The organism is Megasphaera sp. SW808 (genome assembly GCF_012027795.1).
Taxonomy (GTDB): domain Bacteria; phylum Bacillota; class Negativicutes; order Veillonellales; family Megasphaeraceae; genus Megasphaera; species Megasphaera stantonii.
This window is the reverse complement of record NZ_SJOT01000001.1, coordinates 115,344-173,014: the sequence shown is the minus strand read 5'-3', so window position 1 is coordinate 173,014 and position 57,671 is coordinate 115,344. Positions and strand designations below refer to the sequence as shown.

Annotated in this window: 52 protein-coding genes, 4 tRNA genes and 1 riboswitch (2 of these 57 cut by a window edge); of the genes, 6 read left to right on the top strand and 50 right to left on the bottom strand. The window is 51.1% G+C overall.

Annotated features, from left to right (window positions below):
* The 9 genes from dusB to E0L13_RS00770 all read right to left on the bottom strand — a co-directional run.
* Positions 1 to 773 carry the 5' portion of a tRNA dihydrouridine synthase DusB gene (dusB, locus tag E0L13_RS00810; RefSeq protein WP_168059592.1) on the bottom strand. 220 nt of this gene lie to the left of the window's left edge, so the window shows 773 of its 993 coding nt (coding positions 1-773); it begins with the start codon at positions 771 to 773; the stop codon falls past the left edge of the window.
* The gene (locus tag E0L13_RS00805) at positions 757 to 1,521 is read right to left on the bottom strand and encodes a type III pantothenate kinase (RefSeq protein WP_168059590.1); all 765 of its coding nucleotides are present in this window, start codon (positions 1,519 to 1,521) and stop codon (positions 757 to 759) included. The genes dusB and E0L13_RS00805 overlap by 17 nt, the downstream gene beginning before the upstream one ends.
* Positions 1,522 to 1,690: 169 nt before the next feature.
* Positions 1,691 to 2,659 carry a biotin--[acetyl-CoA-carboxylase] ligase gene (locus E0L13_RS00800; protein ID WP_168059588.1) on the bottom strand — a complete coding sequence of 323 codons (969 nt, stop codon included), beginning with the start codon at positions 2,657 to 2,659 and terminating at the stop codon, positions 1,691 to 1,693.
* Between the two features lie 206 nt (positions 2,660 to 2,865).
* A complete protein-coding gene (gene ftsH, locus E0L13_RS00795) occupies positions 2,866 to 4,782 on the bottom strand; it encodes an ATP-dependent zinc metalloprotease FtsH (protein WP_198643539.1) in 1,917 nt (638 codons plus the stop codon).
* Between the two features lie 128 nt (positions 4,783 to 4,910).
* A complete protein-coding gene (hpt, locus tag E0L13_RS00790; protein ID WP_107196537.1) occupies positions 4,911 to 5,450 on the bottom strand; it encodes a hypoxanthine phosphoribosyltransferase in 540 nt (179 codons plus the stop codon).
* Between the two features lie 70 nt (positions 5,451 to 5,520).
* A complete protein-coding gene (gene tilS / locus E0L13_RS00785) occupies positions 5,521 to 6,525 on the bottom strand; it encodes a tRNA lysidine(34) synthetase TilS (protein ID WP_168059586.1) in 1,005 nt (334 codons plus the stop codon).
* Positions 6,512 to 7,447: a Ppx/GppA family phosphatase gene (locus tag E0L13_RS00780; protein ID WP_168059584.1), complete on the bottom strand. Its 936-nt coding sequence runs from the start codon at positions 7,445 to 7,447 to the stop codon at positions 6,512 to 6,514. Before E0L13_RS00780 ends, tilS begins: the two co-directional genes overlap by 14 nt.
* A gap of 113 nt (positions 7,448 to 7,560) precedes the next feature.
* On the bottom strand, positions 7,561 to 7,995 hold the full coding sequence (locus tag E0L13_RS00775) for a S1 domain-containing RNA-binding protein (protein WP_087476792.1): 435 nt from the start codon (positions 7,993 to 7,995) through the stop codon (positions 7,561 to 7,563).
* 123 nt (positions 7,996 to 8,118) lie between these two features.
* On the bottom strand, positions 8,119 to 8,445 hold the full coding sequence (locus tag E0L13_RS00770) for a septum formation initiator family protein (protein WP_087476791.1): 327 nt from the start codon (positions 8,443 to 8,445) through the stop codon (positions 8,119 to 8,121).
* A gap of 164 nt (positions 8,446 to 8,609) precedes the next feature.
* On the opposite strand from E0L13_RS00770, the gene E0L13_RS00765 reads away from it, so the two are divergent.
* A complete protein-coding gene (locus E0L13_RS00765) occupies positions 8,610 to 10,013 on the top strand; it encodes an FAD-binding oxidoreductase (protein ID WP_168059582.1) in 1,404 nt (467 codons plus the stop codon).
* Between the two features lie 74 nt (positions 10,014 to 10,087).
* A riboswitch (FMN riboswitch) is annotated at positions 10,088 to 10,219 on the top strand.
* A 97-nt stretch (positions 10,220 to 10,316) separates the two neighbouring features.
* Positions 10,317 to 11,534: a bifunctional 3,4-dihydroxy-2-butanone-4-phosphate synthase/GTP cyclohydrolase II gene (locus E0L13_RS00760; RefSeq protein WP_087476789.1), complete on the top strand. Its 1,218-nt coding sequence runs from the start codon at positions 10,317 to 10,319 to the stop codon at positions 11,532 to 11,534.
* 79 nt (positions 11,535 to 11,613) lie between these two features.
* Here the strand turns inward: E0L13_RS00760 and E0L13_RS00755 are convergent, their stop codons facing one another.
* Entirely contained in the window at positions 11,614 to 12,201 is a 588-nt protein-coding gene (locus E0L13_RS00755; protein ID WP_233127885.1) for a Crp/Fnr family transcriptional regulator, read from the bottom strand.
* A 207-nt stretch (positions 12,202 to 12,408) separates the two neighbouring features.
* On the opposite strand from E0L13_RS00755, the gene E0L13_RS00750 reads away from it, so the two are divergent.
* Positions 12,409 to 13,143 (top strand): 4Fe-4S binding protein, encoded by a 735-nt coding sequence (locus tag E0L13_RS00750; protein WP_154877470.1) that lies wholly within the window; start codon positions 12,409 to 12,411, stop codon positions 13,141 to 13,143.
* A 102-nt stretch (positions 13,144 to 13,245) separates the two neighbouring features.
* On the opposite strand, the gene E0L13_RS00745 is transcribed toward E0L13_RS00750, so the two are convergent.
* From E0L13_RS00745 to E0L13_RS00650, 20 genes are all read right to left on the bottom strand, one after another.
* A complete protein-coding gene (locus E0L13_RS00745) occupies positions 13,246 to 13,686 on the bottom strand; it encodes an Lrp/AsnC family transcriptional regulator (protein WP_087476787.1) in 441 nt (146 codons plus the stop codon).
* 120 nt (positions 13,687 to 13,806) lie between these two features.
* Complete coding sequence (locus E0L13_RS00740) at positions 13,807 to 14,751, bottom strand: FAD:protein FMN transferase (protein WP_168059580.1); 945 nt, start codon at positions 14,749 to 14,751, stop codon at positions 13,807 to 13,809.
* Between the two features lie 118 nt (positions 14,752 to 14,869).
* The gene (gene rnfB / locus E0L13_RS00735) at positions 14,870 to 15,715 is read right to left on the bottom strand and encodes an RnfABCDGE type electron transport complex subunit B (protein WP_087476785.1); all 846 of its coding nucleotides are present in this window, start codon (positions 15,713 to 15,715) and stop codon (positions 14,870 to 14,872) included.
* Between the two features lie 27 nt (positions 15,716 to 15,742).
* Positions 15,743 to 16,318 (bottom strand): RnfABCDGE type electron transport complex subunit A, encoded by a 576-nt coding sequence (locus tag E0L13_RS00730; RefSeq protein WP_087476784.1) that lies wholly within the window; start codon positions 16,316 to 16,318, stop codon positions 15,743 to 15,745.
* A complete protein-coding gene (gene rsxE / locus E0L13_RS00725) occupies positions 16,318 to 16,941 on the bottom strand; it encodes an electron transport complex subunit RsxE (RefSeq protein WP_087476783.1) in 624 nt (207 codons plus the stop codon). The genes E0L13_RS00730 and rsxE overlap by 1 nt, the downstream gene beginning before the upstream one ends.
* Entirely contained in the window at positions 16,941 to 17,540 is a 600-nt protein-coding gene (locus E0L13_RS00720; RefSeq protein WP_087476782.1) for an RnfABCDGE type electron transport complex subunit G, read from the bottom strand. The genes rsxE and E0L13_RS00720 overlap by 1 nt, the downstream gene beginning before the upstream one ends.
* A gap of 1 nt (position 17,541) precedes the next feature.
* Positions 17,542 to 18,576 (bottom strand): RnfABCDGE type electron transport complex subunit D, encoded by a 1,035-nt coding sequence (locus tag E0L13_RS00715; protein ID WP_087476781.1) that lies wholly within the window; start codon positions 18,574 to 18,576, stop codon positions 17,542 to 17,544.
* 23 nt (positions 18,577 to 18,599) lie between these two features.
* Positions 18,600 to 19,943, bottom strand: coding sequence for an electron transport complex subunit RsxC (gene rsxC / locus E0L13_RS00710; protein WP_168059578.1), 1,344 nt, complete (start codon positions 19,941 to 19,943; stop codon positions 18,600 to 18,602).
* Positions 19,944 to 20,686: 743 nt separating this feature from the next.
* Positions 20,687 to 22,294, bottom strand: coding sequence for a CTP synthase (locus E0L13_RS00705; RefSeq protein ID WP_168059576.1), 1,608 nt, complete (start codon positions 22,292 to 22,294; stop codon positions 20,687 to 20,689).
* Positions 22,295 to 22,377: 83 nt separating this feature from the next.
* On the bottom strand, positions 22,378 to 24,042 hold the full coding sequence (argS, locus tag E0L13_RS00700; protein ID WP_168059575.1) for an arginine--tRNA ligase: 1,665 nt from the start codon (positions 24,040 to 24,042) through the stop codon (positions 22,378 to 22,380).
* The gene (locus tag E0L13_RS00695) at positions 24,005 to 24,469 is read right to left on the bottom strand and encodes a DUF1934 domain-containing protein (protein ID WP_087476777.1); all 465 of its coding nucleotides are present in this window, start codon (positions 24,467 to 24,469) and stop codon (positions 24,005 to 24,007) included. Before E0L13_RS00695 ends, argS begins: the two co-directional genes overlap by 38 nt.
* Before the next feature lie 90 nt (positions 24,470 to 24,559).
* The gene (locus tag E0L13_RS00690) at positions 24,560 to 25,312 is read right to left on the bottom strand and encodes a TIGR03915 family putative DNA repair protein (RefSeq protein WP_168059574.1); all 753 of its coding nucleotides are present in this window, start codon (positions 25,310 to 25,312) and stop codon (positions 24,560 to 24,562) included.
* Positions 25,309 to 26,565, bottom strand: coding sequence for a putative DNA modification/repair radical SAM protein (locus E0L13_RS00685; protein WP_168059573.1), 1,257 nt, complete (start codon positions 26,563 to 26,565; stop codon positions 25,309 to 25,311). The genes E0L13_RS00690 and E0L13_RS00685 overlap by 4 nt, the downstream gene beginning before the upstream one ends.
* Before the next feature lie 118 nt (positions 26,566 to 26,683).
* Positions 26,684 to 26,839: a hypothetical protein gene (locus E0L13_RS00680; RefSeq protein ID WP_162860305.1), complete on the bottom strand. Its 156-nt coding sequence runs from the start codon at positions 26,837 to 26,839 to the stop codon at positions 26,684 to 26,686.
* Positions 26,840 to 26,952: 113 nt separating this feature from the next.
* A complete protein-coding gene (locus tag E0L13_RS00675; RefSeq protein WP_087476775.1) occupies positions 26,953 to 28,188 on the bottom strand; it encodes an FprA family A-type flavoprotein in 1,236 nt (411 codons plus the stop codon).
* A gap of 123 nt (positions 28,189 to 28,311) precedes the next feature.
* Entirely contained in the window at positions 28,312 to 29,622 is a 1,311-nt protein-coding gene (locus E0L13_RS00670) for a hypothetical protein (protein ID WP_168059572.1), read from the bottom strand.
* A 26-nt stretch (positions 29,623 to 29,648) separates the two neighbouring features.
* On the bottom strand, positions 29,649 to 30,320 hold the full coding sequence (locus E0L13_RS00665; protein WP_168059571.1) for a hypothetical protein: 672 nt from the start codon (positions 30,318 to 30,320) through the stop codon (positions 29,649 to 29,651).
* Positions 30,317 to 32,068 carry a DUF2157 domain-containing protein gene (locus E0L13_RS00660; RefSeq protein WP_206081437.1) on the bottom strand — a complete coding sequence of 584 codons (1,752 nt, stop codon included), beginning with the start codon at positions 32,066 to 32,068 and terminating at the stop codon, positions 30,317 to 30,319. The genes E0L13_RS00665 and E0L13_RS00660 overlap by 4 nt, the downstream gene beginning before the upstream one ends.
* A 147-nt stretch (positions 32,069 to 32,215) precedes the next feature.
* On the bottom strand, positions 32,216 to 32,662 hold the full coding sequence (locus E0L13_RS00655) for a universal stress protein (protein WP_107196775.1): 447 nt from the start codon (positions 32,660 to 32,662) through the stop codon (positions 32,216 to 32,218).
* Positions 32,663 to 32,805: 143 nt separating this feature from the next.
* Positions 32,806 to 33,252 carry a universal stress protein gene (locus E0L13_RS00650; protein WP_087476772.1) on the bottom strand — a complete coding sequence of 149 codons (447 nt, stop codon included), beginning with the start codon at positions 33,250 to 33,252 and terminating at the stop codon, positions 32,806 to 32,808.
* A gap of 281 nt (positions 33,253 to 33,533) precedes the next feature.
* Between E0L13_RS00650 and E0L13_RS00645 the strand changes: the two genes are divergently transcribed.
* Positions 33,534 to 34,979, top strand: a complete 1,446-nt coding sequence (locus E0L13_RS00645; protein WP_087476771.1) for a sodium:proton antiporter — start codon at positions 33,534 to 33,536, stop codon at positions 34,977 to 34,979.
* A 245-nt stretch (positions 34,980 to 35,224) separates the two neighbouring features.
* On the opposite strand, the gene E0L13_RS00640 is transcribed toward E0L13_RS00645, so the two are convergent.
* The 4 genes from E0L13_RS00640 to speE all read right to left on the bottom strand — a co-directional run bounded on the left by E0L13_RS00640 (position 35,225) and on the right by speE (position 36,429).
* Positions 35,225 to 35,300, bottom strand: a tRNA-Lys gene (locus E0L13_RS00640).
* 5 nt (positions 35,301 to 35,305) lie between these two features.
* Positions 35,306 to 35,380: transfer RNA gene (locus E0L13_RS00635), tRNA-Gln, on the bottom strand.
* A gap of 1 nt (position 35,381) precedes the next feature.
* A tRNA-His gene (locus tag E0L13_RS00630) sits at positions 35,382 to 35,457 on the bottom strand.
* 123 nt (positions 35,458 to 35,580) lie between these two features.
* Positions 35,581 to 36,429 carry a polyamine aminopropyltransferase gene (gene speE / locus E0L13_RS00625; RefSeq protein WP_087476769.1) on the bottom strand — a complete coding sequence of 283 codons (849 nt, stop codon included), beginning with the start codon at positions 36,427 to 36,429 and terminating at the stop codon, positions 35,581 to 35,583.
* Between the two features lie 254 nt (positions 36,430 to 36,683).
* Here speE and E0L13_RS00620 point away from each other — a divergent pair, with 254 nt between their 5' ends.
* Positions 36,684 to 40,988, top strand: a complete 4,305-nt coding sequence (locus E0L13_RS00620) for a 2-hydroxyacyl-CoA dehydratase (RefSeq protein ID WP_168059570.1) — start codon at positions 36,684 to 36,686, stop codon at positions 40,986 to 40,988.
* Positions 40,989 to 41,107: 119 nt separating this feature from the next.
* Here the strand turns inward: E0L13_RS00620 and E0L13_RS00615 are convergent, their stop codons facing one another.
* The 11 genes from E0L13_RS00615 to E0L13_RS00570 all read right to left on the bottom strand — a co-directional run bounded on the left by E0L13_RS00615 (position 41,108) and on the right by E0L13_RS00570 (position 52,300).
* The gene (locus tag E0L13_RS00615) at positions 41,108 to 41,263 is read right to left on the bottom strand and encodes a hypothetical protein (protein WP_162860304.1); all 156 of its coding nucleotides are present in this window, start codon (positions 41,261 to 41,263) and stop codon (positions 41,108 to 41,110) included.
* 120 nt (positions 41,264 to 41,383) lie between these two features.
* Positions 41,384 to 44,860 carry a DNA polymerase III subunit alpha gene (locus tag E0L13_RS00610; protein ID WP_168059569.1) on the bottom strand — a complete coding sequence of 1,159 codons (3,477 nt, stop codon included), beginning with the start codon at positions 44,858 to 44,860 and terminating at the stop codon, positions 41,384 to 41,386.
* Between the two features lie 199 nt (positions 44,861 to 45,059).
* Complete coding sequence (locus E0L13_RS00605) at positions 45,060 to 45,554, bottom strand: GNAT family N-acetyltransferase (protein WP_168059568.1); 495 nt, start codon at positions 45,552 to 45,554, stop codon at positions 45,060 to 45,062.
* A gap of 25 nt (positions 45,555 to 45,579) precedes the next feature.
* Positions 45,580 to 46,293: a hypothetical protein gene (locus tag E0L13_RS00600; RefSeq protein WP_168059567.1), complete on the bottom strand. Its 714-nt coding sequence runs from the start codon at positions 46,291 to 46,293 to the stop codon at positions 45,580 to 45,582.
* An 82-nt stretch (positions 46,294 to 46,375) separates the two neighbouring features.
* Positions 46,376 to 46,452 (bottom strand) — tRNA-Pro (locus tag E0L13_RS00595).
* A gap of 444 nt (positions 46,453 to 46,896) precedes the next feature.
* On the bottom strand, positions 46,897 to 47,151 hold the full coding sequence (locus tag E0L13_RS00590; protein ID WP_087477735.1) for a hypothetical protein: 255 nt from the start codon (positions 47,149 to 47,151) through the stop codon (positions 46,897 to 46,899).
* A 227-nt stretch (positions 47,152 to 47,378) separates the two neighbouring features.
* Entirely contained in the window at positions 47,379 to 47,654 is a 276-nt protein-coding gene (locus tag E0L13_RS00585) for a hypothetical protein (protein ID WP_087477734.1), read from the bottom strand.
* An 18-nt stretch (positions 47,655 to 47,672) separates the two neighbouring features.
* A complete protein-coding gene (locus E0L13_RS00580; RefSeq protein ID WP_168059566.1) occupies positions 47,673 to 48,236 on the bottom strand; it encodes a DNA-3-methyladenine glycosylase I in 564 nt (187 codons plus the stop codon).
* 12 nt (positions 48,237 to 48,248) lie between these two features.
* Positions 48,249 to 48,572, bottom strand: a complete 324-nt coding sequence (locus E0L13_RS11710; RefSeq protein ID WP_346766145.1) for a restriction endonuclease — start codon at positions 48,570 to 48,572, stop codon at positions 48,249 to 48,251.
* A 19-nt stretch (positions 48,573 to 48,591) separates the two neighbouring features.
* Complete coding sequence (locus E0L13_RS11705) at positions 48,592 to 49,179, bottom strand: winged helix-turn-helix domain-containing protein (protein ID WP_206081436.1); 588 nt, start codon at positions 49,177 to 49,179, stop codon at positions 48,592 to 48,594.
* A 28-nt stretch (positions 49,180 to 49,207) separates the two neighbouring features.
* Positions 49,208 to 52,300: a type I restriction endonuclease subunit R gene (locus E0L13_RS00570; protein ID WP_168059564.1), complete on the bottom strand. Its 3,093-nt coding sequence runs from the start codon at positions 52,298 to 52,300 to the stop codon at positions 49,208 to 49,210.
* Positions 52,301 to 52,595: 295 nt separating this feature from the next.
* Here E0L13_RS00570 and E0L13_RS00565 point away from each other — a divergent pair, with 295 nt between their 5' ends.
* Entirely contained in the window at positions 52,596 to 53,069 is a 474-nt protein-coding gene (locus tag E0L13_RS00565; protein WP_107196813.1) for a restriction endonuclease subunit S, read from the top strand.
* On the opposite strand, the gene E0L13_RS00560 is transcribed toward E0L13_RS00565, so the two are convergent.
* The 5 genes from E0L13_RS00560 to E0L13_RS00540 all read right to left on the bottom strand — a co-directional run.
* Positions 53,066 to 53,629, bottom strand: a complete 564-nt coding sequence (locus tag E0L13_RS00560; protein ID WP_107196803.1) for a restriction endonuclease subunit S — start codon at positions 53,627 to 53,629, stop codon at positions 53,066 to 53,068. The genes E0L13_RS00565 and E0L13_RS00560 overlap by 4 nt on opposite strands.
* A gap of 15 nt (positions 53,630 to 53,644) precedes the next feature.
* Positions 53,645 to 54,628, bottom strand: coding sequence for a site-specific tyrosine recombinase/integron integrase (xerA, locus tag E0L13_RS00555; RefSeq protein WP_107196802.1), 984 nt, complete (start codon positions 54,626 to 54,628; stop codon positions 53,645 to 53,647).
* Positions 54,629 to 54,716: 88 nt separating this feature from the next.
* Entirely contained in the window at positions 54,717 to 54,983 is a 267-nt protein-coding gene (locus E0L13_RS00550; RefSeq protein WP_107196801.1) for a cytoplasmic protein, read from the bottom strand.
* A 46-nt stretch (positions 54,984 to 55,029) separates the two neighbouring features.
* Positions 55,030 to 56,220 carry a restriction endonuclease subunit S gene (locus tag E0L13_RS00545; protein ID WP_162860303.1) on the bottom strand — a complete coding sequence of 397 codons (1,191 nt, stop codon included), beginning with the start codon at positions 56,218 to 56,220 and terminating at the stop codon, positions 55,030 to 55,032.
* A gap of 44 nt (positions 56,221 to 56,264) precedes the next feature.
* A protein-coding gene (locus tag E0L13_RS00540; protein WP_107195665.1) for a class I SAM-dependent DNA methyltransferase crosses the window boundary here: on the bottom strand, positions 56,265 to 57,671 show its 3' portion. The gene runs 99 nt beyond the window's last position; the window shows 1,407 of its 1,506 coding nt (coding positions 100-1,506); its start codon lies beyond the right edge, outside the window; the stop codon is at positions 56,265 to 56,267.

Here is a 57,671-nt window from a genome sequence, read left to right as displayed (position 1 = left end):
GACGGCGGCGGCAGGATTTCACCCGTATCCATATAGCGGTATATCTGCGGGAAAATCCACGGATTCCCCTGGGCGCCCCGGCCGACCATGACGGCGGCGCAGCCCGTCGCCTCAAACATGTGCACCGCCGACGGGCCGTCTACGATGTCGCCGTTTCCGATGACCGGGATAGAGACGGCTTCTACGACCTGCCGTATCTTGTCCAAATCGGCGCGGCCGCTGTAAAACTGCTCCCGCGTCCGGCCGTGAACGGTAATAGCCGCCGCGCCGGCAGCTTCCGCCCGCTGAGCCAATTCAACGGCTGTAAAGGAATCGTCGTCCCATCCGGTACGCATTTTTACGGTGACGGGAATAGACACGGCCTTTACGACGGCGGCGATGACCTGTTCCGCCTTGGGCAAATCCTTCATCAAGGCAGAACCTTCGCCGTTTTTGACGATCTTTTTGACGGGACAGCCCATGTTGATATCGACAATATCTGCGCCGGCCTGTTCGACGGCTATCGCCGCCTGGGCCATGACGACGGGATCGGCCCCGAATATCTGCATCGACAGGGGATGCTCCCGCTCGTCGATATACAGCAGTTCTTCTGTATGCTTGTTTTTATAGCGTATCCCCTGAGAGCTGACCATTTCCGTGCAGACCAAAGCCGCGCCATAGCGGCGGGCAATGACGCGGTACGGCAAATCGCATACGCCGGCCATGGGCGCCAGGACGACAGGCCGTTCCAGCCGGACCGGGCCAATAGCAAAGGGCTCAGCAATTCCGTTCATAAATGATTCTCAATCCTTCCAAGGTCAGCATCGGTTCTACGACGTCGATAGCCTTCGTTTCCGGCGCGAGGACGACGGCAAATCCGCCCGTAGCGACAACTTTGGCTTTTCCGCCCAATTCCCGGCGCATGTGATTGACAATGCCTTCTATTTGTCCAATGTAGCCGTAATATACGCCGGCCTGCATACTTTCCACCGTATTGCGGCAAATGACCTTTTCCGTACGGCGGATCTCGATGCGCGGCAACTTAGCAGTACGCTGCACCAGGGCGTCCGTCGAAATGCCGATGCCCGGGCAGATAGAGCCGCCGAGGTAATTGCCCTTCTTATCGACGGCGCAGAAGGTCGTAGCCGTACCGAAGTCGATGATGATGACCGGGCCGCCGTACTTCGCGTAAGCCGCCACGGCATTGACGATGCGGTCAGCGCCGACTTCGCGGGGATTGTCGTATTTAATGTCCATGCCCGTCTTCACGCCCGGCCCGATGATCAGGGGCACCAAGCCGAAATAACGCTGGCACATGCGTTCCAGCGTCGGCATAACCGGCGGTACGACAGACGAAATAATGATCGAGTCGATATCTTCCGAATTCACATCGTTCAAGTAAAAGAGGTCGCGAATCAGCACGCCGTATTCGTCCGTCGTGCGCAGCTTGTTCGTCGAAATGCGCCAATGGTCCAGCAGTTCCTTTCCCTTGAATACGCCGAGAACAATATTTGTATTTCCTACATCAATGACTAATAACATACGCTGTACTCTCCCTGCCCTAAATGAAATAATATACGGTTACTATAATAACAAAGTTTTTCTTCCTTGGATAGGTCTTGCCGTCTATTTTCCAAAGAAAAAGCGGCATGCCGCAGCTCGTCCTGCACTGCGTATGCCGCCTTTACCCTATTCGATTGCCGCTGTCCTGTCAGACGGGGCGAACCCGCACGTCGCCGGCCAGCACCCGTTCCATGCCGTTTGCCGTCTCGACCATCAGGTTGCCGTTTTCGTCCAGCGTCACGGCCTTTCCCGTAAACGACCGGTCCGACGCTGAGACTTCTACGTCCCGTCCCAGCATGCAGGACAAGACCTTCCATTCTTCCAGAATCGGCGCGAAGCCCTGCTCGCTGGCCACGTCGTAATACCGTTCCAATTCGCGCAATATGTCCTGCAGCAGCTCTACCCGCTGTACGGGCACGTTTTCTATGGCGAAGCTCGTCACGGTCTTTTTCAGCTCCCGCGGCAGCGCTTTTTTGCCGAGGGCCGTGTTGATGCCGATGCCCATGACGACGTAGTTGATCTTTTCTACGGACGCGTTCAGCTCCGTCAAGATTCCGACCAGCTTCTTGTCGCCGACCAGGATATCGTTGGGCCACTTGATGCCGCAGTGAATGAGGCCGGCCCGGCGCAGCACCTTGGTCAGAGCCACGGCGGCAACCAGCGTCAGCTTAGAAACCTCCATAGGCGGAAAGGTAGGCCGCAAAATAAGGGAAAACCAAATCCCCTGAGCGAAGGGCGAAATGAAAGAACGATCCAGCCGTCCTCTCCCGCCGGTCTGTTCTTCGGCTACGACGATCGTCCCTTCATCAGCGCCCTGGTCGGCCAGTCGTTTGGCCACCGTATTCGTCGAATCCACCTTTTCAAAATACACAATCTTTTTTCCAAACAGGCCGGTCTTCAGCCCGTTGGCAATCTGCTCCGGCCGCAGCAGCTCCGGCGCTTCTTTCAAACAATAGCCTTTTTTCGTATACGATTCAATGACGTATCCCCGCTGTTTTAAGACGCGGATATGTTTCCAAACGGCTGTACGGGAAATCCCAAATAATTCGGAAATTTTTTGTCCGGATACGAAAGTCCCCTGATTCTCCATCAAATAATCCAGGATATCCTGTCTCATTCTTTTTCACTCCTAATACTAACGATACGATGCCGACATAGATATAGCTGACATACCTATATCTTTGGGCATACAGAAATTGTAGCATAAAAGAAATCCCTGTCAATATCAAGAAAAAGTAATATAAATCATTACATATTTTATGTATCTGCCAGAAACTGTCTCCGTCACATAAAAAAGCTGCGACAGTGCCGCAGCTTTTTCATTTAGTTTTTGTCTTCTGATACGGTATTGCCCCACGGGCTGACTTCTACATGAGGCTTCTGCCCTTCCGCCGGTTCGGCGCCTTCGGCGCTTTCGCCGTCGCCTTCCGGCTTAGGTGCTTCCAGCGAACCATATTTAATCAGATTTTCTACCTGTTCGTGATTAATCGTTTCGATTTCCAGCAGCGCTTCTGCCATGCTGTGAAGAGCCTTGATGTTTTCCTTCAGCATGCGCAGTACGTCCGCATAGGCCTCGGTAACGATATCGTGCATTTCCTTGTCGATCAGTTCGGCTACGCCTTCGCCGTAATTGCGGTCGTGGCCCAGGCTCTTGCCCAGGAACACCTGGTCCTGCTGCTCGCCGAAGACCATCGGCCCCAGCTTGGAGCTCATGCCCAGGCGGGTAATCATCTGGCGGACGATGCGGGTAACGCTCTGCAAGTCGCCCGACGCGCCGCTGCTGATTTCATTGAAGACGATTTCTTCGGCAGCCCGGCCGCCCAAGGCGACGCGGATCTGCGCCAGATAATACGATTTCGTCTCATAGGACCGTTCTTCATTCGGCAGCATCATCGTATAGCCGCCGGCACGTCCGCGGGGAATAATCGTAACCTTATGGACCGGGTCGGAGTTCGGCTGCAGCAAATAAGCGATCAGGGCGTGTCCCGATTCGTGAACGGCCGTCAGGCGCTTTTCCTTGTCGCTGATGACATGGCTGCGCCGTTCCGGGCCGAAGCATACCTTTTCGCTGGCTTCTTCCAGTTCGGCCATGTTGATGACTTTTTTATCGGCACGAGCCGCCAACAAAGCCGCTTCGTTCAGCAGGTTGCCTAAATCGGCGCCGGTAAAGCCCGGCGTCTTCTTGGCGATGATATCCAAATCGACGTCCTTGCCGAGAGGTTTGCCTTTTGCGTGCACTTCCAGGATAGCCCGGCGGCCCCGCAGGTCCGGACGGTCGACGGTGATCTGACGGTCAAAACGGCCGGGACGCAGCAGCGCCGGGTCGAGGATATCGGGACGGTTCGTCGCGGCGATCGTAATGATGCCTTCGTTGGCGCCGAAGCCGTCCATTTCTACGAGCAGCTGGTTCAGCGTCTGTTCGCGTTCGTCGTGACCGCCGCCAAGGCCTGCGCCGCGCTGGCGGCCTACGGCGTCGATTTCGTCGATGAAGACGATGCACGGCGCGTTTTTCTTAGCCTGGGAGAAAAGATCGCGCACGCGGGACGCGCCGACGCCGACGAACATTTCTACGAAGTCGGAGCCGCTGATGCTGAAAAAGGGAACGCCTGCTTCGCCGGCAACGGCCCGGGCCAGCAGGGTTTTCCCGGTGCCCGGAGGCCCGAAGAGCAGCACGCCTTTGGGAATCTTGGCGCCGATGTTGTTGTATTTGCCGGGATTGCGGAGAAATTCGACGATTTCCGCCAATTCTTCCTTCGCTTCGTCTTCGCCGGCAACGTCTTTAAAGGATACCTTGATTTTTCCTTCGCCGTGCATCTTCGCATGGCTCTTGCCGAAATTCATCACCCGGCCGCCGCCGCCCTGGGTCTGCTGCATGATGAAAAACCACACACCGATGAGAATCAAAATCGGCAGGATAGAGCTCAGCAGGCTCATCCACCACGAGGGCTGTTCAGGCGGCTTGGCGATGACGTTGACCTCCGCGTCGCGCAGGGCCGGCATCATAGCCGCGTCCGTCGGGGCGTACGATGTAAAAGACGTGCCGTCCTTCAGCTGACCGACGATAGCGTGGTCGTCCGTGATCTGGACTGCGTCTACCTTTTTCTGCTGAACCTGATTCATGAAATTCGTATAGGAAATTTCCGATTTATCAGCTTTATTTGTCGTAAACGCATCGATGATAGAAACGGCAACGATGATAATCAGTAAGTATAAACTTACATTACGCACAAATTTGCTCAAGATACTACTCCTTTCAAAGTAATCTATCATTAAGTAATGTCATGCAACCAATACAATATCTATATTACCATACTTCGGACAATGCAACAACAGCTTTTCCCGCAAAACAAGACGGTAATAGTGTATGTTTATTTCGTATAAATTTCTTCTTTCAATATGCCGATATAAGGCAAATTCCGATAAGAGCTGTCATAATCCAGGCCGTAGCCGACGACGAAGGCGTCGGGAATTTCAAAGCCGTTGTAATCGACGTGGATGTCGACCTGCCGGCGCGACGGCTTGCTCAGCAAGGTAGCCAGCTTGACCGAATTAGCGCCGCGGTCTTTCAAATAGGGCACGAGATAGCTCAGCGTAATGCCCGTATCGATGATATCCTCGACGATGAGGATATCCTTTCCGGCGACGTCGTTGTCCATGTCCTTGCGAATCGTAACCGCGCCGGACGACGTGGCCGACGAGCCGTAGCTGGAACAGCTCATGAAGTCAAATTTTACGGGAACCTGAATCTGGCGGGCCAAATCCGTATAGAACACGACGGCGCCTTTCAAAATGCCGCACAGCAAAATCGTCTTGCCGGCGTAATCGGCCGTTATCTGCGCGCCCATTTCCCGCACTCGCTTCTGTATTTGTTCTTCTGTAAATAATATTTCTTTTACGTCTTGATGCATATCGTATATCCTCCCCCGGAATGACAAAGTATATATAGCGACGCAGGCTTTCCTGCGGTTCTTTCTGTTTTCATGATTTCGTTCTGCGCCGGCCCTTTATGCCCTGCGACACTACGACGCACAAATCGGATTTCGTCGTATAGGCCGTAACGCGGCCCGTCTGGAACTGCTTGCCCGCGCCTTTGCAGGCCAGCTCCCGTATCGTTTCTACGTAATGAAAGGGTATATCCCGCTCCGTCCCCGCCGCGTTCCGGCACAGCAGGCGCACGAGGCGGCGCTGCAGGGCTACGGGCTGGCTGAGAAACCATTTCTTTTCCACGCCGGCCCCGCCTTCGCACGGCTTGACGTGAGCCTCGTACAGTCGGCTCGCCCATTGGGCCATGCAGTCGTCTTCGGCCTGGGCAATCTGCGCCAGCCGGTTCAAATCGCCGACGACGGACGGATTGTACTGCCGCAGCGCCGGCAGCAGCTCCAGGCGGATGCGGTTGCGCGTAAACCGGACAGAGTCGTTCGTCTCGTCGTGACGCGGCGTCAGATTCCGCTCGTTGACATAAGCATCGATATCTCCGCGCGTTATGCCCAGGAGCGGGCGGACGACGTCGCCGGTTCGCGGCCGCATCGCACCCAATCCGGCCAGTCCGCTGCCGCGCAGCAAGTGCAGCAGCACCGTTTCCGCCTGGTCATCCTGATGATGGGCTACGGCAATCGCCGCGGCCCCCAGACGGTCCTTTTCTTCGCGAAGCAGGCGATACCGCTCTCTCCTGCCGACAGCTTCCAGCGACGCGTGCTCCTGCGCCGCCAGCGTCGGCACGTCTGCCCGGCGGCAGATAAATGGACAGGCCCGCTTCTCCGCTTCCTGCCGTACAAACCGGACCTCCTCGTCAGCGGCATCCCGAATGCCATGATGGACGTAGCATACGGCGAGGCGCAAGTTATAGTCCGGCCGCAGCCGGGCTAATATATCCAGCAGCGCCAGCGAGTCGGGCCCGCCGGAACAGGCAATCAGAATCGTCTCTCCCAGCTGAAGCAGCGAATACTGCCGGCAGTATTCTTCTACGGTTTCAACGACATTCATAAGCCTCTCCGTTGCCTCCGCGCCAAGCGGCATCGTGGAAGGAATGGCGGTAAAAGACGCCTTCCATCAAATCGCTTTCGCTGATGCGAATGCTGTCAAAGCCATAGCGCTGCAAAAAGGAACGGGCGACGGCCAGACCGGCGACAATGATGTCGCTGCGCTTAGGCTGCAGTCCCGCTACATGGCGGCGGCCTTCGGGACCCATGCGCCGCAGTCTGTCCAGATGATAGGACAGGCGTTCCAGCGATACGACGCAGCCTTCGATGCGGGACGGATCGTACTCCGTCATTTCCAGCTCCATCGCGGCCAGTGTCGTCAGCGTTCCGCCTACGCCGATAAGGGCCGCCGAAGGTTCTATGGGCGCAGACAGCCATTGCCGGCTGCAATAGGCTTCCAAAGCAGCCAGTTCCTCTTCTTCCATCTGATTTTTTTTCGTCAGGCGCACGGCGCCCAAGGGATAGCTGTGAGACCAGGCGACGACGCCGTCCCGGCCGACGGCCACTTCGCTGCTGCCGCCGCCGATATCCAGGACGACGGCCTCCTTGCCGGCTTCAACGCCGGCTGCCGCCCCGCAGAAGCTGAGAGCCGCTTCCTCCAGGCCGGAAATGCAGCGGCAGTGCCAGCCAAAACGGGCCCGTATTTCCGCCAAAAAGGCTTGGCCGTCTGCGGCTTCGCGCACTGCGCTGGTCGCGACGGCACAGACGGGAACGGATCCTAACCGGGCCTGCCATCGGGTCATGGCCGCAAGGGAGGCCTCAATCCCTTCCGGCGATAAATGCCTTGTCTCTTCTATCTGATAGCCGAGGCGCGTCATTTCCAATTCTTTCGCCGAAAACTTCCAGCGATCATCTTCCCAGCGCCCCGTCATCAGGCGCAGGGAATTGGAGCCGATATCGACAACGGCAAATTCCTTATCCTTCATCTGTCATGTACCTCGTTCTAAACTCGGACAGCCTTTTCCAGTCGGTAAAACAAAAAGAGCATTCCAAGACAGGAATACTCTTTATTCGTCCTTATGATTACCGATATACGAAATCAATCGGCACGGCGAGCGCCGCGGCCGCCGCGTTTTGATTCGGTATTGCGTTTCAAATCCATCTGGCGTTCGTCACTTTCCTTCAGGAATTTACTAAGCCGGTCCTCGAAAGACAACGATGTAGAAGAGCGGCGATTCGAGTCAAAATTGTTGTGCTGGCGGAATTCATGTCTTGGACGGAACTCTTTCTTTTCCGGAGCCGGCTGGGTCTGCTTGATAGACAGGCCGATTTTTCCCTTATCGTCGACAGACAAAACTTTGACGTTTACTTTGTCCTGAACTTTCAAGAAATCGTGCACATCTTTTACATACTCATTAGCAACTTCAGAAATGTGGACCAAGCCCACCTTCTTGTCAGGAAGCTCTACAAAAGCGCCAAATTTTGTAATCCCTGTCACGGTGCCTTCCAATACACTGCCTACTTCGATTGTCATGTTACCTTATATTCCTCCTTGTATGCTTCAGCTTTGCTGATAACACGTATAACGCTATTATACTCATAAACGGCGAAAAATTCAATCGCAAAATAATGTAAATTCCTAAGGCGGAACGCCTCGTCAGCGCCTGTAGGGGATTTCTCCCGGCTCGGCCAGTCCGAACTGTTCCCGCGCCTGTTTTTCTACGGCATCGGGGGAAATAAGCTGTTCTTTCCTGTCCTTCAGCCGCTGGTTTTCTTCCGTCAAGGCCTGCTCCTGCTGCAGCGTCCGCTTCATGTCCTCGTGGATCTGCCACATCTGATACATGCGCAGGCACAAGAAGACTCCTCCGACCAGCAGTATGAGAAGGACGATGCCCTTGTACAGCGTCATCCCCTTCTTTTTTTTCGTACGCCGCCGGCGCACCGTCCCGGTACGTCGGAGCCGCCCATCCCGTTTTTCCGTCATGATTCTGCTCCTTTAATATAGGCACTGCAACACGCATGCTATAAGTATACCTTCATTTTCACTTAAGATAAAGTTTTTTCTCGATTTAATACGGCCCACTTTCGCAAACGCCGCTGATATTATATAATAGAACGTAAACTATGAAGAAACAGAGGTCTTTGCTCATGAGATATGAACCGATTACTCCTGAAATTTTAAAAAAACTGCAGACTGCCGTCGGCCCTAAAAACGTCACGACAGATCCGGATAAAATGCAGCCCTACTCCCACGACGAAGTGACCGACCCGGCGTACCACCACATGCCCGAAGCCGTCGTCTTTGCCGAAACGGCCGAGCAGGTCGCCGCTGTCGTCCAGCTGGCCAACGACTATCATTTTCCCGTCGTGCCCCGCGGGGCCGGTACAGGGCTGGCCTGCGGCGCAGTGCCTATTTACGGCGGCGTCGTCCTGTCCCTGGAAAAAATGAACCGCATTCTGGAAATTAACGAAGACGCCTTATACGCCGTCGTAGAACCGGGCGTCCGCACGTCGGACCTGCAGGACGCAGCCGAAGCCAAGGGTCTGTTCTACGCCGGCGACCCCTGCAGCGGCGACTCCTGCTTTATCGGCGGCAATATCGCCACCAACGCCGGCGGCAACCGGGCTGTCAAATACGGTACGACGCGCCATCAGGTATACGACGTGGAAATCGTCAATCCGACGGGCCGCATCGTCCAGCTCGGCGCACGCCTGCAGAAGCAATCGACAGGCTACTGCCTCGAGCAGCTGGTCATCGGCTCGGAAGGCACGCTGGGCATCATCACCAAGGCGACGGTCAAGCTCCTGCCGAAGCCTAAATACGCCCTCGATCTGCTGGCCGTTTTCGATTCGCCGGAACAAGCCATCGGCGCCGTCGGAGCCATTTTAAAGCAAGGCATCGTCCCGACCTGCGTCGAATATATGGACAATATTACCATTCAATCTGTAGAAAGATATCTCCATGAAAAGCTGCAGGGCAGCGATTCGGGAAATTACCTCATCGTCGAAGTCGAAGGCATCAATGAAGACGACCTGGACGACAAGGCCGTCGCTTTAGACGAGCTCTGCACGCACCACGGCGCGTCGTCGGTCCTCGTCGCCGACCACAATAAAATCTGGCAGGCCCGCAAGGCCTTCGCCGAAGCAGTCCGCGCCGAAAGCCTCATCGTCAGTAAAGAAGACGTCGTCGTCCCCGTCGACCAGGAACCGCTCCTGCTGGCGGAAATTCTCCGCCTGGCCGGCAAATACGGCCTGATCACCCGCATTGCCAGCCACGCCGGCGACGGCAACATCCATCTCAACATCTTAAAGCCCGACGATACGCCCTACGAAGACTGGGCCCGCCGGGTCGAACAAAACCAGCAGGAGCTGTACGCCTTCATCTACGCCCACGGCGGCCGTTTATCGGGCGAGCACGGCATCGGCTTTAAGCGGAAGCATTTAATGGAAGAATTTACCAATCCCGACGAGCTGGCCATGATGAAAGCTATCAAAAAGGCCCTGGACCCCAGCAATATCCTCAATCCGGGCAAAATATTCGACATAGAATAGGCCTGTCCCAGCCCGGCCGGCCGCGGCGGCTCTTGCCAAGGATAGCCATTCTGTGTATAATGATTCATGTAGTCATATATCTTCAGGGCAGGGTGAAATTCCCGATCGGCGGTATAGTCCGCGAACGCTACGGCGTAGGAGCCATGTGCTCGTGATTTGGTGCGATTCCAAAACCGACAGTATAGTCTGGATGGAAGAAGATACGATGGAGCTGCCTCCGCGCAGCTTGTGTTGTGTTGACCAAAAAGCCCTGACGCTGCTGGACAGACCGTCAGGGCTTTATCATATTCAGGAGGTTTTATTGTGGCAAAGGAAAACAGAAAATTCAATACCGTAGAAGAAGCAATCGAAGAATTGCAAGCCGGGCATATCATCATCGTCACCGACGACCCGGATAGAGAAAATGAAGGCGACTTTATCTGCGCCGCCCAGTACTGCACGACAGAAAACATGAACTTCATGGCAACCCACGGCAAGGGCCTCATCTGCATGCCCATGAGCATCGAATACGCCCGCAAGCTCGGTTTGCCGCCGATGGTAAGCGACAATACGGACAATCACGAAACGGCCTTCACCGTCTCCATCGACCACGTCGATACGACGACGGGCATTTCCGCCGTAGAACGGGCGCTGACGGCCCGCAAATGCACGGAAGAAACGGCCCGTCCCGAAGACTTCCGCCGTCCCGGCCATAACTTCCCCTTAATCGCCAAGCGCGGCGGAGTCCTGGCCCGCAACGGCCATACGGAAGCGACGGTCGACCTCATGCGCCTCGCCGGCCTGAAGCAAGTCGGCCTGTGCTGCGAAATCATGGCCGACGACGGCACGATGATGCAGACGCCGCAGCTGTGGGAATTGGCCGACAAGTACAATTTAAAATTCATCACCATTCACGACCTGCAGAACTACTGCCGCCGTCACGACAAGCACGTCGTCCGCGAAGCCGTCGCTAAGATGCCGACGAAATTCGGCGAATTCAAAATTTACGGCTACGTCAACGACCTGACGGGCGAACACCACGTCGCCCTCGTCAAAGGCGACATCGGCGACGGTAAAAACCTGCTCTGCCGCGTCCACTCCGAATGCCTGACCGGCGACGTATTCGGCTCGTGCCGCTGCGACTGCGGCGAACAGCTGGCCGCTGCCATGACCCAGATCAACGCCGAAGGCCGGGGCATTCTCCTCTACATGCGCCAGGAAGGCCGGGGCATCGGCCTCATCAACAAGCTGAAGGCCTACGTCCTCCAGGAACAGGGCTATGACACCGTAGAAGCCAATGAAAAGCTGGGCTTTGCGCCAGACCTGCGCGAATATTGGATCGGCGCTCAGATTCTGCAGGATTTGGGCGCCAAAGAACTGCGCCTGCTGACGAACAACCCGGAAAAAATCTACGGCCTCGAAGGCTTCGGCGTAGAAATCGTAGAACGCGTGCCGATTGAAATGAAGCCCCAGGAATTCGACGAATTCTATTTGGAAACGAAAAAGCATAAGATGGGACATATTCTTCCCCACCTGCGCTAATACAGCGTAATTATCTAAGAAAAAGAGCAGCATGCAGATTCTGAATAACCATCGGAATTCTGCTGCTGCTCTTTTTGGCTTATACCTGCGGTTCTTTCAAAATAAACTTATCTTTGTAATAGTCAATCAGCCCATCTTTTTTCATCCGGCTCAGCTCTGCCGACATGGCGCTCCGGTCGACAGAGAGAAAATCGGCCAGCTGCTGTCGGTTAAAGGGCAGTGTAAACGACGAAGATTCCTGCCGCAGCGCTTCTTCCGACAAATAGAACATGAGCTTCTGCCGCGTCGACCGTTGTGACATATACCGTATTTTCTGCGTAAGCTGCATATTGCGCCGTGCCATGATAGCCAGAAGATTCAAAGCCACACGCTCCTGCGCTTTCGTTAAAACCTGACCGGCATGAATAATGCTGTTTACGTTGATGAACATAACTTCCGTATCGTCTAAGGCGGCAACATCTACTGTCGACTTTACATCAGGAAGACACGCAAAGGCTTCGCCAAATAAACTGCCGGGGCGAACTTGGGACAAGATGTTGCGGTTGCCCCAGTAATCTTCCTGCAGGATGTGCACCGTGCCGGATAAGACAATGCCGATTTGCTCAATTGTATCTCCTGCATAGAAAATAAAATTTCCTTTTTTGTATTTCTTTTTATATATGTCCATCGCATCCAGTAGTTTGCCAATATCTTCTGTCCCGATGTGAGCAAACAACTCAGAATGTTGAATGACTGGTAAAAAATATTGCAATTTCATTCACCTCGTTGCAAAAACAACAGATTTTTCCTGCCCTGTATAGTATACTTTCACCATAAGGCAGCACACTACATGCCCATGCTATTTACGTATATAAAACCACTGGAGGAATACATTATGATTAGAAGAATTATTCAAATTGATGAAGAAAAATGCAATGGCTGCGGTGCCTGCGCAGCAGCCTGCCACGAAGGGGCCATCGCCATGGTAGACGGAAAAGCACGCCTCATGCGCGACGATTACTGTGACGGACTAGGCGACTGCCTGCCCCACTGCCCGACGAACGCCATTACCTTTGTAGAGCGCGAAGCCGCTCCCTATGACGAAGCCGCCGTAAAGGCTAATATGAAAGCCAATGGTCTGAAACATACTGGCGGATGTCCCGGCAGCCAGTCCCGCGTACTTTCTCACGGCTGCCCCGGACAGGCAGCCATGTCTCTTCAGACGGCTGCAGCCGAACTTCCCAACACGCCGGCAGTCGCACAATCGCAGCTGCGCCAATGGCCCGTACAAATCAAACTCGTGCCGGTCAAAGCAGACTATTTCGACGGAGCCCATCTGCTCATCGCAGCGGACTGCACGGCCTATGCCTACGCTCGGTTCCATGAAGATTTCATTCGCAATAAAATTACGATTGTCGGCTGCCCTAAGCTGGACAGCATTGACTATTCCGAAAAATTGACTGAAATCATCAAACAAAATGATATCAAAGATGTCACCATTGTCCGCATGGAGGTTCCTTGCTGCGGCGGCTTGGAAATGGCTGCAAAAAAAGCACTCCAGCAAAGCGGAAAATTTATTCCCTGGCAGGTAAAGACCATTACGATCGACGGCCGCATCAAGGAAGATTAATGTCCTGACCTAAAACGATTCCCCATCTTTCATATTGTAAAAAAAGAAGCTTATCTTTCATAGGATAAGCTTCTTTTTTATGGAGAGAAAATTCGTACCGTCTTATACGTTCCATTCTTCTTTCAGCGTAGACAAGCACATAAAGGTCTGAGACGACGAAACCGTCGGGATTTCGTTTAGCTCTTCCATAAGGAATTTTTCTAAATCATCAGGAGTTTTTACCAGCACTTTCAATAGGTAATCAAAGGCCCCCACAACGTGATGACACTCCAAGACCTGAGGGAATTGAACGACCTTTTCCCGGAATTCTTCGACGTCGCCAGACCGTTCCATATTAACCATAATAAAAGCCGTGACGTTGTATCCCGTCTTACGGCGGCTGATTTTTGCGCCATATCCTTCAATGATACCGGCGTGTTCCATTTTTCTGATTCGTTCTGCTACAGCCGGTATGGACAAACCGACAACTTTGCTGATTTCCGTAGCAGAAGCTTTTCCGTTTCGCTTCAAAATTGTCAAAATTTTGTCATCAATGTGATCCATATGTCGTTACCATCCTCTACAAATATTTATAGTTATATTATCTTACATTTTGAAGAAAAAGTAAATATTATTCAAGAAAATACTTCCGTTTCGCTTAAAATTTTACATGTAAGGGGATGGTTATTCAGCTATACGAAAGTCGGCGTTCATGTCGGAAAAACGGCTGCGGAACCCGTCGGTCATGTAAATCGTTCCATCGGTACCCGTAATTTCGCATTCTACGCCATCCATGCCGTTGATAAACGCCAGACCCTTCTGCGGGCCTAACACAAAGACGACCGTCGTCAAGATATCGCTGAGCATTCCCGCATGCTCCACGTCTCCGTCGATGACGATAGAGTCGCTCATAACGCCCGAATCGGCGGGATATCCCGTGACGGGATCAAAAATATGGTGATACCGCCTTCCATCCTGCATGAAGTACCGTTCATAATCGCCAGACGTCGATAAGGCCTGGTTTTCTATGCTCACGATGCCAAGGTATTCGCCGTTCGTATCCGAACGGGGGTGCTTCATACCGATGTTCCAGGCTTTGCCCTTGCTCGTCTTGCCGACGGCGTACATAGAACTGGCGCCCATATTGATCAGCCCGCTTTCAATATGATGGGCTTCGTAAATCTTGCGAACCTCATCAACGGCGTAGCCTTTGGCGACGCCGCCCAGGTCGATGGACATACCAGCCTTGGCCAGCATGACGCTGTGATCTTCCGGACGAAGGAGGATATCCTTATAGTTGACGTGCTGCATCGCTTCGGCCAGCGCTCCCGCTTCGGGAACGTGCTGATTTTCCGTCCCAATCTGCCAGAGATTGGTAATAATGCCGACGGTAATATCCCACTCGCCGCTGCTTCGTTCCGAAAAGCCCTTAGCAAAGGAAATCATCTCATATACCGCCGGGTCTACCTGCACGTAATGAGATCCAGCGGCGGCGTTGATCTTGCTCACGTCGCTGTCGGGATTCTGCGAGCTTGCCAAGGCATCCAGCCGCGCGATGCGGGCAAAGCTTTCATCTACGGCTTTCTGGGCATCTTTCCCAGTCGCCCGCAGGGAAACGGTCGTATCCATGGCAATACCGCTCCTATCATAAGAAGACTCCGGATGCAGAGAGCATCCGGAGCAACTCATCACGACCAGGAAAGCGGCAGTAAGAATATATCTTGCCCTGCGTTTCCAGTTCATCATATTAACCTATCTTTTCTTCTGCTTTTACGTCAGCCAGCAAGGAAGCAATCGCCTTCGTCGGGCATTTTGCTACGCATGTAGCTTCTTCGCAGTTATGGCAGATTTCCGGATTGACGACAGCCAAATGGTCGACAACCTTAACGCCGCCTTCATGAGCACAATTCTTCACGCACAGACCGCAGCCGATACAAGCAGCCGAGCAATCTTTACGAGCTACGGCGCCCATTTCTTTAGACGAGCAGCTGACGGAAACCTTCGCGCTGATCGGCAGCAATTCAATGACGTGGTTCGGACAAATGCTGGCGCATTTACCGCAGCCGGTGCACAGCTGCTTATTAACCTTCGGAAGGCCGTCTTCACCCATGGTCATAGCACCGAAGGGGCAGGCCTTTACGCAGTTGCCGAAACCGAGACAGCCGTATTTGCAGAATTTCGGACCCTGCTGTACGATTTTAGCGGCAGCGCAGTCATGAACGCCTTTGTATTCATAGGCCAATTTCGCGATGCCGTTGCCGCCGCGGCAGCGGATGTGAGCGTATTTCGGTTCCGTAGCTTCGGCAACCTTACCGGTCAGCTGTGCAACGATAGCTGCAACTTCAGCTTTACCGGGAACGCAAAGGTTAGGCGGAACATCGGGATCAAGAACGACAGCTTCTGCGTATTTAGCGCAGCCAGGGAATCCGCAGGCGCCGCACTGGCCTTTTGGCAATGCTTCTTCAACTTCGCCGATAAGCGGATTTTCTTCCATGGCGAACTTCTTATCTGCAAATGCAAGGACAAAGCCAAACACTACGCCGATGCAAGTCAGAATAACGACTGCCATGATTGCAATCTCAGTGTAATTCATAATAAATATTCCAACTCCTTTGCGTAATTAAATCATACCGGAGAAACCAAGGAAGGCCAACGAAAGCATACCGGCAACGATGAAGGCAATCGGAGTGCCTTTCAGCGAATGGGGTACGTCGGCAAAATCCAGTTTTTCACGGGCGCTGGCCATGAGGACGAGGGCAAGCGCAAAGCCTAAGCCGGAACCAATAGCAAATACGAGGTTTTCGAGGAAGTCGTAGTTGCTGGTAATGCTGATAACCGGTACGGACAATACGATACAGTTCGTAGCGATCAGCATGAGGTAAATGCCCCACATGTTATACAGCGTCGGGGACATCTTTTTAATGACGATTTCCAACAGCTGTACGAAGCTTGCGATCAAGATAACGAAAGAAATCGTACGAAGGAACGTCAGATCAAACGGAACTAATACATAGTTGTACAAAAGCCAAGCGAGAACCGTACTCATCGTCAAGACGGATGTTACGGCAAAGCCCATGCCTACAGAAGCGTTGAGGTTTTTGGATACGCCGAAGAAGATACATAGGCCGAGGAACTTCGTCAATACGAAGTTATTGATCAATACAGCGCCGACAAACAGCGTAAAGTATTCGCCCATTATCCTTCACTCCCTTTCAGTTGTCTTGCTCTTTCGCGGGATTCATTCCAGATCTTAATGCCGGCCATCATGAAGCCGATGAGCATGAATGCTCCAGGCGGCAGAGCCAAAATCAGAGCAGGCTGGTATTCCGGCCCGAACATCGGAGTGCCGAGCAGCGTACCGTTGCCGAAGAGTTCACGAACGACGGAAATGCAGATCATAGCGATGGTAAAGCCGACGCCCATGCCCATGCCGTCGAGGAAGGAAACGACGATGCCGTTCTTCGAAGCGATGGATTCAGCACGTGCCAGGATAATAGCAAATACGACGACCAAGTCGAGGTATACGCCGAGTGCCTGGTACAAATCCGGAGCAAACGCCTGAAGGAACAGCTGTACGCACGTTACGATCGTAGCGATACAGGTAATGTATACAGGTACGCGTACCTTTTTGTTAATGGTCTTACGAATGATAGATACGACTACGTTGTTGGACGTAATAACAAACCATACTGTCAAACCCATGGTCAAACCGTTGACTACGCTCGTCGTAACGGCAAGGCCCGGGCACAAGCTCAAGGCTAATACGAAATACGGGTTTTCTTCAATAATGCCTCTGCTAAATACTTTCCAAAGACTCATTATTTATTGCCTCCCTTCGTTGCGCCGGCAGCGGGCTGGGAAGAAGCGCTCTGGCCACTCAAAGCAGCTGCTTTTTCAATCGCTTCTTTAACGCCTGCAGAGAAAGCGCGGGAAGAAATCGTAGCACCGGTCAAAGCCTGAATTTTATTCGGCTGATTCGGTTCTTTCGTTACTTCCAGGCCGTCGATTTTCTTGCCTTTGAACTGATCTTTAAACGGAGATTTCGCGCCCTTGTCGCCAAGGCCCGGCGTTTCGTTTGCAGCAAGAACGGTGTAATCGATAACGGTGCCGTCGGCAGATACAGCCGTCAGCATTTTAATCGGGCCGCCGTATCCTTTCGGAGCCGTCGGAATGATGTAAGCTACGGTTTTGCCGCCTTTTTCAGCGATAAACGTATCAGCTTCGCCCTGTACGGGAACGAATTTATCAGCGTCCGCAACCAAGGCCTTCATGGAATCCTGTTTCATCTGTTCTGCTTTGTCGGCTGCAATCGGGCCGGTAATAAAGAAGACGACGCCGATGATACAACCCGAAACTAAACAGGTCAGAATAAGATTCAATGCAACCTTAATGATGCTGTTTCCATGATTGTCTGTCATGTTATTTTGCCCCCTTTGTTTTAACTTCACCAAAGACGGTCGGTTTTACAAGGCGGTCGATAAGCGGCGTCAATGCGTTCATCAAGAGGATGGAATAGCAAACGCCTTCAGGATAACCGCCGAAGAGACGAATCAACACGGTGATAAGACCTGCGCCTAAAGCGAAGATGATTTGGCCTTTCAAGGTAATCGGAGCCGTTACCATATCCGTTGCCATGAAGAACGCGCCGATGATAAGGCCGCCGGCCATCATCTGGAACAACGCAACGTTGGGGCCGTAAGCAACGCACATGAGAACGCCGACAGTAGCGATCATGACGACAGGAACCTGCCAGTTGACATAGCCCTTATAAATGAGGTACAAGCCGCCGAGGATCAGGAGAACCGTAGAGGTTTCGCCCAAAGAACCATTGCGCGTACCGATGAACAGGCTCTGGTAAATCGTGCCCCAGTCGTTCGTGCCGAACAGCTGGAACAGCGCATCCGTGCCGCCGTGTTTGAATACGTTCAGCGGCGTAGCGCCGGCAACGCCGTCAACGACCGTGCCGTTGAGCTGCGTCCACGTCGTCATAGCGACAGGCCAGGAAACCATCAAGCCTGCACGGCCGACGTGAGCCGGGTTGAAGAGGTTATGGCCAAGGCCGCCCATGGACTGCTTGCAGACGACGATAGCCAGGAAGGAGCCGATGATGCTCATCCACCAGGGAAGGCTCGGCGGGCAGCACATAGCCAGCAAAAGGCCGGTGATAACAGCGGAACCATCTTTAATGGTTACCTTTCTGTGCATACCTTTTTCCCATAAAAATTCGAAAACAACTGCGGAAACAATGGCTACTACGATATTGACGAGGGCATTGACGCCAAAGTAGTAAACGCCAAACGCAGCGGCAGGCACGAGGGCGGCAACGACGCTCCACATAATTTTAGGGACCGTTTCGTTACAGCGAACATGCGGCGAAGATGATACAGTAAGTTTTAATTCCTGCATGTCTTTAGCATCCTTTCCTATAGTTTGTCCTTTAGCTTCTGGACTCATGATATCCCTTCTTCCATTAGATCTTAAGCCTTCTGTGCTTTAGCCTGAGCGGCTGCCTGAATGGCTTTGCACTGAGCTTTTGCATTGCGGATATACTGGACGATGTTGCGTTTTGCCGGGCAAGTGTATACGCAGCTGCCGCATTCGACGCAGTTCATAACACCGTATTCCATGCACTTATCCCATGCCTGGCAAGAAGCGAAGATGCTCAGCTGGCTCGGAACCAAACCCATCGGACAGGCGGTGACGCAGCGGCCGCAGCGGATGCACGATTCTTCTTCGCCGACCTGGCATTTTTCCGGAGACAAGGCGAGGATACCGGAAGCGCCTTTTGTAATAGGAACATCAAGCTGGTACTGGGCGAGACCCATCATTGGGCCGCCGGCAATAATGCGGTCCGGCTGCTGAGAAAAGCCGCCGCAGTAATCGATAGCTTCCTGGAAGGTCGTACCGATACGCAGGGACAGGTTCTTCGGTTCTTTGATGCAGTCGCCCGTAACCGTCGTCAATCGTTCGATGAAGGGGATGCCGTGGCATACGGCGTCGGTAATAGCGATAACCGTGCCGACGTTGCTTACGACGCAGCCGACGTTCATCGGCAATCCGCCCGGTTCAACCTGACGGCCCGTGCAGGCTTCGATCATCATTTTTTCAGCGCCCTGCGGGTATTTCGTCTTGCAGGTTACGACTGTAACTTCGGGAATATCTTTGAAAGCTTCCGTCATGTTCTTAATCGCTTCCGGCTTGTTGTCTTCAATGCCGATGAAGCCCTGTTTTACGCCGAGAGCCTTCATGCAGATCTGTACGCCCGTTACGAGTTTTTCCGTCGTTTCTTTTTCAACCATGGCGCGGTAGTCGCAGGTCAGATACGGTTCGCATTCGGCGCCGTTTACGATAAAGGTGTCGACAGGTTTGTTCGGCGTCAATTTTACATGAGCAGGGAACGTAGCGCCGCCGCAGCCTACTACGCCGGCCTTTTTAATCAATTCAACGATTTCCTTGCTATCGAGCTGCTTCCAGTCGTGTTCTGCCGGAAGACCTTCTACCCATTCGTCTTTGCCATCTGCCTCAATAACGACAGCCATGCATTTGACCATCATATTATGCGGCATCGGAGCTACCTTGACGACTTTACCGGACGTAGAAGCGTGAATGTCAGCATGCAGGAAGGCATCGCTGGTCCCAATAACCTGGCCTTTTTTTACCAGGTCGCCAACCTTGACTGTCGGAGTACAAGGAGCACCAAAATGCTGGCTCATAGGGATGACTACTTGATCCGGTACTGCCGGGGTTTCAATGGCTTTATCCTTAGCGTAGATTTTGCCATCATCAGGATGAACCCCACCTCTTTTAAAGGTATTCAACATCAAAAATCACCTCATTAATATATAATGAAAAATAATAAAAACATGAAGCAACTATTTCGGATACGCGGCGCCCCAGCTGCGCTGCAGCCTGCGCGCGCCTGTTCCTGCCGACTGCGCCGCCGTACAGGCCGCTGCCGCCGCAGTGCTGCCGGCCAGATTCCGACGACACTACGCCGCATGTCCAAGGGTGCTCCCTTCACGCGTTTTCGTACCCGCCCTGCAAAGGCATTTGATACAAGCATGCGTTGCAGCCGGTTTATCCCATCGTTTTCCTTCTGCATAAGCCGGCTGACTAGAAAAAATAAATCGAAAGAAAGTCCGCTTCATTTCCGAGACATACTTTCAATCGCCTATATTATATCATCATATATTCTAATATTCAATGTGAAAATTAGAGCAAAGACGGCGATTCTGGCGAATTTTTCGCATATATGTCATCCCCGATTGGCGGCAAAAGAAGGGCAAAAAATTCAATAAATATTCAAAACAGCAAATTTACGTGTTTTTTACAATTCGCACCAAAGGAGTGTCTTTTCCCCTATTGGTACGCATTATTGCACATTTTGCATCCATGATATTTCATCATATTTATTATTCTTTTATCGTTTCATCTTATTAAAAATAATTCCCATGACGATGTGTTCTTCTTGTCACATATATATCTTTCTGTTTTTCAGGAGCATATATAAAAAACAGAGGTTTTCCGCTGAAAAACCTCTGTTTTACAAAGTCAAAATTTATTTTTATTTCTTTAAATCCAACGCCGTCTTGATCAGGCCCTTGAACAAGGGATGGGCCTTCGTCGGACGGGATTTGAATTCCGGATGGAACTGGCAGCCGACGAACCAGGGATGATCCTTGATTTCAACGATTTCGACAAGGCGATCGTCCGGCGACGTGCCCGAAATCACCAGGCCTGCTTCGCTGAGCTCCGTTCTGTATTTATTGTTGAATTCCCAGCGGTGGCGATGGCGTTCGTAAATGAGGTGCTCGCCGTATACATCGAAGGCCTTCGTGTCCTCTTTCAGCTTGCAGGGATATACGCCTAAGCGCATCGTGCCGCCTTTGTCGGAAATATCGACCTGATCCGGCATGAGATCGATGACGGGGAAGGCTGCGTCTTCATTGAATTCCGAGGACGTAGCGCCCTCGAGGCCGCCGACGTGGCGGGCAAATTCCATAACGGCGCACTGCATACCGAGGCATAAGCCCAGGAAGGGAATCTTGTGCTCGCGGGCGTACTGGACGGCGCGGATTTTGCCTTCAATGCCGCGGTTGCCGAACCCACCGGGAACGACGATGCCGTCAATGCCCTGGAATACGTCTTCCATCGAAACGGCCGGGTCTTCCAGCGATTCCGAATCAATCCAATGGATATTGATCTTGGACTTGTAGGCGATGCCGGCATGGTTCAGGGCTTCGGCGACGCTCAAATAGGCGTCGTGAAGAGCGACGTACTTACCGACGAGGGCGATATCCAATTCGTTTTCCGTGTGGTAAATATCGTATACCATCTGCTTCCAGTCTTCCATGTCGCACGGTTTGTCCGGCAAATCCAGTTTTTCCAATACGATGCGGTCCATGCCTTCTTCCGCCAGGAGCAGCGGCACTTCGTAAATGCTGTTCAGCGTCTTGTTTTCAATCACGGCTTCCTTGTCGATGTCGCAGAACAAGGCCAGCTTCTCCTTCATATCGTCAGACAAGGGGCGTTCCGTACGGCAGACAATAATGTCCGGCTGAATGCCGATGCCGCGCAGTTCCTTGACGCTGTGCTGGGTCGGCTTGGTCTTCAATTCGCCGGCAGCGCCGATATACGGAACGAGGGTGACGTGAATGTACAGCACGTCGTTGCGGCCGACTTCCTTCTTAATCTGGCGGATAGCTTCCAGGAAGGGCAGGCTTTCAATATCGCCGACGGTGCCGCCGATTTCCGTAATGACGACGTCAGCGTTGTCGTCGTCGCCTACGCGGTACACGCGCTGCTTGATTTCATTGGTAATATGAGGGATAACCTGAACGGTATGACCCAAATAATCGCCGCGCCGTTCTTTCTGCAGGACAGACCAGTAAATCTTGCCGGTCGTAACGTTGGAGTTCTTGCCTAAGCTGATGTCGATAAAGCGTTCGTAATGACCTAAATCCAAATCTGTTTCCGTGCCGTCGTCTGTGACGAATACTTCCCCATGCTGATATGGGCTCATCGTACCGGGGTCGACGTTGATATACGGGTCAAATTTCTGAATCGTAACCTTGAAGCCGCGATTTTTCAGCAGCCGGCCCAAGGCCGCCGCCGTAATGCCTTTTCCCAATGAAGAAACAACCCCGCCTGTGACAAATATGTATTTAGCCATAATTCCTCCCTGCTGAGCTTGCGCTCCTATGAATACTGAATAACTATATGCTTGAAAAGTACGTAGTGTTTGTTTTTATTATATTACATTTTTTCAGGCGCAGAAACCCCTAAAATAGCCAAACTGTTGGCAATCGTAATCCGTACGGCCGTGACCAGGGCCAGGCGCGCCTTTTCCAGTTCCTTGTCTTCCTGAATGATGCGGCAGTGATTGTAGAACGTATGGAACAAGCCGGCCAGCTCGTGAGCAAAGTGAGCGATGCGGTGCGGCGCCCGTTCGCGGGCAGCCCGCTGTATTTCTTCCGGGAAGGCCGCCATCTTCTTGATCAGCTCCAGTTCCTGTTCGTCCTTCAGTTTAGCCCACTGCACGTCGGCCCAGTTCATGTCCAGCTCGTCGCCGGCTTCCTGAACCTGGCGGTAAATGCTGTAAATGCGGGCGTGGGCGTATTGGATGTAATATACGGGATTTTCGTTGCTGTGCGATTTTGCCAAATCCAAATCAAAATCGAGCTGCGTGTCGAGAGAACGCATGATGAAGAAATACCGGGCCGCGTCGGCTCCGACTTCTTCGATCAGCTCATTCAGCGTAATTGCCTGACCGGTACGCTTGGACATCTTGACCGGCTTGCCGTCACGGAATAAGCTGACCATCTGCAGGAGCAGTATTTCCAGCTTTTCCGGGTCGTAGCCGAGAGCCGCCATAGCCGCCTTGACGCGGGCCACGTAGCCGTGGTGGTCTGCCCCCCAGATATTGATGAGGCTGTTGAAGCCCCGGTCGTATTTATTCTTGTGATAAGCGATATCGGCGGCCAAATAGGTAGGTACGCCGTTGTCGCGAATGACGACGCGGTCCTTATCGTCACCGTAATCCGTCGATTTCAGCCACAGCGCGCCGTCTTTTTCATACATCTTGCCGCGCTGCTTCAGCACATCACATGCCGCATGAATTGCATCGGGATGAAGTGTCCGTTCGCTGAACCACTTGTCAAAATGAACGTTGAAGGCAGCCAAATCCCGCTTTAAGGCTTTCAGCTTTTCAACATAGGCCCGGTCTTTAAACAGTTCCAGCCGTTCGTCTTCGGGCATATTCAAATAAGCATCGCCGTCCTGGTCGATAATAGCCTGGGCCGTATCGATGATGTCGTGGCCATGATAGCCGTTTTCCGGAATATCTGCTTCCCGTCCCAGCAGCTGCAAGTAGCGGGCGTTGACCGAGGCGGCCAGGTTATTCATCTGATTGCCTGCGTCGTTGATATAATATTCTGCCTGTACGTTGCAGCCGGCAGCGCGCAGCAAGTTGACGAGGGCGCTGCCGTACGCTGCGCCGCGGCCGTGGCCGACGTGAAGAGGGCCTGTCGGATTGGCGCTGACATATTCGACCTGTACCGTGTCTTCTTCACGCAGCGGTGCTTTGCCGTACTCGGCTCCGGCGGCCAGTATATTTTTCAGCGTATCGTAAATGACGTCATGCTTTAAAAAGAAATTAATGAATCCGGCGCCGGCGATTTCCGCCCGGTCCAGCCAAGGGTAGTCCATCTGCGCGACGATGGCTTCGGCAATCATCTTCGGCGCGCGGCGGGCAATGCGGGCCGACTGCATGGCAATATTGGTAGCAAAATCGCCGAATTCCTTCTGCGGCGGAACTTCCAGGCTGATAGCCGGATAGTCGCCGGCAGGAAGAGTCCCTGCCGCAATCGCTTTGTCCAGAGCTTCAGCAATGCCCTGTTTCAATAATTCCTTCATTTCCATTACAGTTATCCTCCTGCACAGTAATCGTTAATTGCGTATAGTTTGAACCGACGCCTTCCAAATCGACATCGTAGCCGAGATGAATCGTGCCGATGCCTTCGCATAGCTGAACGTCACACTCATAGGTTCTGAATGTGACGTTCAATGCGCCGACAGGCGTTTCATACTTAGAATGCGAAACCTTTCCCTTGCGGTATTCCTGACGCTGGTGCACCTTTCCGAGACGCAGCAGCATGACCGCGCCGTCCGGCAGGACTTTGATCACCGTCGTCACGCCTTCCATATCGGTCAGCTCGCTTTCTTCGTACACGATATACTGCGTGCGTTCTTTTTTATACGCCTTGCCTTCGGAAACGAGCTCGATAGCCAGCTCTTCTCCCTCTTCGTTGCGCTGAACGCTCTTTACCTTTACGATGACGGGCTTCATGCATTCCAACCTTTCTTATCATACTATCAATAATCCAATATTGCTATTATATAACAAGTGTCGGGAAAAAGAAATAGTTTATTTCGCGATTTACCGCGAATTCTCCCCGTCCCTGACTTCGATGATATAGGGCCAGTATTTTTTCGGCATGAACTGCCGGCGCAGCGGGTCGTTCCGCCGTTCGGCGATGGCAATAGTGCGGTAATACTGCTTCCACAAGGCGGCGAACTCTTCTTCCTGAGCCGACACGTCGACGCGCTGCAGTACCTTGGGAATTTCCACTAAAACCGCTTCATGGCGGTCATAATACACGCCTATGCGACGCCGCCTGTCGTGGATAACCCATTCTTCGCCGCCAAGGCGCTTCACAAAGTGAGGAGCCATGACCGGCACGACGCAGCACGTCGGCGCCAGAGGGCAGTACAACATGCCGCCCTTCAATTCCTGAAACCGCGCCAATCCCAGCAGCTTATGCCGCTCGTTTCCCGTCCTGCGGGCCCACTGGCGGACTTCCCAGACGGCAGGCTCGCTCAGATGCTGCAGAAACTCCCCCTTCAGCCGGAAGGCCAGCCGGATATACTGCAGCAGCTTCATTTCCCGCTGCGGTTGTTCCGCCAAAAAGGCGTAATACAGGAAATGGCAGGTCTTTCCGCCGCACTGGGCCTGCAATCCGTCCAGGATGCGCTTCGCTTTCCCGGCGTCTGCAGGCACATACTGCTGACGGCCAAACAAATCGCCCGCCCCGTCGCAGCATATGTCCTCCGTATGCTGCAGCCCGTCGTGCCAGGCGTCGAACACGGCGGACAGATAGCCGAAAAAGGACCCGTCGTATACATAGATCATGAGTTGACTCCTGCAAATAAATCCATCGGTTCATATCGCCCGGCCTGCTCCGCGCCCAAGAGGCGGCTGCGGATGTAGTCCGGCCGGTCCGATTCTCCGTAAAACCGTCCCCGGCAGGTGATGAAGTATTTGGCCCGTTTCAGGACGATGCCTAAGCGGCGCAGTGTATCGTAGGACAGCCACGCCGACCGGCGGGCCGCACAGATGCGTCGGGCCGACGTCACGCCGATGCCGGGAACGCGGAGCAGCATGTGATACGACGCCTTATTGATTTCTACGGGAAATACTTCGGGATGACGCAGGGCCCAGCAGGCCTTCGGGTCCAAATGGAGATCAAAATCCGGCTCGGCGTCGGTCAGGATTTCGTCGGCAGAAAACTGATAGTACCGCAGCAGCCAGTCGGCCTGATACAAGCGGTGCTCCCGCAGCAGTGGAGGCTGCGTCAGGGCCGGCAGGTTCGGGCCGGTCATAGCCGGCACATAGGCGGAATAGTAAACCCGCTTTAATGCAACCTGCTTGTACAGCGCTTCGCTGAGCCGCAGAATCGTCCGGTCGCTGTCCGGCGTCGCGCCGATGATGAGCTGCGTCGTCTGTCCTGCCGGCACAAAAGCCGGCGCTTTCCGGCTCGCCTTTCGATTCTCTCTTCGTTCGGCAATGCCGCTGCGGATTTCCCGCATGGGAAGGAGGATGTTTTCCTTTGTCTTCTGCGGCGCCAGCAATTTTAAGCCTGCCGAAGAGGGCAGCTCGATATTGACGCTCATGCGATCTACGTATTTCCCCAATTCGCGGATGAGGCGCGGGTCCGTCCCCGGGATGCCTTTCATATGAATATAGCCGTTGAAGTTCTTTTCTTCCCGCAGCGTCTTTGCCGTCCGAATCAGCAGCTCCGTCGTTTCGTCGGGCGAGCGGTACACGCCGGAGCTGAGAAATAATCCTTCAATATAATTGCGCCGATAAAACTCGACGGTCAGCTCGGCAATTTCCTCAGGCGACAGCATGGCCCGCTCCGTTTCATGGCTGCGGCGGTTTACGCAGTAGGCGCAGTCGTAAATGCAGTAATTCGTCATGAGGATTTTCAGCAGGGACACGCATCGCCCGTCGGCCGACCAGGTATGGCAGATGCCGCCGTACGCGCCGTTGCCGATACCGCCGGCCTTATTTTCCCGCCGGCTGCCGCTGGACGAGCACGACACGTCGTATTTTGCAGCGTCGCTCAAAATCGTCAGCTTTTTCTGCACAGCGTCCCATTTCATAAGCATCCCTCCTTGTTTACGTTATATCATACCACAAGACGGGCGATATTTCAAACATATGTTCCTAATATAAAACCGGCGCGTCCGCTTTGTTGCGAAACGCGCCGGTTTGCGGCGATTATAAATGGAGCCCTTCTTTTAATTGGGCAAAAATCTTTTCCTCTTCTTCTGTCAGTGAACGACCTAAATCAATGTGCAGCTCTTCGCCCTTGTTTTTAGCCTTTTCCTGCTCATGAGGGTCGCCGCTCTTGACGCTGTTGTCTCGGATAATCACCGTATTCACCTCCTGCGCGTCTTTAGAAAAAAAGGGCTAAACCGTATATGATTTAGCCCTTTAACCTTATGCGTTCTTACTCCACAACGAAAGACGCAGCGTTTGCATCTATCTTAAAGCAAGGATTTCGGTTCCGGATACGCTTTGATATCGTCGGCGACAGCTTTGGCAATTTCGTCGATGATGCCTTCCTGGTCGTCGCGGAGAGACGATTTCATGTCGAGGGTCGGTTCGAGAAGTTCGCAGTTCTTGAAGCGGTTCTGTACGTAGTCGACCATCGTGTTGTACGCGGCGGATGCCCAGCTGTGATTGCCGATAACGGCGATCTTGCGGTTCTGGAACATGAGGGTCTTCAAGTCGTGGAGGAAGTTTTCCATCGGCAGGAAGAGGTTCAGGTTGTACGTAGGAGCAGCCAGAACCAAGTGGCTGTATTCCCAGGCCTTCGCCGTAACGTAGGACGGGTGAATCTTGGCTACGTCGTACAGGCGGACGTCGCGGATGCCGAGCATGCTCAGCTTATGAGCCAATACGCAGGCAGCCCGTTCGGTGTTGCCGTAAATGGACGAGAACGCGATGACGACGCCCTTCTTTTCCGGTACGTATTTTGCCCAGTGGAGATATTTTTCAATGATGTACTGAATCGTTTCCGGAGTGCGGAATACGACGCCGTGAAGCGGGCAGATGACTTCGATAGGAATGCCGGCGGCTTTCTGCAGGACTTTTACGACCTGCGGGCCGAATTTGCCGACGATGTTGACGTAGTAACGGCGGGCCGAATCGAGGTAATTTTCTTCAAAATCGACCTGGTCGGCGTATACATTGCCTACAGTGCCGAACATGCCGAAAGCGTCGGCACTGAACAATACCTTATCCGTAATATCGTAGGACATGATAACTTCCGGCCAGTGAACCATCGGCGCTTTGACAAACGTGAGGACGTGCTTGCCCAGTTTGAGCTGGTCTCCTTCCTTGACTTCTACATAGCGGCTCGGCATGGGTTTGCGGAAGAACTGTTCGAACAGCTTAAAGGTCTGAGCCTGAGCGACAATTTTTGCTTCCGGATGTTTTTCCAGCAGCGCGACGGCAGAGCTGGCATGGTCCGGTTCCATATGCTGCAAAATGAAATAATCCAATTTGCGGCCTTTGAGCAAATATTCTACGTCTTCAATGAATTCGTCGCGGCAGCTCTTGTCCATCGCGTCGACAACGCAGGTCATTTCGTCGTCGATGAAATAGGAGTTGTACGTAACGCCTTCGGGAATCGGGAAAATCCGTTCAAAAATTTCGGTGCGGAAATCGTTGCACCCCATCCAATAAATGCCATTTTTAATTTCTTCTACGCAATGCATAGCAGACTACCTCCTTATGTACATAGTAAAACACTTGTAAATCGCTGATATAAAAATCTTGTTACATATGTATCATATCACGTTTTACACTAATAGAAAATATCTTTAAAGAAAAAATATTGATTATTTAGGTTTCTTTTCCGATTCCGATTTCCCCGCATCGGACCCGCCCTTTCGTTCCTGCGGCGCGCCGCTGTCAGAAGACGCTTCTTCCTGCCGTTCGCTTTCTTCGTTCTTTGCCCTTTCGTCGGACGGCGAATCCTTGTCTTTAGAAGCCATAGCGTCGGCTCGCTGCTGTTCCTCCGATACGCCGCGGCGTTCCGTCTGGGAAACGGCCGGTTCGTCGCCGATGGAGTTCGCTTCCGATACGAGGCGGTCTACAAGCTGCTGCAGCACGTCCTGATCAGCCTGAGACAGCTCTTTGCTGCTGAACAGCATTTCCTGTGCCTGTTCAGCCAGGGCCGACGCCTGGGACCGTGCTTCGCGCTGGCTGATACGGCCCGAATGATAGTTGCGGTTCAGCTCGCGGAGGGCACTGGAAATTTCGGCAGTCTTCGTGCGGATGCGGGCGGCGGCCAATTCGCCGCTGCGCTGTTTCTGCGCGTCGGCGTCGTGAATCTTCTTGTCTTCTTCGCGGCTTTCCAGCAGTTCTTCCTGCTGCTGTTCCGATACGCGTTCCAATGACGCCGCCGTCACATGGGTGCCGACGTAATACTCGTACCCCATATAAGCCAGGATCGCGATGGGAAGGCACAGCAGCATCATTTCGATTCGCCGCAGGTGAGCCGCCTGCTTCCAGCTGATGACGTTGCGGCGGCGGTGCTCGATGACCAGGACGACGCCGATGATAAGGACGATCAAAAGCATCGCTATATAGATGAATAACTTATGCCAGACCGTCGCCTGCAGCTGTATTTGAAAGGGCTCCGACGCGTTGAGGCTCCACATATACGTGCTGCCCTGCTCGTCGGCCGTCGTGCTGTTGCTCTCGACTTCCGTTCCCGATGGGAAGGACACGATGTATTCCAGGTCCGCGCCGTTTTCTTCCATCGCCATGCCCAGCCGCAGGTGCTCCAGGCTGTCTTCGTCGAAGGTATAATCAATGTAGTACGTCGAGCAGATCAGCCCGTCGTGGGTCTTATGAATGATGCGGTCGACAGAGCTTTTATTGGCCCCTTCTTTCGTCACGGTCTTCATGGCCCGGAAGCCCTCGCCGTTGCTGTTGTTGTAGTCCATGATCGTATAATTCCGCTTCTGGAATTCGTCGGCGTCGCCGCGCAGGGCCTTCTGCCCTTCCGCCGTTTCCGACACCTTCAGCACGTCCTGCGTCTCGCTGCCGTCGTCATGGATAATCGTCTGAGCGCGAAAGCCCGACAGCAATACGAACGAAAGGGCCAGCATCAGGGTAATGCCCAATTTCACATACGATTTCATAATAGCCTCTCCTTCTGTCCAAGCGGTTATTCTTCTGTCGGCGGCACCATGCCGGACTCTACGATGCTCGGCTTATTGAATACGGAAGCCGTCTTTTGTTTCTGCTCGGCTTCCTTCTTCGCCCGGGCTTCGGCCATCGCGGCGCCGTTGCCGCACTCTTCCAAGGGAATGCCGTTGACGAACACGCCCTCGATAACGCCCTGGCCTTTCTTCATGCGGACGCTGGCGACGACGTTATCCTTTTCGCTGATATTGTAAATCCCGTCGGCCAGCTCCGGCGCAATGCGGTACCGGTCGAAGGCAACCTTGAACTGGACGACGCCGTCCTGGAACGATACGACGACGGCGTCCATATAATCCCCGCCGATTCCCGGCTTTTCCGCCGACGCCCCTTCTACCTTCATCAGGCCGCTGGCGTCATGGGAAATATGAACGTATATTTTTTCCCCTTCTTCCGGAGCCGACCCGTCCATCCACGTCGTCGTGTCTTCCGGGAAGACGACGCGCACGTAGTCCGTGCCGAAGGACGACTCTTCCAATCTCGGCAGGCACCGCCACTGGTACGGGATGCCGTCTACGCTGATGTTATGCCAGCGCCATCCTATGTAAGACAAGACTCCCAGTTGGACGAGGACGACGAGGAGGAAGACTATCCATTTATGCTTTCCGTCAGGAGAAAAGGTTCCTATTCCTTTCATTTCTTCGTGTCTCCTTCCTGCGACCACGGCGACCGCGAAAAATGTTTTTCCCGCTTAGCCGGCCCGGCCATCGACTGCCACGGCGAAGAGGTTATCCGCTCTGCCGGACGCGGCTCGTCGGCTTTCTTTCGTCTGCGCCCTTCGTCCTTCATCGTCGGCAGGGCGATCGCGTCGGGACTGCGGAACACGGGCGGTACAAACTGCGACTGCGGCGCTTCCTTCGGCGTCACCGTCCCGGCCGGCCGATACCCCGTATCTGCCGGTTCCGGCGCCAGGTCTTCCAGCGGCGGAAGATGAATATCCTTCATCCATTCCGCCAGCGTGTCGGCGTCGGCCGCCGCGTCCTTCGCCTCCTGGGGGGACTCGAATACAGGCGCCGATTCCCCGCCGTCGGTTTTCGCTTCTCCCGTCTCCCGGCGCACCGTCGCCGCCGTATGCTTTACGCGGGAGCGGCGGGCCGCCCGCAGTTCTGCGTTTTTCCGGCTGGACGCCGTGCGGCGGCGCTGGAAGAACACCAATCCCAAAATCGCCATGACGACCAGGGGCACGACAGGCGAAAAGGTCGTGGCGAAGACAAAGACCAGCATGAGGCAGGCCAGCATCACCGTGCCGAAGCGCGTATGATTGACATGGCCGCCCTTGACGCCCTGCATGATTTCATAAAAGCCCAGGAAGATCATGTAGGCCGCCGAAATGATGAGCGGTACGGACGAATAGAGCCCGCTGCGCACGATCAGCGTTTCCCCTAATAAGATGAAGGGGATAAAGGAATATATCACCGGCCCCCAAAGGCGCGTCTTGACGCCCCGGGCCAGCAGGGCGATGATCAGCAGAAACAGGAGGAACAAGATGGTCATCGTCGTCCAATGAAAGCCCTGAATATCGGCGACGCCGTACCAGGAGACGGGCATACAGGAAATAAGCAGCGACGCCGCCGCGGCAAAGCGCCCGAACCAGCGGAACGGAACGCCCCAGGACTTGCGGATATCGATGGAATACCCCGTCAGCATAATGACCGCCGCCAAAGCCGACAGCAGCAAAAAGGGAATGTACGCCGCATTGCGCGTAGCCAGTCCGAAGGCGGCGAACACTGTGACAGTGACCGTCCAGGAGAAAACAGATAATCGGACCTCGTCCTTCTGCTGCACCAGCAGGCGGTACATCGGAAGCGGCAGGACGACGAAGAGCCAGAAAAAGGCCGCTCCTCCCGGCGCGTTGATATACCCGCCCAGAGCCGCCCAAACCAGCACGGCAAGGCAATACACCACGACGGCCCCCACAGCTCGCAGCAGGTACGCCGCCGGCAGGCTCAGGACAGCGCAGGTGAAAATATAGGCCGGCGTATCCCAGCCCAGATAAAAGGTCTGTCCCGCCATGGCTATCGACACGAATACGGCCACGCACTGGGCTAAGGCGACGCCTTCTCCCAGCAGCGTCCCCTGACGATTTTGGAACAAGGCCAGGGCCACGCCGCTTTGCGAAAGGACCAGCAGGACGACAGCCAGGGCCATCCGCAGGGCGACGGAAATGTGATACCACACGTAAGCGGCGCCCCAGATCAAAGCGACGCCGAGAATAGAACAGGTCACGATGGCTAAGGCCGTATACACCAGGGCCGGCCAGCCCGTAACGCCCTGTCTCCGGCAGGACTGCCGTATGTTTTGTTCTGCCTCCGCAGAAATCCAACCTTTAGCGGCCCAATCGCTGATTTGCCGATTCAGCCACTCCGTATTATTTTTCCATATCATATATGCTGCCTCCCAGGCACGTAGTAGTCATAGTATCGCGCAGTCGTATTCCTGCGCATCATCAGTATATCACAAAATAGGCAAATCCCATACATGAAAAAAAGACTTTGTCCCGCCTTGCAAGGGACAAAGCCTTCTCTTATACCATTATTTTACAATCAGCACGGAGCATCCTGCACGAGTAACGACATAGCTGCTGACAGACCCGAGGAACAGCCCTTTCAAGGGCCCTAAGCCCCGGCTTCCCATGACGATCAAATCAAAGTCGCCGTCCTTCGCCGCTTCTACGATAGCCGGTCCCGGAGAACCGACGGCGAATACACTTTTGACGGGAACCGACTCCGGCACGGTCTTTGCAATACCGTCGAGAAATACCTGGCCTTCTTTTTCCATATCCTGAGGCAGGTGTTCTTTTACGTATTCCGTCGCCGTGGAAATTTGGTCGAAGTTTGCCAGCGGGGCGATGTCATGAGCCACATAGGCCAACGTAATAGAAGCGCCGTAGGTCGTCGCGAGGTCAACGGCTTGTTCCAATGCCCGTTTGGCGTTGTCAGAACCATCAATCGGAACGAGGATCGAATTGTACTTTGTCATATGAATCCCTCCTGTCGATTAAGCCTAGCAGGTCTTTATATTAAATAACTTCTATATACGTCGAGATTTTCCTTCTTTTTTATCGTCTTTGTCTTATGAAATTACGGAATGCAAGCAGCTCCTGTATCCGCCCAGCTTCCCGTTTATTTGACAATCAATACGGGGCAAACGGAATGCGTGACGACGTAGCTGCTGACAGATCCCATGAACAGACCTTTCAAGGGTCCTAAGCCGCGGCTTCCCATGACGATGAGGTCAGCGTTGTACTTTTTAGCGACGGACAATACGGCCGGTCCCGGAGAGCCGACTTCAAAGACGCTCTTGACTTCGATATTCTGCGGAATGACCTTCGCATAGTCGTCGAGAATGCTCTTGCCTTCTTCTTCCATGTCCAGAGCGACTTGTTCCGTTACGTATCCGCTGGCATTCGGAATTTGGTCGAAGTTAGAGATTACCGATACGATATTCGCCACATATACCAACGTAATCGTAGCTCCCAAGGCCGAAGCGATGACGACGGCATGTTCCAGCGCCCGCTTGGAGTTAACCGAGCCGTCCGTCGGAACGATGATGTTGTTATATTGTTTCATATGAATCCCTCCTGTCTTACCCTTTCTATATAGATAAATTCTCTATACGTCGCCAAAATCCTTCTTTTTCTTTACGAAAAAACAGATTTCTGCGAAAAAATCTGTCGCGCCATGTCATTTCGGCATATAACATCGGCAAGTATCCCTGCTCATTGCGGCATGTTATACGTTATACTCATCTTTTCTAAAATTTAGTACATTCATTCTCCAACTTATGTTATAATTGTAAGTAATACATGGAAACGGCTTGTATTTCCAAAAGAAAGGCGGTTGTTACCGAAATGAAAACCTTATTCCGTCCCTTATGCCTTGCGCTGCTGCTCTGCCTGACGTCTGTTCCGGCAGCGTTCGCCAGCGAAGGCGGCGCTCACGCTATCGTCAGCGCCACCCTGCCGGCCTGGAGCATTATCCCCTTCGTCGGCATGCTCTTGTCCATCGCTATCTGCCCCCTCGTCAAGCCCCACTGGTGGGAAAAAAATATGCTTGCCGTGGCTATCGGCTGGTCCCTGGTCTTCCTCGTCCCCTTCGCCGCAGCCTACGGCATGGGCGAAGCGTTGTTCCGGCTCCTGGAATCGGTATTGATCGATTACGTTCCCTTTATCGTCCTCCTCTTCGGCCTGTTCGTCGTCGCCGGCGGCATCGCCGTCAAGGGGACCTTAGCAGGTACGCCCAAGATCAACGCCCTCCTCCTGCTCATCGGCACCGTCCTGGCCAGCTGGGTCGGCACGACCGGCGCAGCCATGCTCATGATCCGGCCGGTCATCAAGGCCAACGCCTGGCGGCAGAAAAAGGTCCACGTCATCGTATTCTTCATCTTCCTCGTCGCCAACATCGGCGGCTGCCTGACGCCCCTCGGCGACCCGCCCCTGTTCATGGGCTTCCAGCGCGGCGTCCCCTTTACCTGGACCTTCCATCTCCTGCCTATTTTATTGTTTAATATGGTCATCCTGTTCCTCGTCTTTTTCTTCCTCGATTCCCATTTGTACAAAAAGGAGCTGGCCGCCGGCCGCTCGCCTCAGGATAACCAGCCTGCTGAAAAAGAACCGATCCGCGTTGAAGGCGCGCACAATATCGTCTTCATCGCCCTGATCATCGTCGGCGTCGTCGCCAACGGCGTCCTTCCCAAGGAATTCGCTTTCTTCGCCAACGGAGCGGGCATTCCCGTATACGATGAAATCGTCTTCCCCTATGCGACGGTAGTCGAAATCATCCTCATCCTGCTGGCGGCGTACTTATCCCTCAAGACGACAAAGACGGAAACGCGTCAGCTCAACGAATTTACCTATGCGCCTATCGCCGAAGTGGCGAAGCTGTTCATCGGCATTTTCATCACCATGATTCCGGCCCTGATTTTCCTGAAAACTCACGGAGCTGAACTGGGCTTGTCCGAACCGTGGCAGATGTTCTGGGCGACGGGTGCGCTGTCGTCCTTCCTGGACAACACGCCGACGTACCTCGTCTTCCTCCAGACGGCAGGAGCCCTCGGCGCGACGCAGGGCATCGCTACCTCCGTCGGCACGGTATCCCAGCTCATGCTGGAAGCCATTTCAGCCGGCGCCGTATTCATGGGGGCCAACACGTATATCGGCAACGCGCCGAACTTCATGGTCAAATCCATCGCCGAAGAAAACAAGATCAAAATGCCCAGCTTCTTTGGTTACATGGGCTGGTCCTGCGCTATCTTGATCCCGACCTTTATCCTCGATATGATTATATTCTTCTGGTAAATTCCAGAAGCATGCAAATGGAGCTGTCATACGTTAACAGTATGGCAGCCCCATTTTTTATATAATTTTTTGCAACATGGAGTAGCGGCAGATATACGACGGCTGTCGTTACCCCAGCATGTATTATAAAACCACCAAGCCACTAGCTGTACAGCCTAATGCCTAGTAAGAGCTGCAGCGCGGCATATGCGAAATACATGTATTTGGGAAAACAAAAAAAGCCGTCCCATTGGACAGCTTTCTTATGGTGATTCACCCGAGATTCGAACTCGGGACACCCTGATTAAAAGTCAGGTGCTCTACCGACTGAGCTAGTGAATCATGGCTGGCAGGGGTAGCTGGATTCGAACCAGCGCATAGCGGAGTCAAAGTCCGGTGCCTTACCACTTGGCTATACCCCTATGGGGCGAGTAAAGGGATTCGAACCCTTGCGTAACGGAGCCACAATCCGCCGTGTTGACCGCTTCACCATACCCGCCATATTGTAATCTGCGCGACAGCGCCCTTAGCTGCGCTATAAGCGCCGTCAACGTAGATTATAATATCATTTCGCAGATGCAATGTCAATAGCAAAATTATATTTTTTATGTACTTTTTTCGCTTAGCGATCTTTTTCCCCATACAGGACGTCTTTTACGAAGTTCGGCAGTACGAAAGCGCTGCGCTGAATCCCTTCGTTGTAGTATTTCGTCGGGAAGGTGCGCTTGCGGTTCGGTTCCCATGTCAGGGGATCGTACTTCTTCGAGCCCATAGTAAAGCAGTGCATGCCCGTCGGATACAGGGGAATGAAGGCCGTGTACAGGCGCGTGATGGGGAAGATATCGGACACGCAGTCCTTGATTTCCCGCACGAGCTTGCTGTGCATAAAGGGAGATTCCGTCTGCTGTACAAACAAGCCGTCTTCCTTCAAAGCCTTAAAGGTGTCTTTATAGAATTCATACGTAAACAAGCCTTCGCCGGGGCCGACCGGATCAGAGCAGTCGACGATGATGACGTCGTAGAAATCTTTCGCTTCGCGCATGAAGGCAATGCCGTCGCCGACCTTGACGGTCAGCTTCGGATTGTTTTCCCGCATGGCTTTGGAAATCGCCGGGAAAAACTGCTTCGACAGCTCGATGACCTTGCCGTCGATGTCGACCATCGTGACGTGTTCTACTTCGGGATGGCGCACGGCTTCACGAGCTGCGCCGCCGTCGCCGCCGCCGATGATGAGGACGTTTTTCGGATTGGGATGCAAAAACAGCGGGATATGGGTAATGCATTCGTGATAAATAAACTCGTCCTTGTCAGACGTCTGGAACACGCCGTCCAGCACGAGCATACGGCCGAATTCCTTCGAATCGGCTACGATAATATCCTGAAAATCAGATTTGCCTTCATATAAAATTTCCGATACTTCTGCGCTCAGGTCCAAGTACGGAGACTGATGTTCTGTCACAAATTTTTTCATGAGTACCTCCTATATTGTCTCTTAACTATATGTTATTGTAACACAAAAGAGTAAACAAAAGGAAGTAATTGTATACGTATCGCTCATAGGTGGAGGTAAAATTTTCATATGAATTCTCATTCCGGCACCTTACAGTTTTGACTCCATATGGTACAATATAGAGTAGACTTATATGCGCCGTATTCCTTTAAACGCGGCGCCTGCATCTATAGATTATCAGAAAGATCGGCTTTGCAGCCGATAAGGTGACTCACATGAAAAACATATTACATATAGGCATTGACATTGGTTCGACGACGGTAAAGATCGCCGTCCTCAACGACGCCAAGCAATGCCTGCACGCGTGCTATGTCCGCCACTACACGGACATTCGCCAAAAGGTGTGGGATTTGCTGCAAAATGCCTATGAGATTTTCGGTGACCAACAAATCACCATTGCCATTACAGGCTCCGGCGGCATCGCCCTGGCAGACTACCTGGGCATCGCCTTCGTTCAGGAAGTCATCGCCGGCACGAAGGCCGTCCGCACCTATTACCCCCAGTCGGACGTCATTATCGAGCTGGGCGGCGAAGACGCGAAGATTACCTATCTGACCGGCGGCAACGAACACCGCATGAACGGCAACTGCGCCGGCGGCACGGGCGCGTTCATCGACCAGATGGCCACGCTGCTCCACACCGACGCCAGCGGCTTAAACGCTCTGGCCGAAAAATCGGATACCCTGTATCCCATCGCCGCCCGCTGCGGCGTATTCGCCAAAACGGATATCCAGGCCCTCCTCAACGAAGGGGCCAGCAAGGAAAACGTCGCCGCGTCGGTCTTCCAGTCCATCGTCTTCCAGACGATTACAGGCCTGGCCTGCGGCCGCCCCATCAAGGGTACGGTCTGCTTCCTCGGCGGCCCGCTGACCTATTTGCCGCAGCTGCGCCGTCAGTTTGCCAAGACACTTCATTTAGACGACGATCACGTCGTCGCGCCGGAAAACGCCCAGGTATACGTAGCCATCGGCGCGGCCCTGGGCAGCTTCGACGAAACGCCTGTATCCTTCATGAACCTCATGGGACAGCTGAAAAACGTCGACGAATCGTCTCTGGCAAAATCGGACCGCATCGATCCCCTCTTCGACAGCGAAGAAGAGCTGCGCGAATTTCAGCAGCGCCACTCGCAGCATACCGTCCCCTACGGCGACCTGGCCGCCTACAGCGGGCCGTGCTACCTGGGCCTCGACGCCGGCTCGACGACGATCAAGGCCGTCCTGCTGAGCGAAGACCTGAAAATCCTCTATACGCACTATCAGAATAACGAAGGCAGCCCGCTCATGGCCGCCAAAAAGATCATCGAAGAAGTGTACAGCCGCCTGCCCGACGGCGCGTTTATCGCCAAGACCGGCATTACGGGCTACGGCGAAGCCCTGCTGAAAGAAGCGCTGCACCTCGATATCGGCGAAGTCGAAACCATCGCCCACTATCAGGCGGCAGCCCATTTCTGCCCTGACGTCGATTTCATCCTCGACATCGGCGGGCAGGACATGAAATGCAGCCGCTTAAAGGACGGCCACATCGAGGACATCCTCCTCAACGAAGCCTGCTCGTCAGGCTGCGGCTCATTCCTCGACACCTTCGCCAAGTCGCTGAACCTGTCTATCGAAGAGTTTTCCAAGGCAGCCCTGATGGCCAAAAGCCCTATCGACCTGGGCTCGCGCTGCACCGTTTTCATGAATTCCAAGGTCAAGCAGGCCCAGAAGGAAGGAGCGACCCTCGCGGATATTTCCGCCGGCCTGTCCTACTCGGTCATCAAGAACGCCTTATATAAAGTAATAAAAGTAAAAGACCCGGAAAAGCTGGGCAAATACATCGTCGTCCAGGGCGGCACCTTCTACAACGACGCCGTGCTGCGGGCTTTTGAAAAGCTCCTGGGCCGCCAGGTCATCCGGCCGGCCATCGCCGGCCTCATGGGAGCCTTCGGCATGGGGCTTATCTGCCGCTCGTCCTACCATAGCGACCACGCCAAGACGACGCTGCTCAGCCGGCAGGATCTGGCCGGCCTATCCGTCGCCACGTCGATCCGCCACTGCGGCCTGTGCACGAATAACTGCCTGCTGACGGTCAACACCTTCAACGACGGCCGTTCCTTCATTACGGGCAACCGCTGCGAACGGGGCGCCGCCGGCTCGACGACAGCCCGCAAGAAAGCGCTGCCCAACATGTACAAGGTCAAGTACAATTTGCTGTTCAACCAGTACAAACCGCTGGAGCAGGGCCCCCGCGGCACCGTCGGCATTCCCCGCGTGCTGAACATGTACGAAGACTATCCCTTCTGGTTTACTTTCTTCACCAAGCTGGGCTACACCGTCGTCTTGTCCGACCCATCCTCCAAGGAACTGTTTGAAAAGGCCATGGACACGGTCCCCTCCGATTCGGCCTGCTATCCGGCCAAGCTCGTCCACGGCCACATCGAAAACCTGCTGGAAAAGGGCGTAGACCGCATTTTCTATCCCTGCATCCAAAACGGCCCCCAGGAAGGCAGCCGGGACAACAGCTTCAACTGCCCCATGGTCATGAGCTATCCCGAAGTCATTCGCCACAATATGGTGGAACGCCTGTCCGACACGAACACCCTCTACCTGTGCCCCTTCCTGCCGCTTCACGATAAAAAGCGCATCGTACCGCGCCTGCAGGAAGAACTGCGCGTATGGAATATCGGCAAGAAGGAAATCAAGGAAGCCGCCCTGGCCGCCTGGGACGAAGAAGAATCGTACAAACAGAAATACCGCGACCTGACCAAGGCCACGCTGGAACGGCTGGCGAAAGACGGCGACAGGGCCATCGTCCTCTGCGGCCGTCCCTATCACATCGACCCGGAAATCAATCACGGCATCCCCGAGCTCATCAACAGCCTGGGCCTGGCCGTCCTGACGGAAGACGGCGTCGCTCCCCTGGGACACCTGCCGGAGGAACTGCGCGTCGTCGACCAGTGGTCCTACCATTCCCGCCTGTATCGGGCGGCGCAGTACATCGTCACGCAGCCCAACCTGGAATTGGTCGAACTCAATTCCTTCGGCTGCGGCCTCGACGCCATCGTCGCCGACCAGGTACAGGAAATCCTGGCTCAGGGCCATAAAATCCATACATTGCTGAAAATCGACGAAGGGTCTAACCTCGGCGCCATCCGCATCCGCCTGCGCTCCCTCTTGTTCGTCATGAATCACCGGAAACCGAGTACGGAAACGACGGAACCCTATTCGTACCACAAGGCCCTGTTCACGGAGGCCGACAAAAAGACGAACGTCATTTTAGCGCCGTCTATGACGCCGATTCACTTCCCCATGTTCGAAGCGGCCTTCGCCCACGAAGGCTACCACATCGAGCTCCTGCCCCATCAGGGCCAGGAAGCCATCGACACGGGCCTGGCCTATATCCACAACGACGCCTGCTATCCGGCCATCATGTCCCTGGGGCAAATCATTACGGCCCTGAAATCGGGAAAATACGATCTGAAGCACACGTCGGTCATCATTTCCCAGACGGGCGGCTGCTGCCGGGCGACGAACTACATCGGCATGATCCGCAAAGCCCTGGCCGACGCCAACATGAGCGACGTAGCCATCATTTCCCTGAATACCAAGGGACTGAATCCTCAGCCGGGCTTCAAGCCTCATATCGGCTTCTGGCACCGCCTGGTCATGGCCATGGTATACGGCGACGCGCTGCAGCAGGTATTATACCGCACGCGGCCCTATGAAAAGGTAAAGGGCACGGCCGAAAGCCTGTTCAAAAAATGGCAGGAAAAATGCAAAGTCGACCTGATAAAAGCCGACGTCAAGACCTTCAAGAAAAACATCCGATCCATGATCGACGAATTCGACAACATCGACATGAGCGAAGAGATGAAGCCGCGCATCGGCCTGGTCGGCGAAATCTACGTCAAGTTCCATCCCATCGCCAACAACCACATCGTGCGCATGATCGAAGAAGAAGGCGGGGAAATCATCGTCTCCGGCCTGACGGATTTCTTCCTGTACGGCCTCCTCGACACCCAGTTCCGCCAGAAATACCTGTCGGGAAGCTGGATGTCGGCCCTGGCCAGCAAATCCATGGTGAAGCTCCTCGAATGGTACCGCAAGCCCTATTGCGAAGCCGTCGCCAAGAGCCGCCATTTCGACCCGGTCACGTCGATTTACGACATTGCCGACGAGGCGAAGGAATACTTATCTCTCGGCCACGTCGCCGGCGAAGGCTGGTTCCTGACCGGCGATATGATCGACCTCATCAAGCGGGGCGCGAAGAACATCGTCTGCCTCCAGCCCTGGGCCTGCCTGCCGAACCACGTAACGGGCAAGGGCATGATCAAAGCCCTGAAAGCGGCCTTCCCCGACACGAATATCGTCGCCATCGACTACGACCCCAGCGCCAGCTCGGTCAATCAGACAAACCGCCTGAAACTCATGCTGACGACGACCTTCGAAGGCATCCGCGAAACGGTCAGCACGACGGCCAAACCAGTAATCCCCTTCTTAAACGGCGTCCGCATCAACAGCACGCTGAACGCAGAAAAATGATATCTGAATTTCATGCCGGCAGGAATGATACGCCTGCCGGCATATGTTATCTCTTGCGCAAAAAAAAGCCCGTATGACAGATACTATACTCTGTCATACGGGCTTTGCCCTTCTCTATTTTATTTTTGCTGCATATCCTGCTTCCATTGTTTCAGCTTATCCTGGTCCTCTTTCGGGAGAGAAACGCCGCAGCAACCGCCGGTCGAACATCCGGCAAAGCCTTGGTACACGTCGGAAATCACGTTTTTTACTTGTTTCAACCGTTCTATTGTCATGGGAGACCCTCCTTTTATGTTTATAAGCTAAGGCTATGGTTACAGTATATCATATTTTTTCTTAATTTAAAATAATTATCTGTAAATATTTTATATCATTTATATCAATTCTGCATAGCCTCACTTCAACACGACAGAGCCCGGCTCCAGCATGGCTTCCAGCTCCTGCCGCAGGGAATCCTCCGTTTCTACCCAATACCGCGGGTCGGTCAAAATCGTGCGGCGGCTGCCCATGAGGTGAAAGTATACCTTGACTTCGCCGTGATGCTTTTCCAATACGCCGCCCAGGCGCGTGCTCAAGTCGCTTCGTTCCAGATGGGCCGGTATCTTGATAAACAGCTTCGTCCCCTTTCCCGGCTGCCAGAGTGCGCCGGCCCGGCGGGCGGCTGCGGCCATGCTCACGGCGTGCCCCTCTGCCGGCTGGTCTCCTAAGGGTGCTAACGTTTCGGCAATGAGTTGGATATCGTCGTCGTTAATATCGGCCCGGCCTTGAACGGAAACAGCCATATCGACGACGCAAAGATTCATATACTGGCTGAAAGCCTTGGGAAAGACGACGACGGGGATAGAGCCGGTGTAATCTTCAATCGTCAGGATAACCATCTGCTCGTTCCGCTTCGTCGTCACCTGCCGCCGTCCCGTCACCAGGCCGCCGATGCACAGCATTTTTCCGTCATACTGCCGGTTATCCTCGCCGAAGAGGACGGAAAGAGGCGTCATGGACTTCAGCACGTCTTCGTATTTTTCCAGGGGATGCCCGCTGAAATAGAAGCCGTCGTATTCCTTTTCCATAGCCAGCAGCATGTCCATGGGATATTCGGGAGCATTGGGATAGGCCAATTCCATCGCCGCAGTGTCGTTTCCGTCGTCGAACAAGCCCATCTGCCCCGATGCATCGTCCTTTTGCTTCTGCGCCCCGACGCTCATGGCCTCTTCCAGTACGGCGATGAGCTGCGACCGCGGCCGGCCGAAGGAATCCATAGATCCGCCTTTGATAAGGCTTTCCAGCATCTTGCGGTTTAGAATATGGTAATCGACGCGGCTGCAGAAATCGCTGAGCGACGTAAAGGGCCCGTCTTTTTCCCGGCTCGTGACGATAGCCTCGATGACGACGTCGCTGATGCTTTTGACTGCCGAAAGGCCGAAGCGTATGGCGCCGTTTTCGACGGAAAACATGGATACACTGGCGTTGACGTCCGGTGCCAGCACCTCGACGCCGTGACGGCGGCATTCCGAAATGTAATAGCTGATCTTGCGGATATCGTTGATAAAGCTGGTCATCGTCGCCGCCATGAATTCCGCCCGGTAGTGCGTCTTCAAATACGCCGTCTGCCAGGCGATGTAGGCGTAGGCCGCCGAGTGGGATTTATTGAAGCCGTAGCCGGCGAAGTATACCATGAGATCAAAGACCTTGTTGGCAATTTCGTCGGAAATGCCATTTTTCTGCGTCCCGGCCAAAAAGCTCTCCCGTTGGGCTTTCAGGATCGATTCCTTCTTCTTGCCCATGGCCCGACGCAGCAAATCTGCCTGTCCCAACGAGAAGCCGCCCATGACGGAAGCGATCTGCATGACCTGTTCCTGATACAGGATAACGCCGTACGTATCCTTTAAAATCGGCTCCAGCAAGGGATGAAGATAGGTGATTTCCTTTTCGCCGTGACTGCCCTTAATGAAATCCTCTACCATGCCGCTGCCCAAAGGCCCCGGACGGTACAGGGCGACGAGGGGAATCATGTCTTCGAAATGCTTTGGCGCCAGTTCCTTAACCAGCGTCGTAATGCCCGACGATTCCATCTGGAACACGCCGGCCGTATCGCCCTCCGTCAGGAGTTTGCACGTCTCCTGGTCGTCCAGGGGAATGGCGTCGATATCGATGTCGACGCCGTGCTGCTGCCGGATGAGCTTGACGGCGTCGCCGATGACGGTCAGCGTCCGCAGGCCCAGAAAGTCCATCTTGAGCAGGCCCAGCTCTTCAACCAGATCCTTGTCATACTGGGTCGTCAAATATCCTTCCTTTGAATACTGCATGGGCACGTAATCGTCTACCGGAGCAGCGGAAATTACGACGCCGGCCGCATGAGTCGACGAATGGCGTACCATTCCTTCAAGGGCGCGGCTCACTTCGACCATGTGATGAATCGTGCTGTTCGTCTCGTATTCCTGGCGGAATTCCTTGCTGATCTGCAGAGCCCGGTCGATAGTCAGGCCCAATTCCGTCGGCACGAGCTTCATAAAGCGGTTGACTTCGCCGAGAGGAATCGCCAAGGCCCGGCTGACGTCGCGCATGACTGCCCGGGCAGCCAGCGTTCCGAAAGTGATGATCAGCGCCACGTGTTCCTTGCCGTACTTGCGCGTTACGTAGTCGATGATGCGGCCGCGGTTTTCATAGCAGAAATCCATGTCGATATCGGGCATCGTCACCCGTTCCGGATTGAGGAACCGTTCAAAGAGGAGGTCGTATTTCAGCGGGTCCAGCCCCGTAATCCCCAGCAGATACGCTACGACGGAGCCCGCCGCCGAGCCGCGGCCCGGGCCGACGGGGATATCGTGGTCGCGGGCAAACTTGACATAGTCCCATACGATGAGGAAGTACGACGGAAAGCCCATCTTGTTGATGACGTCCAGCTCGTAATTCATGCGTTCCCGCACTTCCGGCGTCACCGGGTCGTACCGCGTCGGCAGGGCCTCTTCGCAGAGCTTGCGCAGGTACGACTCGTCCGTCTCCCCTTCGGGAACGGGGAATTTCGGCAAATGGCGCTCGTCAAAGGATATCTCCACATTGCACTTATCGGCGATTTCCAGCGTCGTATCCAGCGCTTCCGGCATATCGGGAAACAGCTCGGCCATTTCGTCACCGCTCTTCATGTAAAACTCGTCGTTGGCAAAGCGGAAATGGACCGGGTCTTCGAGGGTACTGCCCGTCGAAATGCATAATTTGACTTCCTGCGCCCCGGCATCTGACTTTTCAATGTAATGGAAATCGTTCGTCGCCACGACCTTCAATCCATATTCCTTCGACCAGCGCTTAAACACCTCGCGGACGATCTTTTCCTCCGCCAGCCCGTGATTCTGCACTTCCAGATAGAAATCGTCCTTGCCGAAAATGCGCACCAGCCGCTCCAGCGTCTGCCGGGCTCCTTCTTCGTCGCGGTTGAGGATATTCTGCTGGATATGGCCCTCGATGCAGGCGCTCATGGCGATAAGCCCCTCATGGTACTGCTCCAGCAGGTCGTAGTCGACGCGGGGCTTGTGGTAATTGTTTTCCCCGTCAACAAAGCCCTTCGACACGATTTTGACCAGATTATGATAGCCCTTCAAATCCTTCGCCAGCAGGATCAGATGGCATAACCGTTCCTTCGTCTTCTTCTCAAAGCGGCTGCCCTTGGTCATATAGACCTCGCAGCCTAAAATCGGCTTGACGCCCTGCTTCACCGCTTCTTTATACAAATAGATGACGCCGTACATATTGCCGTGATCCGTAATCGCCACGGCAGGCATATTCAATTCTTTTGCCTTCTGAACCATGTCGGGAATGCGGCACAGCCCGTCGAACAAGCTGTACTGCGTATGGACATGCAAATGGACAAATGGCCTCATGACAACGCTCCTTATCGATAAGTTACATACTGCAATGCTGCGTATCTTTTATTATAGCATACCTGCCGCAGCAGCATAAGCCGGACGGAACACAAGCGCAAAAAAACTCCTGCCGCATGAGCAGCAGAAATAAGATCTGCATGCGCTCTGCAACAGGAGATAGGATGCAATATTGCTGACAGTTTATAGGACGTCCCGCTCAGCGGGTCAAGGACAATACCATGTCGTACCACACAGCGCCGCCGTGCATAGACTGGGATTTCCCATGGCATTCGTAGCCGAACTGCTCGTAGAACGGGATAAGCCGTTCCTTGCAGGTCAGTATAATCTGCTTTTTACGGCGCAACTCCGCCTTTTCAATATAGGCCTTCATCAGCGCCGCGGCGAAGCCCTGATGCTGCTCCTGGGGAATCACGTCCAGACCGAACACCATGACGTTCGGCGCGTCGTCGTCGTGCAGCGCCGTCGATTCATACAAATCGTCGGTCAGCTCGTCCTTATTCGTCACGCAGCCGTTGATAAATCCAATAGGCCTTCCATCCTTTTCCGCAATGAGAAAGGAATAGGTAAAGGCTGCCAACCGCTGGCGGAAGCTCTCTTCCGTCGCAGCTTCTGCCGCAGGAAAGCATGCCGCTTCAATGGCCGTCACGGCCTTTAAATCTGTCGGCGCCGCAGGCCGAATTACTATATCCATACAATCCCCTTTCTATCCCCTGTATTTATTCCATCGGTTTGACGTAGATAGACGGTTTGCCGTCGGCAGGGTAGCCCATGGCATCGCCCAGCTCGTCGCCCGTCACCTTCAGGTCCGTATTGCGGCTCACGGTCACGCGGAACAGCTGCCCTTCCTTATAGTTCAGCTCTTTTCCTTTCAAAAATGCCGAAATCCACCACGGAGCAAACCACGTCGAGCTCTTCTTTCCCCGGCCCTTGATATAGCCGTTCAAGGGAACCGTCACGCCGTTCAGCGTTTTAATCGCCGCAATGGACAGCTCCAGCTTGCCGCCTCTGCCGAAGCCGCGGTTTCCCCGGCCCTTCAGCACCTTGCCGACGCAGGTCGTGCCGGCCGGAATGACGACGACGTCGTTGATGACTACATCTTCCAGGTTCTTCAACTTAAAGGCCTTGCCTTCCTTGCTGGTCTTCGAGCTGATCGGCTCCTGCAGGGCCAGCATGAGCGGCGTGCCCTTAGGAATATACACGTGGCCCAGTTCGACGCCGTGATGGGTTTTCGGCCGTTTTGGGTCGTTGTATTCATCTAATATAGCCTTCGTCCGTTCTTGAATATTCGGTTTTACTGCGGGCTCTTCGACAGGAAATTCCGCTCCTACGACGGGAGTCTTCACATCATGAAATTCCTCGCTGGCCTGAGCTGCGCCGCCAGCCAGGCAACAACAGCAGCATACGGCAGCTAATACGCGTTTTACCTGCATGACCGTTTCCCCTTTCGCCAAACGATGCGTATTGCAAAAACAAGAAAAGCCTTCGTCCAATCCTGAACAAAGGCTTTTATGCTGGTCGGAACGGCGAGATTTGAACTCGCGACCTCTTCCACCCCAAGGAAGCGCGCTACCAAGCTGCGCCACGTCCCGTTAACAGACATTATTGTACCCGATTCCATAGGACTTGTCAAGTAATTGAATACATAAACATTTCCGCATGTATCAGCAGTCTTCGTTTTTTTTTCTTGACGGCTCTTTCAATACTCAGTATAATGAAGGTGAAATAAAAAACGAGGCATTACACCGACAAACGGTTATAGCCCCTACATTAAGCAAGATTTAACCGCCTAAAGTTTGGACGCTATGGGCGGTTATTTCTTTTGTAAAAGTACCACTAAGAGAATCAAAAGTAATAGTGTTACGTTTGTCTCGTTCATGGGCATCACCCCCATTCATTCGAAATGGATAGGGGCGATATAACCGCCTGCCGTTGTGTGTGTAATGCCTACGGCAACATCATATACGAACATATGATGTCATGTCAATATAGTTTACTATCTAACGCAAAGATATACGCTGCAAGAAGCTCAGGTCTTAATCCTCCCATCGGTCGTCGTCCCAATCGTCGTCATCGTCATCTTCCCAACGATCGTCATCCCAGTAGTCATCGTCATCGTCTTCCCAGCGGTCGTCGTCCCAGTAATCATCATCGTCAAAGGACTCCAACGCCGGCATGCCGCTTCCCCAAGTGGGCGATGATCCTATCCCCAAAGGCGACGTCATGGCAAAGGAAAGATTGCCCATCAGAAACCATACGGCGCACATCATCATCACTAACCAACGCTTCATAGTTCTTCACCTCTCTGTCAAAAAATAACAAGCCGCGTTATCTCAACATGGTACAGCCCATGTTGAATATCCCTTTCATCTCCTGTATATTACACATTGTACCATAAGAAAATAGCAAAAAAGAAGAATTATGCAATTTTCAAATGTAAAATTACAGTAAAATAACCTATTTCTTAATACAACAGCCTCGGAGTTCTTCATGAAGCTCCGAGGCTGTTGTATATTATTTACCATTCATCACTATCACCGTCATCGTATTCATCGGCAGAATAGCCATCGTCATGAGCCGCATCCAATTCGTCACGCCGTTCTCCCTGCCCATCGGCATAGCCGATTTTAAAATCTTCTGAGCCGTAATCCGGCCACTCGTCCCACAAGCCCATACAGGCATCTTCATAGCCCTTCGCATACCCTGCATCGTATTCCTCGTATGTCGCCTGTGACACCGCACTGCCGCAAATCCAGACGCATAAACATACTACCATCAATAACAATAGCTTCATATGCTGCACCTTCTTTATTTAATACGCCCCATCGCCGCAAGGACAAGACGCAATATGGTCGTTCAGCACACCGGCGGCCTGCAAAAAGGAATACATAATCACCGGCCCGACGAAGGACGCGCCCCGCTTCTTTAAATCCCTGCTGATGCGCTCCGACAATTCCGACTGAGCCGGTATGTCCTTCTGCTCGTTCCAAGCGTTGCGAATCGGCTTCCCTTCCGTAAAATGCCAGACATAGGCATCGAAGGAACCGAACTCCTGCTGAATCTCCTGTACGACGCGGGCATTCTTCCGCACCGAAGCAATTTTCAGGCGGTTGCGAATCACATCGCCGTGAAGACGAATCTCCTCCAGCTCGTCGTCGGTCAGCGCCGCGCAGGCCGGTATGGAAAAATTCTGAAAGGCCTTACGATACCCCTCGCGCCGCTTCAAAATCATCAGCCACGACAACCCGGCCTGCGCCCCTTCAAGGCACAACAGCTCAAACAACATCGTATCATCATGACAAGGCACGCCCCATTCCGTATCGTGATACTCCCGCAGCAACGGGTCGCCTAAAGCCCATGGGCAAATTGAATTCATGAGAAACTCCTTTTAAATATCTTCATTAAAGAAATCGTAATCTATTCGCTTTATTTCATACGACTCAATAACAGAAACACCAAGGTTATACTCTATCATCAAATTAGTCAAGCGAACGCCGTCGATGAGTACGATTTTTGTATTAAGCTGTTTTTTAGCATATTCATAAGCTCCAGAAGAAAATTTTGCCGTCGTAATAAATACGCCTTTTGTTGCGCCCTGTCCAACGAGAGCTCCTAAAAATTTTTGAATTTCCGGACGACTGACAACTGTATCTGTATTCCATTTTTTAGCTTGAATATAGATAGAATCAAATCCAAACTTGTCTGCCGTCACGATACCGTCAATCCCTTCATCACCAGATTTTTTTAGTTACGGCATTGGCATTTAGCTGCATGGAACCATACCCCATTTTAATTAATAGCCGAACTACTAAACTCTCGAAATCTGATGAAGAAATCTTCATAATTTCCGTTAATAATTCATCCGCCAATGAGTGATTTATTTGCTTAATTGCATTTTCCAATATTTCTTGCGGGCTCTTAGTTATTTCTTCATTATTAGTATTGTCATTACTTACTACTATATTTTGCGTTGTATCGTTACTGATAAATGCATTAAATGAGTCAAATCGCCGTAAATATTCTACTGTAATATTCTCTACGCCTTGTTGATAAGCCTCTTTTCCACGCTGGGTCAGGCAATATGTTGACCTTACTGGATTCTCAATGAGCCCGGCTTTTTTCAAATATGTTTTCGCCCAACCTACGCGATTTGCCAATACAGACTGACGCCCCGTAGGTAATCGGCGTTGCCGTTCCTCTTCAGTAAGTTGAAATGCATTGGCGCAAAATGTTATTAATTCTTTTGTCGTATGCCTATTTCCATCACTCAAGCACGTTATGATAGTCGGCATAAATTCATTATATTTCGGTATTGCCATACGTTTCACTCCACATACCTGTATTTACTTAAAAATCCGTATTATCTGTCCATAACTCGCACTGCAACATAACAGTCTTTACAGCATCTTCTCTGCCTTCCGGCGGATATCCATATTTTTTCAGGAGACGTTTTACCATCTTTCGCATGCTAGCTCTTGCGCTTTCTTTTTTCTGCCAATCAATCGTTCGATTTTTCCGTAAAAGTTCTGTCAGCTCTTTCGTAAGAGCAATTAATTGATCGTGCTCATAAAAATCTTTTATCGCTTGCGGCTTAGTCAACGCATCATAAAACGCCATTTCATCGGCATTTAAATGTAATTCTTCCCCTTCCTTCTGCGCATTTTGTATGTTTCTAGCTAAATTTAACAACTCTTGTATTACTTCTTCATTAGTCAGCATACCGTTTAAATATCTTCGCATCGTACCCTGAATAATCTCGGAAAATTTTTCTGATTTTACCACATTCGTTTTACGATATACAGATACTTGTTCAGAAATCAAGCGTTTCAATAATTCAACCGCTAAATTTTTCTCTTTCATCTTTCCTACTTCTTCCAAAAATTTAGGGTCAAATAATGAAAACTCCGTATCTATATCTGAAAAAAGATTTATGACGCCGTCGCTTTTTATACTTTCTTTCAGCAAAGCATTTATTTTATTATTTAATTCAGGAAGAGTAATCTTTTCCCCTGTTCCTCTCGCGGCCAAACGCACAAGCATTACACGAACGGCTTCAAAATATGCCGCTTCCAAGCGCATCTCCTTATCGACAAGACTGCTGCATAAAGACAATGCCTGTTTTAATAATAACGCTTCCTTTATATAAACATATTGTACTCGTTCTTTTTCTGGTACATCACTCTCTTTTTGACTTTTACCTAAGATAAAATTCACTCCGCCTGTAATAGCTTTTGCTTTCTCCAAATCATCGCCGGTCATGAACATTAAATAATTAAAGCCATGGAAGAAATCTCTGCATACAGATAATTTTTCAAGAAATCGCGGATATGCTACTTTGCTAATATCCGTATTACCGTAATTTTTTCTATCTCGTACCGTATAATCATTCATCGCCTGTTTCAAGGCCGATGCAATCCCTACGTAATCAACAATTAAGCCGCCTTCTTTATCTTTGAACACTCGATTCACACGAGCAATCGCCTGCATAAGGTTATGCCCTTTCATGGGTTTGTATATATACATTGTTGCTAAAGACGGCACATCAAATCCAGTAAGCCACATATCGACGACGATAGCAATTTTCATAGAAGAATCATCATCTTTAAACCGTTTTGCCAGCTCATCTCTATACGATTTATTTCCAATAACGTCCCGCCACTCTTCAGGATCATTATTTCCTTGTGTCATGACTACATGCACTTTTTCTTTCCAGTCCGGCCTCATGGCTAATATTTGCCGGTATATCTTCATAGCAATAGGTCGAGAATAAGCGACTATCATCGCTTTCCCAGTCAATAACTGTGCGCGATTCTCTTCATAATGGGTAATCATATCGCTGACCAGAGAATGTATTGTTTGATCAGCCCCTAATATAGCGTCCATTTGACTTAATTCTTTTTTACTTCTTTCTACTACATAAGGGGACGCCGTTTCCGCTACCCTATCGTATTCATCATCAATCATTTTTAAAATCTTCTCATCTAAATTTAGATGAATGACGCGGCTTTCGTAATAAACAGGCCTGGTCGCCCCATCTTCTACGGCTTGGGTCATATCGTAAACATCGATATAATCGCCAAAAACTTCGCGCGTATTTCTATCTTTCGCCGATATCGGTGTACCGGTAAAGCCAATATATGTAGCGTTCGGTAAATTATCCCGAATAATTCTAGCGGTTCCAATAATTGTTTTGGCAATGATCTTTCCCGTATCATCTTGACGGGCAATCACTTTTTCATTCAATCCATACTGTCCGCGATGAGCTTCGTCTACCATGACAATGATATTTTTTCGCTCAGAAAGGGCGCTTCCGCTTTCTGTAAATTTCTGCATAGTCGTAAAAATAATACCGTTAGCTTGCCTGTCTTTGAGCAAAGTTTTCAAGTCATCTCTACTTGTTGCCTGTGCAGGAGTCTGTCGCAGAAAACGCCGGCACCGAATAAATTGACTATATAATTGATCGTCAAGATCATTACGGTCAGTAATAACTACAATCGTCGGGCTATTCAACGCGTTCTGCAAATACTGGGCATAAAAAACCATAGACAACGATTTCCCGCTTCCCTGAGTATGCCAAAATACGCCGCCTTTCCCATCTGTTGCCACGGCTTTTTTAGTAGATTCAATAGCTTTTTTTACAGCAAAATATTGATGATATCCCGCTAAAATTTTAAACGTTTTCTTTTCTTCTTCATCTTCATTAAAACAAATAAAATTCTGTATAACATCCAGCAATCGATTTTTTTCAAACATCCCTTCAAAGAATACTTCAAAGGACACATACTGCGTATTCGTATAATTACCGTCGATGGTTTTCCATTCCATAAAACGCTCTTCATCAGACGTAATCGTTCCCGCTTTTGATACGGTCATATCACTCATGACACAGATAGCGTTGTACACAAATAAAGACGGAATTTCATGCATATAATTGCGCAGCTGCCGATATGCCGCCGACGCGTCGGTTTCTTCCCTTGTCGGGGATTTTAATTCAATGACTACCAAAGGCAATCCATTGATAAATAATATGACGTCGATTCTTTTTGTAGAATACTCTACGACAGTCCATTGATTAGCAACAACAAAATCGTTATTAGCAGGATGTTCAAAATCAAGGAGAGTAACTAACGTAGATATTTCTTCTTCGTCGGCAAAATATGTCACAGGAACACCATTTTGCAAATAATTCATAAAAAGAATATTCTTTTGCAGTAAAGTACCATTTTCAATGTTCCTAACTTTAGTAACAGCCTCATGTATAGCACACTCTGGTAAGTGACGATTAATCCGCCGCAATGCAGGCCATAAGCTATCTTCATAAAAAGGAGACTCGTATTCCCGCTCTACCTCTGGCCCATAGACATACGTATACCCTAGCTGTCCGCTTAGTAATTGCAGCACTGCATTTTCATAGTTCGATTCCGTATAATATCCTGCCATGGCCCTCACTCCTGCATTTCTTAGGTTAAAATAAAGTCTCTATAAAATATGTTTTCTATACTAAATGCATAATATCCTACTAAAATAAGAGAAAAACGATAATTTACAGCAGCAAGCCGTTGCGATTTTTAGATCATGGTTTGTTGATTATATTCCATTCGGGGGCACTGCACCGGACAAATGGGAGAATGTCACTTTAGAAGACATTACATCACTGTTAAGTCGAGGTATAACTCCAAAATATGCGGATGATACCGACCAAATTGTAATTAATCAGAAGTGCATTCGCAATCACATGATTGATCTTTCTTTTGCGCGAGCCCATAGGCCGAAAGTCATCAATGATAAGTGGCTTCGATTTGGAGATTTGCTAATTAACTCAACTGGCAATGGCACTTTGGGGAGAGCAGCGCAGGTTTGGTTTCAGCCGCATAATCTTACTGTTGATTCTCATGTTACGATTGTCCGGCCAGCAACAGAAAGTATGATTTTCTATATTGGGTTGTGGGGAACCCAACATGAAAAAGAAATTGAATCGCTTCATATAGGAAGCACTGGTCAGACAGAGTTGCCCAGAGATCGCGTAAAGGCGCTCGAACTCCTTTTGCCTGATAAGGAGACTTTGGATTGCTTTAATGCTCTCATTGCACCCATGGCGGCTGCCATTGTCTCGAATCAGGAAGAAAACAACAGGCTTGCATCTATTCGAGATGAGCTCCTTCCAAAGTTAATGTCAGGCAAAATTGATGTCTCCGCTATCCAGCTCTAAGCCGCTAAATTATCGTTTATTGCAGCGTTTATCTTAATTCTTTTATCAATATTAAATAAAATCATTCCAACTTTTCGTTGTTTACTTATATTTATTGGAAAATTAATTATAATTTCTTCCTGCAATCTTTTTCGATTAATTTCTGTTTGTCCTGTAGACCCTTCTGCCAATGACTCTATTTGTTTTTGTTGTGCTTTAATAGCATACCCATAGTATAACGGATCTATTTCTTTCGTAGGCCTTAATAAAATCATATGACCATCAAACGTAGTAGTAGCCGGAATTTGCCAAACTTGAGCTACACGACCAGCTGTCCCAGTACCAGTAGAGTTAATAAGCACGTCTCCAGGTTTCAATAGTTTTTCTTCAGAAACTTTCCTTAAAGATTTATCATGTAAACGCGCCTCTTTATATGATATTTGAAAATTACGATTGCATCGTTGATTTAATACCTTAATCGTATTTTCTGTCTCATTCTCAGTATATTTAGGAGCAATTCCTTTTGTCATAAATTCGGTGACTTCTCCTAACGGCTTTAAAATTCTCTTTGCCTTTTCCATATTTCTTTACCCTTTCTACCCAATATACTTTCTATGTGCTAACTTTACATTCTGTTGTTTCACCATAGCATAATGCAGCGTCGTATCAATTTTCTGATGTCCTAGCAAGTGTTGTACTTGCTCTATGGGCATCCCTTTATCAATAGCCGTCGTCGCAAAGGTACGCCGGAATTTATGAGGATGCACCTTTGTAAGGCGTATTCGTTGTCCTAATCGTCTCAAGCAGGCTTCTACACCGCCGATCATAAGGCGATTATGAGGTATTTTCAAAGACACAAATAATGCAGGATTTGTGTCTGTCCGACTTTGCAAATAATTTTGCAAATGAATTTTCGTCCTTGCGTCAAAATATACTAACCGTTCTTTATTTCCCTTTCCGCAAACGACACATTCCCGTTCATTAAAATCTATATCGTCCCGATTCAGCAACACTAACTCGCCTACACGCATTCCCGACGATGCCAATAAATCGACAAGAGCTAAATCCCGTAGATTCGTACAGTTATCACGCATAAGCTCCAGCGCTTCATCGCTATACGTGTCTTTGACAATTTTTGCCGTTTTCACCTTATGAATCCGTCGGATAGGGCTTTTAATTATATAATCTTCGTCTTCCAGCCACGAAAAAAAGCTTGATAAAATACGGCGAATATTGTCAATCGTAACCTTGCTGGAGCCTCTCTCCACTTGATACGTAATCAAATAGTTCCGCAAATCTTCTGTCGTTATTTGCTGCGCCGTTTTGCCGATAGTTTCCAGCATAACGTCAATCGTCTTACTATAATATGTCAATGTTTTTTCCGAACATCCTTCAATACGTTTAGCGGAAACAAATAACTCTACGGTATTGCATTCGTCTACTGCCGCTCTTATTTCTTCTGTATTGACGGTTACTCCGTAAAATGCTTGATCCAATACGATTTTTAGCTGAAGTAATTGTTCGTTATTAAGATAGGGCAACATCTTCTGCTGAATCTCGCAAATCAGTTGTTCTTTCATCGCCATTTCTCCTTTCAGTAATAAGAGAACGACGAGCAGCGGCAGTTCTTTTACTAATTCTCTCACCGCTGTTGAGAGATTTTTTACATCAAAACCACTTATTATGCATTTTTTCTAAAAACTCTTTAGTAATAGGTAGTCCAGAACTTTCTCCAATAACAGCATCCACACCGTAATAAGGGCATATAGCTGTACCTATACCATAATCATCTGCATACCTAGTAATTTCAATGGGAGAAAAAATTTTTAAACAGTGGTAACAGCCACATATACTGTCATGTAAAAGATACGGCTTATTTTGAAATGCATATTTATGGGCATTTGAAAGATCTAGTTCACTATTTTCTGATTTCACTTCAAACTCCTTTTATGTCACGTAAGATTAACGATAATTTAGCGGCTTAGAGCTGGATGTCAGAGACATCCAGCTCGCCGGACATCAATCGAGGAAGAAGGGTATCTCGCAGTGATGACAGATAAATATTTTCCTTTTGATTTTCAAGAATCACCGAAAATAAAGGAGAAACTGTTTTATCAAATTTTCTCATAGAAGCAACCGTTGGAATCATCACCTGGATTTTTCCAAACTGTGCCTTATTAAGATTTACAATAGTGCTACCGCCTTGTCCCAATTTATTTATAACTTCTGAAAGCGTTCGCATCAACAGATATATGTAATACGGGGAATAATCATCTTTGGGGATTATAGAGTTTATCTGCTGGTTTGTCTGACTTTCGGATGCCACAAGCGAGACAAGACCTGCTGTACCAATACAGCTAACGCAAATGGAATTTTTAGGCAAAGTCTTTTTGGGTTGAGAATTTGCTCCATACATTGACAGGTATCGTTCTGTTGTCATGACATAAATTTTTCCGTGCATATCAGGAATCGTAATAAACGGAATTTCTGATCCATAATACTCGGAGATCTTCGTTGATGGCGTTTTACCACATACAATTTCTTTTGCAAGATCGTCAACGGTACCAATAATCCAATCGGAAGGCATTATTCCATCATATGGATCAAAATCAACAAAACATGACTTGTATAGAGCCTGTGCTTGTTGCTGTAAATTATCGTTTATGTTTTTCTTTACATTTATTGTTTCATCAATAGATCTCAAAAACTTACCTATTCTCTTTTGTTTTTCTAAATCAGGCAAATCTATTGCAAGTTCTTCAATATCTGAAGGTCTAATTGCAGGATACGTTGAAGTACTTTGTTCTGCAATATTTTGTAAATACTCTATAACTTGCGCTTGTGTAAGAAAATAATAAATAAAATAGGGATCAGCTATATTTTCATTCACAGTAATTACAGCAAATCCTGTTGAAACCAGAAAATTTTCTTTTTCTGATTGAATGATTCCATAATGTTGTTGATTTGGTCTTACCATTGAATACAGAATGTCATTTTTACTCACTTTGCGTTTTGCCCGACTTGGTATTTTTTCCCATTCCGTATTATATCTCTTTACTTCATTAATTTGACCTTTATTAATATTTTGAGTATCAAGGTAATAAATTACTGACCACTTTTCCTTAACAGAATATGTTCTTTTATTTATTTCACAAACATCTTTTAATCGCAAAATATTATCTCCTTATTTTTTATACTACAGTCTATTCATGAAAATCATATATCATATCCAATCGCTCCTAATTGTTTCTTAATCTCTTCCTCTAATCTATGGGATTCTTTAAATAGTCCAGACAATTCTGTCGTAAGACGCGCCATTTTTTCTTCAAACGGTTCTGTATCTTCTTCCAGCTCTTTAATGCCTACATACCGTCCAGGCGTCAAAATATAATCTTGCTTCGCAATATCCTCCGTCGTTACGACAGCACAAAATCCCTTTTCATCCTCCAACGTACCGTCGACAAAGGCATGATACGTATTGGCAATCTTTTTGATATCCTTGGCATCATCCAATTCCCGAAGTTTTCTCGTAACTAAGCTCCCCATATCTCTGGCATCGATAAACAGGGTTTTTCCTTTTTGTTTCTTGTTTTTAGATAGAAACCATAAAGATACGGGAATCTGCGTCGTATAAAACAGCTGTCCCGGCATGGCGACTATACAATCTACTAAGTCGTCTTCAATGATCCGTTTCCGGATTTCTCCTTCGCCGCCAGATTGAGAGGATAACGAGCCGTTTGCCAATACCATACCGATACGGCCGTTAGGCGCTAAATGCCAAATCATGTGCTGAAGCCAGGCAAAGTTAGCGTTTCCTGCCGGCGGCACGCCGTATTTCCAGCGAACGTCGTCACGCAACTTATCAACGCCCCAATCGGAAAGATTAAAGGGAGGATTTGCCATTATAAAATCCGCTTTTAACTGCGGGTGGCAGTCGTTAAAAAACGTATCTGCACTAAATCTTCCTAAATCCGCTTCGATGCCGCGAATAGCTAAATTCATCTGCGCCATTTTCCATGTCGTCGGATTGGAATCCTGTCCGTAGACAGATATTTTATTAATATTCCCGCCATGGTTTTCGATAAATTTTGCCGATTGGACAAACATGCCGCCCGAACCACAGCAAGGATCGTACACGCGTCCATTGAACGGCTGTAATACTTCAACCAACGTTTTTACCACGCAAGCGGGGGTATAAAATTCCCCTGCCAATTTGCCTTCTTGCTCTGCAAACTTTGCTAAGCAATATTCATACGTTCTGCCTAAAATATCTTTTTCACTTCCAGAATCTACCATTTTTACATTGGAAAATAAATCTACTACATCGCCCAGACGCCGTTTATCCAATTCAGGACGGGCAAAATTCTTAGGCAATATACCTTTTAACTTCTTATTCTCTTTTTCTATGCTTTTCATAGCTTCGTCTATAACGACGCCGATTGTTTCCTTGTGGGCTGCCGCAGAAATGACGTTCCAACGAGCGTTTTCAGGAACAAAGAAGATATTTTCCGAAATATATTCATCCCTGTCTTCTTCGAATCCCGCACCTTCTTCGACCAATTCATTATATTTTTTCTCAAAACAATCAGAAATGTATTTCAAAAAAATAAGTCCTAATACGAC

What these genes read in the sequence shown, in the direction of transcription:
- E0L13_RS00805 (WP_168059590.1), bottom strand. Translation starts at nt 1,521, where the DNA reads ATGTTATTAGTCATTGATGTAGGAAATACAAATATTGTTCTCGGCGTA.
- E0L13_RS00800 (WP_168059588.1), bottom strand. Translation starts at nt 2,659, where the DNA reads ATGAGACAGGATATCCTGGATTATTTGATGGAGAATCAGGGGACTTTC.
- hpt (WP_107196537.1), bottom strand. Translation starts at nt 5,450, where the DNA reads ATGCATCAAGACGTAAAAGAAATATTATTTACAGAAGAACAAATACAG.
- tilS (WP_168059586.1), bottom strand. Translation starts at nt 6,525, where the DNA reads ATGAATGTCGTTGAAACCGTAGAAGAATACTGCCGGCAGTATTCGCTG.
- E0L13_RS00780 (WP_168059584.1), bottom strand. Translation starts at nt 7,447, where the DNA reads ATGAAGGATAAGGAATTTGCCGTTGTCGATATCGGCTCCAATTCCCTG.
- E0L13_RS00775 (WP_087476792.1), bottom strand. Translation starts at nt 7,995, where the DNA reads ATGACAATCGAAGTAGGCAGTGTATTGGAAGGCACCGTGACAGGGATT.
- E0L13_RS00770 (WP_087476791.1), bottom strand. Translation starts at nt 8,445, where the DNA reads ATGACGGAAAAACGGGATGGGCGGCTCCGACGTACCGGGACGGTGCGC.
- E0L13_RS00765 (WP_168059582.1), top strand. Translation starts at nt 8,610, where the DNA reads ATGAGATATGAACCGATTACTCCTGAAATTTTAAAAAAACTGCAGACT.
- E0L13_RS00755 (WP_233127885.1), bottom strand. Translation starts at nt 12,201, where the DNA reads ATGGACATATATAAAAAGAAATACAAAAAAGGAAATTTTATTTTCTAT.
- E0L13_RS00750 (WP_154877470.1), top strand. Translation starts at nt 12,409, where the DNA reads ATGATTAGAAGAATTATTCAAATTGATGAAGAAAAATGCAATGGCTGC.
- E0L13_RS00745 (WP_087476787.1), bottom strand. Translation starts at nt 13,686, where the DNA reads ATGGATCACATTGATGACAAAATTTTGACAATTTTGAAGCGAAACGGA.
- E0L13_RS00740 (WP_168059580.1), bottom strand. Translation starts at nt 14,751, where the DNA reads ATGGATACGACCGTTTCCCTGCGGGCGACTGGGAAAGATGCCCAGAAA.
- rnfB (WP_087476785.1), bottom strand. Translation starts at nt 15,715, where the DNA reads ATGAATTACACTGAGATTGCAATCATGGCAGTCGTTATTCTGACTTGC.
- E0L13_RS00730 (WP_087476784.1), bottom strand. Translation starts at nt 16,318, where the DNA reads ATGGGCGAATACTTTACGCTGTTTGTCGGCGCTGTATTGATCAATAAC.
- rsxE (WP_087476783.1), bottom strand. Translation starts at nt 16,941, where the DNA reads ATGAGTCTTTGGAAAGTATTTAGCAGAGGCATTATTGAAGAAAACCCG.
- E0L13_RS00720 (WP_087476782.1), bottom strand. Translation starts at nt 17,540, where the DNA reads ATGACAGACAATCATGGAAACAGCATCATTAAGGTTGCATTGAATCTT.
- E0L13_RS00715 (WP_087476781.1), bottom strand. Translation starts at nt 18,576, where the DNA reads ATGAGTCCAGAAGCTAAAGGACAAACTATAGGAAAGGATGCTAAAGAC.
- rsxC (WP_168059578.1), bottom strand. Translation starts at nt 19,943, where the DNA reads ATGTTGAATACCTTTAAAAGAGGTGGGGTTCATCCTGATGATGGCAAA.
- E0L13_RS00705 (WP_168059576.1), bottom strand. Translation starts at nt 22,294, where the DNA reads ATGGCTAAATACATATTTGTCACAGGCGGGGTTGTTTCTTCATTGGGA.
- argS (WP_168059575.1), bottom strand. Translation starts at nt 24,042, where the DNA reads ATGGAAATGAAGGAATTATTGAAACAGGGCATTGCTGAAGCTCTGGAC.
- E0L13_RS00695 (WP_087476777.1), bottom strand. Translation starts at nt 24,469, where the DNA reads ATGAAGCCCGTCATCGTAAAGGTAAAGAGCGTTCAGCGCAACGAAGAG.
- E0L13_RS00690 (WP_168059574.1), bottom strand. Translation starts at nt 25,312, where the DNA reads ATGATCTATGTATACGACGGGTCCTTTTTCGGCTATCTGTCCGCCGTG.
- E0L13_RS00685 (WP_168059573.1), bottom strand. Translation starts at nt 26,565, where the DNA reads ATGAAATGGGACGCTGTGCAGAAAAAGCTGACGATTTTGAGCGACGCT.
- E0L13_RS00675 (WP_087476775.1), bottom strand. Translation starts at nt 28,188, where the DNA reads ATGCATTGCGTAGAAGAAATTAAAAATGGCATTTATTGGATGGGGTGC.
- E0L13_RS00670 (WP_168059572.1), bottom strand. Translation starts at nt 29,622, where the DNA reads ATGAAATCGTATGTGAAATTGGGCATTACCCTGATGCTGGCCCTTTCG.
- E0L13_RS00665 (WP_168059571.1), bottom strand. Translation starts at nt 30,320, where the DNA reads ATGAAAGGAATAGGAACCTTTTCTCCTGACGGAAAGCATAAATGGATA.
- E0L13_RS00660 (WP_206081437.1), bottom strand. Translation starts at nt 32,068, where the DNA reads ATGATATGGAAAAATAATACGGAGTGGCTGAATCGGCAAATCAGCGAT.
- E0L13_RS00655 (WP_107196775.1), bottom strand. Translation starts at nt 32,662, where the DNA reads ATGACAAAGTACAATTCGATCCTCGTTCCGATTGATGGTTCTGACAAC.
- E0L13_RS00650 (WP_087476772.1), bottom strand. Translation starts at nt 33,252, where the DNA reads ATGAAACAATATAACAACATCATCGTTCCGACGGACGGCTCGGTTAAC.
- E0L13_RS00645 (WP_087476771.1), top strand. Translation starts at nt 33,534, where the DNA reads ATGAAAACCTTATTCCGTCCCTTATGCCTTGCGCTGCTGCTCTGCCTG.
- speE (WP_087476769.1), bottom strand. Translation starts at nt 36,429, where the DNA reads ATGAAAAAATTTGTGACAGAACATCAGTCTCCGTACTTGGACCTGAGC.
- E0L13_RS00620 (WP_168059570.1), top strand. Translation starts at nt 36,684, where the DNA reads ATGAAAAACATATTACATATAGGCATTGACATTGGTTCGACGACGGTA.
- E0L13_RS00615 (WP_162860304.1), bottom strand. Translation starts at nt 41,263, where the DNA reads ATGACAATAGAACGGTTGAAACAAGTAAAAAACGTGATTTCCGACGTG.
- E0L13_RS00610 (WP_168059569.1), bottom strand. Translation starts at nt 44,860, where the DNA reads ATGAGGCCATTTGTCCATTTGCATGTCCATACGCAGTACAGCTTGTTC.
- E0L13_RS00605 (WP_168059568.1), bottom strand. Translation starts at nt 45,554, where the DNA reads ATGGATATAGTAATTCGGCCTGCGGCGCCGACAGATTTAAAGGCCGTG.
- E0L13_RS00600 (WP_168059567.1), bottom strand. Translation starts at nt 46,293, where the DNA reads ATGCAGGTAAAACGCGTATTAGCTGCCGTATGCTGCTGTTGTTGCCTG.
- E0L13_RS00590 (WP_087477735.1), bottom strand. Translation starts at nt 47,151, where the DNA reads ATGAAGCGTTGGTTAGTGATGATGATGTGCGCCGTATGGTTTCTGATG.
- E0L13_RS00585 (WP_087477734.1), bottom strand. Translation starts at nt 47,654, where the DNA reads ATGAAGCTATTGTTATTGATGGTAGTATGTTTATGCGTCTGGATTTGC.
- E0L13_RS00580 (WP_168059566.1), bottom strand. Translation starts at nt 48,236, where the DNA reads ATGAATTCAATTTGCCCATGGGCTTTAGGCGACCCGTTGCTGCGGGAG.
- E0L13_RS11705 (WP_206081436.1), bottom strand. Translation starts at nt 49,179, where the DNA reads ATGGCAATACCGAAATATAATGAATTTATGCCGACTATCATAACGTGC.
- E0L13_RS00570 (WP_168059564.1), bottom strand. Translation starts at nt 52,300, where the DNA reads ATGGCAGGATATTATACGGAATCGAACTATGAAAATGCAGTGCTGCAA.
- E0L13_RS00565 (WP_107196813.1), top strand. Translation starts at nt 52,596, where the DNA reads ATGATTGATCTTTCTTTTGCGCGAGCCCATAGGCCGAAAGTCATCAAT.
- E0L13_RS00560 (WP_107196803.1), bottom strand. Translation starts at nt 53,629, where the DNA reads ATGGAAAAGGCAAAGAGAATTTTAAAGCCGTTAGGAGAAGTCACCGAA.
- xerA (WP_107196802.1), bottom strand. Translation starts at nt 54,628, where the DNA reads ATGAAAGAACAACTGATTTGCGAGATTCAGCAGAAGATGTTGCCCTAT.